Origin of the sequence: Mycolicibacter heraklionensis, assembly GCF_001021505.1 — a bacterium.
Classification (GTDB): domain Bacteria; phylum Actinomycetota; class Actinomycetes; order Mycobacteriales; family Mycobacteriaceae; genus Mycobacterium; species Mycobacterium heraklionense.
In genome coordinates, this window is record NZ_LDPO01000006.1 from 56,854 (window position 1) to 112,282 (window position 55,429).

Annotated in this window: 60 protein-coding genes and 1 other RNA gene (2 of these 61 running past the window's edge); 20 read left to right on the forward strand and 41 right to left on the reverse strand. The window is 66.9% G+C overall.

The annotated features are described in order from the left end of the window. Together ABW16_RS09560 and ABW16_RS09565 are read left to right on the forward strand one after the other, a co-directional pair. Positions 1–168, forward strand: the 3' portion of a protein-coding gene (locus ABW16_RS09560) for a DUF433 domain-containing protein (RefSeq protein ID WP_047318936.1). 165 nt of this gene lie to the left of the window's left edge; the window shows 168 of its 333 coding nt (coding positions 166–333); its start codon lies off the left edge, out of view; its stop codon occupies positions 166–168. After that, entirely contained in the window at positions 165–521 is a 357-nt protein-coding gene (locus ABW16_RS09565; protein WP_047318937.1) for a DUF5615 family PIN-like protein, read from the forward strand. Before ABW16_RS09560 ends, ABW16_RS09565 begins: the two co-directional genes overlap by 4 nt. Before the next feature lie 215 nt (positions 522–736). Here ABW16_RS09565 and ABW16_RS09570 read toward each other — a convergent pair whose 3' ends face one another. The 3 genes from ABW16_RS09570 to ABW16_RS09580 form a co-directional block, all read right to left on the reverse strand. Beyond that, positions 737–940, reverse strand: a complete 204-nt coding sequence (locus tag ABW16_RS09570; RefSeq protein WP_047318938.1) for a cold-shock protein — start codon at positions 938–940, stop codon at positions 737–739. A gap of 215 nt (positions 941–1,155) precedes the next feature. Further along, positions 1,156–1,860: a mycothiol-dependent nitroreductase Rv2466c family protein gene (locus tag ABW16_RS09575; protein ID WP_268768024.1), complete on the reverse strand. Its 705-nt coding sequence runs from the start codon at positions 1,858–1,860 to the stop codon at positions 1,156–1,158. Then, positions 1,860–2,660 (reverse strand): maleylpyruvate isomerase family mycothiol-dependent enzyme, encoded by an 801-nt coding sequence (locus ABW16_RS09580; RefSeq protein WP_047319066.1) that lies wholly within the window; start codon positions 2,658–2,660, stop codon positions 1,860–1,862. Before ABW16_RS09580 ends, ABW16_RS09575 begins: the two co-directional genes overlap by 1 nt. Before the next feature lie 114 nt (positions 2,661–2,774). Between ABW16_RS09580 and ABW16_RS09585 the strand changes: the two genes are divergently transcribed. Continuing rightward, positions 2,775–3,392, forward strand: coding sequence for a TetR/AcrR family transcriptional regulator (locus ABW16_RS09585; protein WP_167344271.1), 618 nt, complete (start codon positions 2,775–2,777; stop codon positions 3,390–3,392). A gap of 3 nt (positions 3,393–3,395) precedes the next feature. On the opposite strand, the gene ABW16_RS09590 is transcribed toward ABW16_RS09585, so the two are convergent. From ABW16_RS09590 to ABW16_RS09600, 3 genes are all read right to left on the reverse strand, one after another. Beyond that, on the reverse strand, positions 3,396–4,817 hold the full coding sequence (locus ABW16_RS09590; protein ID WP_233424734.1) for a TIGR00366 family protein: 1,422 nt from the start codon (positions 4,815–4,817) through the stop codon (positions 3,396–3,398). An 88-nt stretch (positions 4,818–4,905) separates the two neighbouring features. Continuing rightward, positions 4,906–5,493 (reverse strand): TetR/AcrR family transcriptional regulator, encoded by a 588-nt coding sequence (locus ABW16_RS23845; protein ID WP_052956830.1) that lies wholly within the window; start codon positions 5,491–5,493, stop codon positions 4,906–4,908. Continuing rightward, positions 5,490–7,316, reverse strand: coding sequence for a flavin-containing monooxygenase (locus ABW16_RS09600; protein WP_047319069.1), 1,827 nt, complete (start codon positions 7,314–7,316; stop codon positions 5,490–5,492). Before ABW16_RS09600 ends, ABW16_RS23845 begins: the two co-directional genes overlap by 4 nt. 178 nt (positions 7,317–7,494) lie before the next feature. Here ABW16_RS09600 and ABW16_RS09605 point away from each other — a divergent pair, with 178 nt between their 5' ends. Both ABW16_RS09605 and ABW16_RS09610 read left to right on the forward strand, forming a co-directional pair. Beyond that, positions 7,495–7,956 (forward strand): hypothetical protein, encoded by a 462-nt coding sequence (locus ABW16_RS09605; RefSeq protein ID WP_131721483.1) that lies wholly within the window; start codon positions 7,495–7,497, stop codon positions 7,954–7,956. A gap of 74 nt (positions 7,957–8,030) precedes the next feature. After that, complete coding sequence (locus ABW16_RS09610) at positions 8,031–8,786, forward strand: DUF1295 domain-containing protein (protein WP_047318942.1); 756 nt, start codon at positions 8,031–8,033, stop codon at positions 8,784–8,786. 12 nt (positions 8,787–8,798) lie between these two features. On the opposite strand, the gene ABW16_RS09615 is transcribed toward ABW16_RS09610, so the two are convergent. The 5 genes from ABW16_RS09615 to ABW16_RS09640 all read right to left on the reverse strand — a co-directional run bounded on the left by ABW16_RS09615 (position 8,799) and on the right by ABW16_RS09640 (position 12,256). Then, complete coding sequence (locus tag ABW16_RS09615; RefSeq protein ID WP_047318943.1) at positions 8,799–9,620, reverse strand: nuclear transport factor 2 family protein; 822 nt, start codon at positions 9,618–9,620, stop codon at positions 8,799–8,801. A 54-nt stretch (positions 9,621–9,674) separates the two neighbouring features. Beyond that, a complete protein-coding gene (locus tag ABW16_RS09620) occupies positions 9,675–10,070 on the reverse strand; it encodes a type II toxin-antitoxin system VapC family toxin (protein ID WP_047318944.1) in 396 nt (131 codons plus the stop codon). After that, positions 10,061–10,282: a type II toxin-antitoxin system Phd/YefM family antitoxin gene (locus ABW16_RS09625; RefSeq protein WP_047318945.1), complete on the reverse strand. Its 222-nt coding sequence runs from the start codon at positions 10,280–10,282 to the stop codon at positions 10,061–10,063. The genes ABW16_RS09620 and ABW16_RS09625 overlap by 10 nt, the downstream gene beginning before the upstream one ends. A gap of 81 nt (positions 10,283–10,363) precedes the next feature. Beyond that, positions 10,364–10,738 carry a DUF7715 family protein gene (locus ABW16_RS28135; protein ID WP_047318946.1) on the reverse strand — a complete coding sequence of 125 codons (375 nt, stop codon included), beginning with the start codon at positions 10,736–10,738 and terminating at the stop codon, positions 10,364–10,366. A gap of 543 nt (positions 10,739–11,281) precedes the next feature. Next, positions 11,282–12,256: an NADPH:quinone oxidoreductase family protein gene (locus ABW16_RS09640; RefSeq protein WP_047318948.1), complete on the reverse strand. Its 975-nt coding sequence runs from the start codon at positions 12,254–12,256 to the stop codon at positions 11,282–11,284. Between the two features lie 99 nt (positions 12,257–12,355). Here ABW16_RS09640 and ABW16_RS09645 point away from each other — a divergent pair, with 99 nt between their 5' ends. Next, on the forward strand, positions 12,356–13,342 hold the full coding sequence (locus ABW16_RS09645) for an alpha/beta fold hydrolase (protein WP_109519550.1): 987 nt from the start codon (positions 12,356–12,358) through the stop codon (positions 13,340–13,342). A gap of 16 nt (positions 13,343–13,358) precedes the next feature. Further along, a complete protein-coding gene (locus ABW16_RS09650; protein WP_047318950.1) occupies positions 13,359–14,360 on the forward strand; it encodes a TIGR03617 family F420-dependent LLM class oxidoreductase in 1,002 nt (333 codons plus the stop codon). Here ABW16_RS09650 and ABW16_RS09655 read toward each other — a convergent pair. Together ABW16_RS09655 and ABW16_RS09660 are read right to left on the reverse strand one after the other, a co-directional pair. Beyond that, positions 14,357–15,472 carry a hypothetical protein gene (locus ABW16_RS09655; RefSeq protein WP_047318951.1) on the reverse strand — a complete coding sequence of 372 codons (1,116 nt, stop codon included), beginning with the start codon at positions 15,470–15,472 and terminating at the stop codon, positions 14,357–14,359. The genes ABW16_RS09650 and ABW16_RS09655 overlap by 4 nt on opposite strands. Further along, positions 15,472–16,611: a phosphotransferase family protein gene (locus ABW16_RS09660; protein ID WP_047318952.1), complete on the reverse strand. Its 1,140-nt coding sequence runs from the start codon at positions 16,609–16,611 to the stop codon at positions 15,472–15,474. The genes ABW16_RS09655 and ABW16_RS09660 overlap by 1 nt, the downstream gene beginning before the upstream one ends. Before the next feature lie 45 nt (positions 16,612–16,656). Between ABW16_RS09660 and ABW16_RS09665 the strand changes: the two genes are divergently transcribed. The 3 genes from ABW16_RS09665 to ABW16_RS09675 are packed head-to-tail and all read left to right on the forward strand — an operon-like array spanning position 16,657 to position 18,954. Continuing rightward, positions 16,657–17,259, forward strand: coding sequence for a TetR/AcrR family transcriptional regulator (locus ABW16_RS09665; RefSeq protein WP_047318953.1), 603 nt, complete (start codon positions 16,657–16,659; stop codon positions 17,257–17,259). Positions 17,260–17,263: 4 nt separating this feature from the next. After that, positions 17,264–17,959: a PIG-L deacetylase family protein gene (locus tag ABW16_RS09670; protein ID WP_047318954.1), complete on the forward strand. Its 696-nt coding sequence runs from the start codon at positions 17,264–17,266 to the stop codon at positions 17,957–17,959. Beyond that, entirely contained in the window at positions 17,956–18,954 is a 999-nt protein-coding gene (locus ABW16_RS09675) for a Gfo/Idh/MocA family protein (protein ID WP_047318955.1), read from the forward strand. The genes ABW16_RS09670 and ABW16_RS09675 overlap by 4 nt, the downstream gene beginning before the upstream one ends. A gap of 21 nt (positions 18,955–18,975) precedes the next feature. On the opposite strand, the gene ABW16_RS09680 is transcribed toward ABW16_RS09675, so the two are convergent. The 27 genes from ABW16_RS09680 to hisN form a co-directional block, all read right to left on the reverse strand. Further along, positions 18,976–19,464, reverse strand: coding sequence for a flavin reductase family protein (locus ABW16_RS09680; RefSeq protein ID WP_047318956.1), 489 nt, complete (start codon positions 19,462–19,464; stop codon positions 18,976–18,978). Between the two features lie 40 nt (positions 19,465–19,504). Next, entirely contained in the window at positions 19,505–21,109 is a 1,605-nt protein-coding gene (nuoN, locus tag ABW16_RS09685) for an NADH-quinone oxidoreductase subunit NuoN (RefSeq protein WP_047318957.1), read from the reverse strand. Positions 21,110–21,111: 2 nt separating this feature from the next. Beyond that, positions 21,112–22,686: an NADH-quinone oxidoreductase subunit M gene (locus ABW16_RS09690; protein ID WP_047318958.1), complete on the reverse strand. Its 1,575-nt coding sequence runs from the start codon at positions 22,684–22,686 to the stop codon at positions 21,112–21,114. Further along, entirely contained in the window at positions 22,683–24,620 is a 1,938-nt protein-coding gene (gene nuoL / locus ABW16_RS09695; protein ID WP_047318959.1) for an NADH-quinone oxidoreductase subunit L, read from the reverse strand. The genes ABW16_RS09690 and nuoL overlap by 4 nt, the downstream gene beginning before the upstream one ends. 15 nt (positions 24,621–24,635) lie before the next feature. Beyond that, the gene (nuoK, locus tag ABW16_RS09700) at positions 24,636–24,935 is read right to left on the reverse strand and encodes an NADH-quinone oxidoreductase subunit NuoK (protein WP_024442457.1); all 300 of its coding nucleotides are present in this window, start codon (positions 24,933–24,935) and stop codon (positions 24,636–24,638) included. Continuing rightward, entirely contained in the window at positions 24,932–25,738 is an 807-nt protein-coding gene (locus ABW16_RS09705; RefSeq protein WP_047318960.1) for an NADH-quinone oxidoreductase subunit J, read from the reverse strand. The genes nuoK and ABW16_RS09705 overlap by 4 nt, the downstream gene beginning before the upstream one ends. Continuing rightward, complete coding sequence (nuoI, locus tag ABW16_RS09710) at positions 25,738–26,307, reverse strand: NADH-quinone oxidoreductase subunit NuoI (RefSeq protein WP_047318961.1); 570 nt, start codon at positions 26,305–26,307, stop codon at positions 25,738–25,740. The genes ABW16_RS09705 and nuoI overlap by 1 nt, the downstream gene beginning before the upstream one ends. Further along, positions 26,300–27,538, reverse strand: coding sequence for an NADH-quinone oxidoreductase subunit NuoH (gene nuoH / locus ABW16_RS09715; RefSeq protein WP_047318962.1), 1,239 nt, complete (start codon positions 27,536–27,538; stop codon positions 26,300–26,302). Before nuoH ends, nuoI begins: the two co-directional genes overlap by 8 nt. Further along, positions 27,535–29,955 carry an NADH-quinone oxidoreductase subunit G gene (locus ABW16_RS09720; protein ID WP_047318963.1) on the reverse strand — a complete coding sequence of 807 codons (2,421 nt, stop codon included), beginning with the start codon at positions 29,953–29,955 and terminating at the stop codon, positions 27,535–27,537. Before ABW16_RS09720 ends, nuoH begins: the two co-directional genes overlap by 4 nt. Then, complete coding sequence (gene nuoF / locus ABW16_RS09725; RefSeq protein WP_047318964.1) at positions 29,952–31,304, reverse strand: NADH-quinone oxidoreductase subunit NuoF; 1,353 nt, start codon at positions 31,302–31,304, stop codon at positions 29,952–29,954. Before nuoF ends, ABW16_RS09720 begins: the two co-directional genes overlap by 4 nt. Further along, positions 31,301–32,080, reverse strand: coding sequence for an NADH-quinone oxidoreductase subunit NuoE (gene nuoE / locus ABW16_RS09730; RefSeq protein ID WP_047319070.1), 780 nt, complete (start codon positions 32,078–32,080; stop codon positions 31,301–31,303). The genes nuoF and nuoE overlap by 4 nt, the downstream gene beginning before the upstream one ends. Before the next feature lie 59 nt (positions 32,081–32,139). Continuing rightward, a complete protein-coding gene (gene nuoD / locus ABW16_RS09735) occupies positions 32,140–33,444 on the reverse strand; it encodes an NADH dehydrogenase (quinone) subunit D (protein WP_047318965.1) in 1,305 nt (434 codons plus the stop codon). Further along, a complete protein-coding gene (locus tag ABW16_RS09740; RefSeq protein ID WP_109519543.1) occupies positions 33,444–34,139 on the reverse strand; it encodes an NADH-quinone oxidoreductase subunit C in 696 nt (231 codons plus the stop codon). The genes nuoD and ABW16_RS09740 overlap by 1 nt, the downstream gene beginning before the upstream one ends. Next, positions 34,136–34,690 (reverse strand): NuoB/complex I 20 kDa subunit family protein, encoded by a 555-nt coding sequence (locus ABW16_RS09745; protein WP_047318966.1) that lies wholly within the window; start codon positions 34,688–34,690, stop codon positions 34,136–34,138. The genes ABW16_RS09740 and ABW16_RS09745 overlap by 4 nt, the downstream gene beginning before the upstream one ends. Positions 34,691–34,712: 22 nt before the next feature. After that, entirely contained in the window at positions 34,713–35,090 is a 378-nt protein-coding gene (locus tag ABW16_RS09750) for an NADH-quinone oxidoreductase subunit A (protein ID WP_047318967.1), read from the reverse strand. A 168-nt stretch (positions 35,091–35,258) separates the two neighbouring features. Continuing rightward, a complete protein-coding gene (locus tag ABW16_RS09755; RefSeq protein ID WP_047319072.1) occupies positions 35,259–35,663 on the reverse strand; it encodes an Rv3143 family two-component system response regulator in 405 nt (134 codons plus the stop codon). 87 nt (positions 35,664–35,750) lie between these two features. Beyond that, positions 35,751–36,137 carry a DUF6285 domain-containing protein gene (locus ABW16_RS26880; RefSeq protein ID WP_047318968.1) on the reverse strand — a complete coding sequence of 129 codons (387 nt, stop codon included), beginning with the start codon at positions 36,135–36,137 and terminating at the stop codon, positions 35,751–35,753. After that, the gene (locus tag ABW16_RS09765) at positions 36,098–37,087 is read right to left on the reverse strand and encodes a phosphotransferase family protein (protein ID WP_047318969.1); all 990 of its coding nucleotides are present in this window, start codon (positions 37,085–37,087) and stop codon (positions 36,098–36,100) included. The genes ABW16_RS26880 and ABW16_RS09765 overlap by 40 nt, the downstream gene beginning before the upstream one ends. Further along, positions 37,084–38,325, reverse strand: coding sequence for an acyl-CoA dehydrogenase family protein (locus ABW16_RS09770; RefSeq protein WP_047318970.1), 1,242 nt, complete (start codon positions 38,323–38,325; stop codon positions 37,084–37,086). The genes ABW16_RS09765 and ABW16_RS09770 overlap by 4 nt, the downstream gene beginning before the upstream one ends. Positions 38,326–38,349: 24 nt before the next feature. Then, entirely contained in the window at positions 38,350–38,964 is a 615-nt protein-coding gene (locus ABW16_RS09775; RefSeq protein WP_082134028.1) for a TetR/AcrR family transcriptional regulator, read from the reverse strand. Between the two features lie 8 nt (positions 38,965–38,972). Beyond that, on the reverse strand, positions 38,973–39,878 hold the full coding sequence (locus ABW16_RS09780; protein ID WP_047318971.1) for a hydroxymethylglutaryl-CoA lyase: 906 nt from the start codon (positions 39,876–39,878) through the stop codon (positions 38,973–38,975). Beyond that, positions 39,875–41,083: a CaiB/BaiF CoA transferase family protein gene (locus ABW16_RS09785; protein WP_047318972.1), complete on the reverse strand. Its 1,209-nt coding sequence runs from the start codon at positions 41,081–41,083 to the stop codon at positions 39,875–39,877. Before ABW16_RS09785 ends, ABW16_RS09780 begins: the two co-directional genes overlap by 4 nt. Next, complete coding sequence (locus tag ABW16_RS09790; RefSeq protein ID WP_047318973.1) at positions 41,080–42,264, reverse strand: alpha/beta hydrolase family protein; 1,185 nt, start codon at positions 42,262–42,264, stop codon at positions 41,080–41,082. Before ABW16_RS09790 ends, ABW16_RS09785 begins: the two co-directional genes overlap by 4 nt. Beyond that, the gene (locus ABW16_RS09795) at positions 42,261–43,355 is read right to left on the reverse strand and encodes a homogentisate 1,2-dioxygenase (protein WP_047318974.1); all 1,095 of its coding nucleotides are present in this window, start codon (positions 43,353–43,355) and stop codon (positions 42,261–42,263) included. The genes ABW16_RS09790 and ABW16_RS09795 overlap by 4 nt, the downstream gene beginning before the upstream one ends. Positions 43,356–43,793: 438 nt before the next feature. Beyond that, positions 43,794–45,002: an acyl-CoA dehydrogenase family protein gene (locus ABW16_RS09800; protein ID WP_047318975.1), complete on the reverse strand. Its 1,209-nt coding sequence runs from the start codon at positions 45,000–45,002 to the stop codon at positions 43,794–43,796. Positions 45,003–45,052: 50 nt separating this feature from the next. Further along, positions 45,053–46,456: an acyl-CoA dehydrogenase family protein gene (locus tag ABW16_RS09805; RefSeq protein WP_047318976.1), complete on the reverse strand. Its 1,404-nt coding sequence runs from the start codon at positions 46,454–46,456 to the stop codon at positions 45,053–45,055. A 111-nt stretch (positions 46,457–46,567) separates the two neighbouring features. Beyond that, entirely contained in the window at positions 46,568–47,368 is an 801-nt protein-coding gene (gene hisN / locus ABW16_RS09810; protein WP_047318977.1) for a histidinol-phosphatase, read from the reverse strand. 23 nt (positions 47,369–47,391) lie between these two features. On the opposite strand from hisN, the gene ABW16_RS09815 reads away from it, so the two are divergent. After that, positions 47,392–47,715 (forward strand): hypothetical protein, encoded by a 324-nt coding sequence (locus ABW16_RS09815; RefSeq protein WP_047318978.1) that lies wholly within the window; start codon positions 47,392–47,394, stop codon positions 47,713–47,715. Between the two features lie 9 nt (positions 47,716–47,724). On the opposite strand, the gene ABW16_RS09820 is transcribed toward ABW16_RS09815, so the two are convergent. After that, positions 47,725–49,173, reverse strand: coding sequence for an FAD-dependent oxidoreductase (locus ABW16_RS09820; RefSeq protein ID WP_082134029.1), 1,449 nt, complete (start codon positions 49,171–49,173; stop codon positions 47,725–47,727). 96 nt (positions 49,174–49,269) lie between these two features. On the opposite strand from ABW16_RS09820, the gene prfB reads away from it, so the two are divergent. The 9 genes from prfB to ABW16_RS09860 form a co-directional block, all read left to right on the forward strand. Then, positions 49,270–50,385 carry a peptide chain release factor 2 gene (gene prfB, locus ABW16_RS09825; RefSeq protein ID WP_047318979.1) on the forward strand — a complete coding sequence of 372 codons (1,116 nt, stop codon included), beginning with the start codon at positions 49,270–49,272 and terminating at the stop codon, positions 50,383–50,385. Beyond that, a complete protein-coding gene (locus ABW16_RS09830; RefSeq protein ID WP_047318980.1) occupies positions 50,375–51,292 on the forward strand; it encodes a mechanosensitive ion channel family protein in 918 nt (305 codons plus the stop codon). Before prfB ends, ABW16_RS09830 begins: the two co-directional genes overlap by 11 nt. 8 nt (positions 51,293–51,300) lie before the next feature. After that, the gene (locus tag ABW16_RS09835) at positions 51,301–51,834 is read left to right on the forward strand and encodes a hypothetical protein (protein ID WP_047319075.1); all 534 of its coding nucleotides are present in this window, start codon (positions 51,301–51,303) and stop codon (positions 51,832–51,834) included. A 13-nt stretch (positions 51,835–51,847) separates the two neighbouring features. Next, positions 51,848–52,537 carry a cell division ATP-binding protein FtsE gene (gene ftsE / locus ABW16_RS09840; protein ID WP_047318981.1) on the forward strand — a complete coding sequence of 230 codons (690 nt, stop codon included), beginning with the start codon at positions 51,848–51,850 and terminating at the stop codon, positions 52,535–52,537. 1 nt (position 52,538) lies between these two features. Further along, entirely contained in the window at positions 52,539–53,432 is an 894-nt protein-coding gene (gene ftsX, locus ABW16_RS09845; protein WP_047318982.1) for a permease-like cell division protein FtsX, read from the forward strand. Positions 53,433–53,434: 2 nt separating this feature from the next. After that, positions 53,435–53,935, forward strand: coding sequence for an SsrA-binding protein SmpB (smpB, locus tag ABW16_RS09850; RefSeq protein ID WP_047318983.1), 501 nt, complete (start codon positions 53,435–53,437; stop codon positions 53,933–53,935). Further along, complete coding sequence (locus ABW16_RS09855) at positions 53,932–54,777, forward strand: DMT family transporter (protein ID WP_109519545.1); 846 nt, start codon at positions 53,932–53,934, stop codon at positions 54,775–54,777. The genes smpB and ABW16_RS09855 overlap by 4 nt, the downstream gene beginning before the upstream one ends. Positions 54,778–54,875: 98 nt before the next feature. Beyond that, positions 54,876–55,267, forward strand: a transfer-messenger RNA (tmRNA) gene (gene ssrA / locus ABW16_RS24300). 150 nt (positions 55,268–55,417) lie between these two features. Then, positions 55,418–55,429, forward strand: partial view of a flavin-containing monooxygenase gene (locus tag ABW16_RS09860; RefSeq protein ID WP_047318984.1) — the start only. 1,443 nt of this gene lie beyond the right edge of the window; the window shows 12 of its 1,455 coding nt (coding positions 1–12); the start codon lies at positions 55,418–55,420; the stop codon falls past the right edge of the window.

Consider the following 55,429-nt stretch of genomic DNA (forward strand, 5'->3'; position numbering starts at 1 on the left):
GCTGACGTGTACGCGATTTTCGCCTACTACCTGCGCCACCGTGCCGAGGTAGAGGCTTACATCGCCGAGCAGGAACGTGAAGGCGTGCAGATTCAGGAACGGATCGAGGCCGAGCACCCGCTCAACGATGGACTGCGCGCCAAGTTGCTGGCCCGGCTAGCGACGTGAGTCCGCGGTTCCTGGCCGACGAGAACACCGACTCCGATCTCGTTTTGGGACTGCGTCGCCGCGTCGACGACATCGACATCCTCCGGGTGCAAGATGTTGGACTCCGTACCGTGGGTGGCCCTGCGATCCTGCAGTGGGCGGCCGACGAGGGCCGGATCTTGATCAGTCGCGACCTCAAAACCATCCCAGGCTTCGTGGGCGACCGACTGGCCGCCGGGTTGCCGATGCCCGGCGTCATCCTTCTGCGTTCAAGACTGGCGATCGCGCAGGCCATCGACGAAATCGCAGTGATCGCTGTCGCCAGTGACGCCGAGGAGTGGAACAACCAGATCGCCTACCTCCCGCTTCGCTAAGACGGTCGGAGGCAAAGGTCAGAACCGGGCGCCGCTGACACGCTCCGGTTAAGAATCCAGATTCCGAGCCGGGCCGAGTGCATCAAACCCGGGGCGATTCAACAGCACGTCGTGGCAATAACCCCAATAACCCAGGATGGACGCCCAGCGCACCGATCACAAAAAAGGCTGTCGCAGCTTGCGCCGCGACAGCCTTTTGAAGTCTGCGTGTTCGATCAGATTACCGAAACGCCCACAGCCTGTGGACCTTTCGCGCCCTGTTCCACATCAAACTGAACTCGAGCGTTCTCTTCGAGGGTGCGGAATCCGCCACCACTGATCTCCGAGTAGTGGACGAAGACGTCCGGCGCTCCGCCATCCGGGGCGATGAAGCCGAAGCCCTTTTCGCCGTTGAACCACTTCACAGTGCCCTGTGTCATTACTTAACTTCTCTCATTTCCAAGCACATCAAGCACGATGTGCGTCAACAACGCTAGCACGGATTGCCTGAGTCACGAGTAGGGAATGAATGTCCTTGCTGGAAGCCTAAAACTGCCGCTACGCGGCACCCCCACGTCGCCGTCGCCTCATTCGGATAAGCCCGCCGTGTTTCTCCAGAGCCTGACCATGTTCGCGATTGGCGACGTTGCTTGTGTCAGCCCTCAGCCTCGTGGGCGGTGAAGGTGACCACCTCTCCGCGGTTGATCGACACCCAGTCGCGGGCCTCCAGATACGGCCGGAATGTCTCAGCGATGTGCTGTTCGTCGGCAGGAGTCTTCGGCCGCTGCAGTTCGTAAAGATGCGGAAACTCGGTCCAGCTGACAACGGCGTCCCACAGCCGTACCGCTGCTTGGCCGGTGGGCGGGTCGACGAGCACCGGACCGAATAGGCACTGCCCGTCGGGGAAGAACAGCGTCGGAACCCCGTAGCCGCTGGCGGCGACGACGCGTTGATGATCGGACAGAACTTCGTCGCTGGTCGTCGGGTCGGCGATCGCCTGGTCGACGAGCCCGGGATCGAACCCGAGTTCTTCCAGCAGGTGGCGGGCGACCGCCTTGTCGTGCGGCTTGTGGCCCTCGACGTGCAAAGCGCGGCCGGCGCGTTCGTACCACGCGTCGACGTCGGCCATGCGACCGCGACGCAGCAGGGCGCCGACTCGCATCATCGACCAGCCATAGGACCACTCCCGTTCCCAGGGATGCTTCTTGCCTGCTCGCCGGTTGATCTCCTCCAGGCTGAAGAAGCGCCAGTTCACCGTCAGGCCCGTGAGGTCTCGGACCTCGCGGATCCACCGTGACGTCTGGTAGGCGTAAGGGCACATGACGTCGAAGTGGAAGTCGACAGATTCGGGACCGCTCATCACATCGTGAACCTCAGGTTGCGGGCGGCGCGGTCACCGAGTTCGTCATCGCCGGTCCACGTCACGGCGCCGGAGTCGATCTGGGCTTGCGGGTCGATACGTCCGCACGCCAGTTGGATGAACGTCGTGGAATCGGTGCTCAGCGTGACATCCGGATCGGCCAGGTGGTCAACGGCCTTGGCGCGGCCGTCCACGGCGACGTGCAACTGGCGCGTGAGCGGTCCGGTCAGGTCAAAGGTGATGCTCTTGCCGTCGGGAAGGCCCACCTTCTTGCCGACGATGTAGCCCAGCGACCCTGCCACCTCAGCCAGCGCGATCTCGGCACCGATGCCGGTGTCGTCGGTCTTGCGGCCGAGCGGAGTGGCGATGTCGCGCTCGTGCACCCAGAAGTCGAAGACCCGGATCTCCAGGAACCGCCCGTAGGTGCTGGGACCGACCGGAGTCCACGACGGCCGTTCGAGATCGGCGTCGGTGAGTGCGGCCAGGTCACGGCGCCGACGGTCATAGACCGCGCGGATCACCTCGAGATAGGCGGCACCCTGGGTGTCGGCCTCGCGCAGAAAATCCGCGGCCTTCTGGAACGACGGCGGCGTCTGGTCATCCTCGGGCAGCCACCCCGCCATCACCGCTTCGATGCTGGTGACGTGGTTGACCACGTCGCGGACCGTCCAGTCTGGACACAGGGACTGAGCGTCCCACTCAGCGTCGCCGAGTTCGGCGCAGAGGGCTTCCATCGCGGCATAGCAGCCCTGCAGGGCGGCGGCAATCCTGCCCACGCCGCTGGTTTCCGATGTCTTCAACGCCGTCTTCTCCTTTGCGGCCATGCTTCCGTCACGAGCATGTGACAAATATTAATAAATGTCAATAGATGAGAACACTAGATGAATAATGTCGTCAGAGATAGACTGCTGCCCGTGGCTGTCGTGGATCTGCGTGCGGAAACTCGTGCGTTCGGACGTGCGCGGCTGCGCAACCTCGCCCTGGACGAGACTCGTGCAGTCGCGCTTGAGCAGGGTTGGTCGGCGGTGCGGATGGGGTCGATCGCAAAGGCCATCGGCATCAGCCGCCAGAGCCTGCACGGTGAGTTCGGCACCAAAGATGACCTGGGAGACGCTCTCGTCCAGCGCGAAACGTCGACCTTCTTCGAAGGTATCCGTGAACTGCTCGAACAGCATCCAGGTGACCTCGCCGGCGCAGTGCAACACGCCGGCTACTACATCCTCGATGTCACGCAGGACAATCCGCTGCTGCAGACGATCCTCACCCGTACACCGGCTCACGGCGACGTATCTCTGCTGCCCTTGATCACCACGCGGGGGGAACCGTTGATCGACCGTGGCGTGGAGCTGTTCGGCGCTTGGGTGGTCGGCCAGTGGCCATCGTTGAGTCCCGCCGACACGCGTCTGATGGTCGAAAGCGTTGTGCGCCTTTCGCTGAGCCACATCGTGGCGTCCACCAAACCAGCCGCCGACGCGGCTGCGGATCTGGCACGGCTGGCCTGTCGGTGCGTAGGCTTCCCCGATCCCGAATGACGCTCAGATCGCCCACGGCGCAATCAAGGTCATCGCCCCCAGGACCACCAGCCCGATGACGAACGCCACAACCGTAAAGCCCATTACCTGGCGGACATTGAGCTTCGCGATGGCCAACAGCGGCAGCAGCCAGAACGGCTGGATCATGTTCGCCACGCCCTCGCCGACGGCAACGGCCATGGAGACCAGGCCGAGATAGGCGGGTGACTGTTGGCCGATCGCCAGTGCAGAGTCGACGGCGATCGGGCCCTGCACCGCCCAGTGCCCACCGCCGGACGGCACGAACAGGCTGATGATCACCGAGCCGACGAACGTCAGGAAGGGCAGCGTGTACTCCGTCGCGCCATTCACCAGGGTCTGGGCCAGCAGCGTCTGCAGCGGCTTGGCGTCCTCGGTGCCCTGATACGCCAACAGCCCCACCAGGCCGCCGTACAGCGGATATTGCAACAGCAGCGGGCCGGATACCTTCGCGGCGCCGGTGAAGGCCCGGATGAACCGGATCGGTGTGCGGTGCAGCAGGGCGCTGGTGATGGTGAACAGCATGATCATCGAGGAAATATTCAGCGCGAAACCACTGGCCACGAAATACGTTATGCCCGCGGCGAACAGCAGCACGTTGAGGATCCACTGATTCTCCAGCCATTCGGCGAACGTCGTGCTGGCCGGTGTCTCAACGGCCGCCTCGTCTTCGAACACCGCGGGGTCGGGGGATAGGCCTTCGGACGGCTCCATCCGCCACACGGCGAGCGCGAGCACCGCCAACACGATGATCGCCGACAGCCAGCTGTACGGCTGGAAGATGGTCTGGCTCAACGGTACGTTGAATCCGGCGATCTGGTGGATCACGTTGATGGGGCTGCCGGCATCGGTGTTCGCCAGCGCGATCGATGACGAGAGGCCCTGTGTCCAGACGATGAAGCCCATGAACGCCGCGGCGATCAGGTAGCCGAAATGCGAGTCGGGGAAACGTCGCGCCACTTGCCGGGCGACCAGCGCGCCGGCTACCAGTCCCAGGCCCCAATTCAGCAGGGACAGAACGGCACTGACGGTGAAACAGAGTAGCGCCCCCTGCGCCTGGCTGCGCGGCATCGCAGCGACGCGGACGATGGTCCGCTTCAGCGCCGGCGCCTCGGCCAGCGTGTAGCCCGTCACGAGGATCAGCACCATCTGGAACGCGAACGTGAAGATGTTCTGCTGCCCCCACACGCCGCCGTACCACGCCTGCAGCATGCCGCTCGCCGACGCTCCGCGTACCAGCGCAGCGACCATGCCGGCGACGATCAGCGTGAGGATCATCGCGAACAGATACGGGTCGGGCATCAGGCGTTCGACATAGCGCACACTGAGCCCGGTAAGCGATTGCATGACGCCGCGACGTGCTGTCGGTTGCTCGGTCATCGCGCCTTGTGGCCGTAGCTCGGTCATCGCGCCAACCTCTCGTCTGAGCCGCTCGCACCGCGATCGCTCGTGCGTTGTGCCACGATAAATGCCGCGGCGGCTCGGGCCGGCGTTTTCAGCGCATGGTGGCGTGCAGCGCGTCGGTCATCGCCTCGATGGCCGCCTCGCGCTCCAGCGGCCAGCCGTCGACCAGCCACAGGTGCATGAAGGAATCGACCATGGTGTACATCATCGCGATCGCCAGCCGCAACTGGGCCTCGGTGGCACCGGGCATGGCGTCGGCCTCGATCCACTCGGTGACGTTGGCCTCCATGGTGGCTCGGTGCGCCGCGGCGAACTCCGGGTCGGCCGCCCGAGCTTGATGCAGCGCCATGTAGAGCTGCGGCGCGGAAGTGTAGAAGTCGACCACCTTCTCGAAGAAGGCCTTGATGGACGGCCGTCCCGATCTGCCGCCACGCGGCGCGTCCTGCTGGGCCCAGACGGTCATCCGGGTGTTACGCAGTTCGCGCAGCACCGCTGCCTTGGAGTCGAAATGGAGGTAGAACGTCGCCCGCCCGATCCCGGCTCGGCGCACGATGTCGTCGATCGTCACCGCGACGTAACCGCGTTCGGCGAACGCCTCCAGCGCGGCGGCCATGATGTGGTCGCGGGTCATGATGCGGTGCCGGTCGCGCATCGTGAGTTTCGGTGCGGTGGTGGTCATGCCAAGATCACCCCCTCCAACTGGCCAGTCGAACGCCACTTTTCCAGCATGTCAAAGAATTCGACGGGTTTGCCGCCGAAGTTGGTCGACAGCATGCCGTGCGGATTTTCCTTATCGCCTTCGGAACTCAGGTAGCTCGGCGTGCATTCGGCGTAGAAGGCCTTGGGCTTCTCCGAGGCTTCGTCCATCGCGGCCAACCACTGGTCCTCGGCGGCCTTGGTGGCCTCGATGGTGCGCGCGCCGCGCTGCACGAACGTGCTGACCAGATAAGCGAAATGGCGGGCCCGTTCCTCGGCGGTGTGGGTGTAGTTGGGGGAGACCCCGGACTGGGTGTAGCCGAGAAAGAAACAGTTGGGGAAGCCGTGGGTCTGCAGGCCGTGCAGAGTTCGCATGCCCTTGGCCCATTTGTCGCTCAACCGGACGTCATCGCGGCCGACGATTTCGAAGCCCAGCCGGCGGGTGAACTCGGTGCCCACCTCGAAGCCGGTCGCGAACACCAGAGCGTCGAGTTCGTACTCGACGCCGTCGACGACGACGGCGGTCTCGGTAAACCGCTCGACGCCACGTCCATCGGTGTCAACCAGCGTGACGTTGTCCCGGTTGAACGTGTCGAGGTACTGGTCGTGGTAGCCGGGGCGTTTGCAGTTCAACCGGTACCACGGCTTGAGCGATTCGGCAGTCTTGCGGTCGCGCACCGTTTCGTCGATCCGGGCGCGCAGCCGTTCCATCGCCACATAGTCGGCGTGGAACAGGAAATCGGCGATCTCCTCGGGCGTCATCTCTCGGCCGAGGCGCTGGGTCTCCCGCAACACCGCGGGCTCGCTCAGTTCGAGGGCCTTCTGCGTCCAGCCGTCGTTGGTGAGATCGAGGTCCATCTCCACCCCGCAGGTGACGCGGGTGAAGTTCTCCATGCGCTCGCGCTGCCAGCCCGGCTTCAGCGATGCCGCCCACTGCGGGTCGGTGGGCCGGTTGCCCCGCACCGAGACCGTGCTCGGGGTGCGCTGGAAAACGTAGAGCTGCTGCGCCCACTCGCCGAGGTGCGGAATGCACTGCAGCCCTGTCGAACCGGTGCCGATGACGCCGACGCGCTTGTCGGCCAGTCTGGTCAGTCCACCGGATTCGTCGCCGCCGGTGTAGCCGAAATCCCAGCGGCTGGTGTGAAAGGTGTGTCCGCGGAACTCGTTGATGCCCGGAATGCCCGGCAGTTTCGGCCGGGTGAGTGATCCGGGTGAGACGGCGACCAGGGTGGCGGTGAACTCGTCGCCGCGATCGGTGCTGATCTGCCAGCGTTTGGCCGTTTCGTCCCAGCGCAAGTCGGTGACAGTGGTGCCCAGCAACGCGTTGTCGTAGAGGTGATAGTGCTTGGCCACGTTCTGCAGGTGCTCGCGGATCTCCCGGCCATGCGCGTAGCGCTCAGTGGGCACGTAGTTCAGCTCTTCGAGCAGCGGCAGATAGATGTAGGACTCGACATCGCACTGCACGCCGGGGTAACGGTTCCAATACCAGGTGCCGCCGAAGTCGCCGGCGGTGTCGATCATCCGGATGTCGTCGATGCCGGATTCCTGTAGCCGCGCGGCGGCGATCAGGCTGCCCAGGCCGGCACCGATGATCGCCACCTGGACGTGGTCGTGCACCGGGTCACGTTCGACGCGCTGCGTCCACGGGTCGTCGGCGTAGTGCGAGAAATCCGCGGTGACCTCGATGAACTGGCTCACGGCGTCGGGGCGCAGCCGTTTGTCGCGCTCGAGCGCGTACTTCGCGCGGACCCACTCGGGGTCGTACTCCGTCGGCTGAGGTCCCAGGGAGCTGGCCGCCTCTGGCATCTCCTCGTGCTCCTTGCGTCGTGGAAACTCGCTGGACATAGTGTCCAGTGAACAGACTAGGTGATATTTTGCCAGATGGAACGTCTGATTTGTCCAGCTCCCCAGTACAGTCATCACCGTCAACAGGGGAGGTCGCATGCCATTCGAAGCGCATCCGGACCGACGCAAAATCGCCTCGATGCTCGCCATCACAGGGGCGTTCGTCCTGATCGGGGTGTGGTTGGCCGGGGGATTCGGGCCGGTCGAGTCGATTCGCGGCTGGTCACCGCAGGCCCTGCACGTCTTCGGATGGATCGCGATCGTCTTCTTCGGGTTCGGTGTGGCTGTGCTCGTGCCGAGGTTGTTCTCCTCCGGTGTCGAGGTCCGCATCGACAGCGAAGGTGTCTACCAGCGGCGCGGCGGGAGCCGGGTGATTCCGTGGGGCGCCGTCGAGCGCATCACGACCGTGGACGCCGGCCGGGTGCAGCTGGCGCACTTGTTCCTCAATGAAGCGTCCGCATTCGCGGGTCGTAGGCGGCTGGGGGCCAAATCCTTTGGCCACGTCACGCTGTCGCTGCAGGGCACCGACGGAAAGCTCAGCGACATGCGTGCGGCGTTCGACTACTTCGCGCCGGGCAGGCGGGACGATTCCGCGGGCTAGTCGCGCATCCGCAGGACGACGCCGCGGGCCCCATGTGCTAGTACTGCCTAGCATCCTGGATGAAAGGTTCCGCCATGGCCGGTCTGTATCACGCCGCTGTCGCCTTCCTGATCGTGTTGACGATCGTCACCTTCGCCAGCAGCTTTTGGTTCACCAACCCCTACGGCCGCTTCGCCAGTCCGGACGAGCGCTTCACGCTGCCAGGAAAGATCAGCTGGCTGATGTTCGAATGCCCTCAATGGTGGGCGTTTACCGTGACGTTCTGGCTCGTCGCGCATCAGCATGGCGCACCGGCGATCGTGTTGTACGCACTGTGGCAGTGCCACTACCTCTACCGCGGGTTGATCTATCCACTAAGCCGCAAGGGCGATGGCAAGCGTTTCCCCGTCTCCGGTATTGCCTTCGGCTTCATCTTCAACGCCGTCAACGGGTTCGCCAACGGCTACGCCGTGGCCCTGGCGCCGCACCTGCAGCAGGAGGGTTGGTTTGTCGACCCCCGCTTCATCGTGGGCCTCGCCGTGGCAGTGGTCGGCTGGGGGATCAACTTCCAGGCCGATCGCATCCTGATCGGCCTACGTGCCGATGGCAGCAGCGGGTACAGCATTCCCTACGGCGGGGTGTATCGCTGGGTGTCGTCGGGCAACTATTTCGGTGAGCTCATCTTGTGGACTGGCTGGGCGGTCATGGCCTGGACGTTGCCGGGCCTGATCTTCGTGTTCTTCTCGATCGCCAACCTGGGGCCCAGGGCGATGGCCACCCACAAGTGGTACCAGCAGCAGTTCCCCGACTACCCGCCCGACCGCAAGGCGATCATCCCCGGCGTGCTGTAGCCGCGTGACGTCTCAGATATAGAGGCGGACAGCGGAAATCGCGCCCCGGTCGGCGGCGTCCTTGGAGAACTCGAACAATCCCACCCCGCGCTTGCCGTCCAGGTGCACAGTCGCAGTGACGGTATGCCCTGCGGCCAGGAGCTTTTCAACCTCGAGATGCTGTGCTGTTGAGACGAACTCGGCAACCGAGGTCTCCGAAACACCGTCCAGGCTCAGCGTGGCGTTCGGAGTCAGCAGCGCCGAAACCGCGGCCGAATCAGCCTGCGCCAGGGCCGCGACAAAGTCGTCGACCCGACGCTTTCCGCGCTTTCGCACCCCGGAAAGTCCGCGCAGGAATCCGGCGCAGCCAGAAAGTCCTTGGTGACGAATCAGCTGGGGGCCCAGGATCACCGAGGCCAGCAGGCCGCGGCCACCTGAGGTCAGGAGCTGCCCGACCATCTTCTGCAGCTCCCAGTGCGCGAACAACCTCTGGATCTTCAGCGAGCCGTCCGGCCCCTGCGCGACCAGGTCATAGCGCAGGTGCATCGGGATGTGCATGGTGACACCCGTCGACATGGTGGTGTGCACCGTGAGGTCTCGTAGCACCGACATGCCGGCGACCACGTCGTGCTGCACATCAAAGGCAATGGTGTTCGGTGCGATGAAGGTGTCGAAGAAACGCCCAATGGCGGCCGTGCCGACGTGAGGAGTCGACCCGACCGGGTCGTTCACCTGCCCGTCGGCGGCGAAGATTGCCACCCACGCCGACTTGTCGTGTACTGCGACGGCTCTTGGCGACTGCTCGACGGCTTCGAGCAGTGCGCTGGCACTGTGCGGGGGACGTTGGTCTGGCATGGGGAGTCCTCTCGTTTCGAAAATCTCGGTACCGATCTGGAGACCCGTGAACGGTCACCACAACATAGGAACGCCGGCAAGGCCGGCGAATGCGGCATCACCGGTGATGAGGGTTATCGACTCGATGATCGCCTGGGCCGCCAGCATACGATCGAACGGGTCCCGATGATCCCAGTCGAGCCGTCCGGCCAGTAGTGCGTGTTCCTCGGTGATCGGCAGTCTGGTGGCGCCCAGGCGATCGAGATGCCGGGAATAGGCGCCAAGGATTGCATCTGCTTGAGGTAGCTTGCCCAGCCGCTGCTTGGTGGACAGTTCCCAGGCTGACACTGTCGACACGACGATGGGGACGGACCGATCGGTGAGGACTTTGCGGGCGTTGCGTCCCAGGCGGGCCGGGGCCGTGAGTGCCCACAGCACAGCGTGGGTGTCCAGCAGGTACGTCACTGCCATGCGGTGAGTTCTTCTTCGGGAAGTGGGTCGAAGAACTCCTCGGGAACCGCATAGGTGACGAAGCCGAGTTCGCGATCGTCTTGACTGGCGAGGGGGACCAGGCGGGCGGCCGGGTGGTCGCCGCGGGCGATGACAAACTCCTCGCCGCCCTCGACGGCGGCGATCAGCGCAGACAGGTGTGTCTTCGCGTATTGGACCTTGACCTGCTTCATGACATCGATGCTAAGTAGTTGACCAAGATTGGTCAACCAAGTTGGTCAACTAAGCGGGGAATGTGCGTGCGCGTGCTGCGGTCAGGCGGTCCGTGCCCGGAACTCGTCGAATTCGCATTCAATGACTGTTCCGGTCGCGTGCACGGACGCGATGGCCAGATTGTCATCGATGACGGCTTCGGCCCACTCGGCTGGCCATCCGCCGTCGGCGAGGCTCATTCGCATCGCTGTGATGAGCTCGTCGCGAGTCAGTGACAGATCTGCCACCCGCGCTGTGGTGGTTGTTCGGTGGGACGCTGCGCCGGCGAAACCGCGACTGCATCCGCAACCGCCGTTGGGGTCTCGTCGATCTCGGTCGCAGGGCTCCTGGATCCATACGGGTTCACCTTCGACGCAGTAGCAGTAGTCGCCGCTGCGGTCGCCTTGGGTGAGCGCTGTTGCTACAAGGACTTTCATGGGGCACCTCCTGAGTGGATGGCGCTGCGACTACGACTGGCCACCGACAGTCGCTGGCAAGCTGACCGACTTGTCGGACTCTGGATTTACCTTTCGGGCATGGGTTTTGGATGCTTACGTTGCCCGCACCTGCTACCGCGACGGATTGACGTCGGAGCCACCGCTGCCACGCAGCCAGCTCGCGATTACCGGTCGATCTCACTGGTCACGTTCACCAACATCGAAACCGGCGATGCGGTCCGGGTGCAGTCATTCGGGATCGCCGAGAGGCTACGTTGGCCGGACGGCTCATACTCGAACAAGGACGCTGAGGGTGACCGATACCTGTGGCGCCACCCCGCAACGTTGTTCGTCTCCGAACGCAAGCGCATGGTCGCGGAGCTATGGGAATTGTTAGTACTGAAACGCCTTTTCGAGGCGTCGGTGCTCACTGGCAACCCAGTGGTGTGGTGTTAGTGGGCGATGATGCAGTTCAGCATCTACGTTCCCGCCGCCGATCTTCTTGCGGCTGAAGCCGAGACACGCCGATATTTGTCTGAATGCCTAGTCCCGCATTCGCAGCACGACCTTGCCGGCCGCGGTGCGATTCTCCAGGGCCGCCAACGCATCCGCAGCCTGATCAAGGCCGAACACGTCGGGTTGCGGAGCGGCCACCTTCCCGGAGGCCAGCAGCGGCTCCAGAGCCTCCCATTGCCGCTCCAGCTCGCCCGGATGCGACATCACCCACGCTCCCCAACCGACGCCCACCACGTCGATGTTGTTGAGCAGCAGCCGGTTCACCTTCACCGTCGGGATGTCGCCACCGGTGAAGCCCACCACCAACAGCTTTCCGCCCGGGGCCAGCGAGCGCAGCGAATCGGTGAAGCGGTCACCGCCCACCGGGTCGAGCACCAGGTCCACGCCACGCCCGCCGGTCAGCTCGGCGACCGCCTCGCGGAATCCGTCGGCGAGCACGGTGTCCGTCGCGCCGGCAGCCCGGGCCACTTCGGCTTTGGCTTCGGTGGAGACCACGGCGATCACCCGTGACGCCCCCAGCGGTCCGGCCAGTCGCAGCGTCGAGGTGCCGATGCCGCCGGCGGCGCCGTGCACCAGCACCGTGGCGCCTTCGGTCAGCTGGCCGCGCGTGGTCAGCGCGAACAGCACCGTCAGGTCGTTGAACAGCAGCCCGGCGCCGGCCTCGAACGACACCCTGTCCGGCAGCTTGAACACCTGCGCGGCGGGCACCGCGATCACCTGCGCCATCCCGCCGTTGAGCATGGTCAATACCGCCACGCGGTCACCGGGGCGCACATGCGCGTCGGCCGGAGCGCTGCGCACCACACCGGCCGCCTCGCCGCCCGGTACGAAGGGCAGCTCCGGCTTGTGCTGATAGAGCCCGCGGGACTGCAACACATCGGGAAACGCCACCCCGGCGGCGTGGATGTCGATGACAACCAGACCCTCACCCGCCGGCTCGTCGAGATCGACGACCTGGGCAGCCGCCGGTCCCTCGAGTTGGGAAATCTGTACCGCGCGCATGGACGAACCCTTCGTCAGTAGTGCTTTCGGTGAAAACCTAGTCCACGCAGGCGTATGCTCGCGATGCGGCAGCGTTGCCGCATTTCCGATGAGGTGGCGATGAGTGCTCAACGGTCCAGTCGGCGGCGAAGTGCCGGCATGTTCCCGGCGGAGTTGCCGCCGGCCCGCACCATGGCGGTCCGGGCGGCCGACGGAACCAAGCTGCACACCCAGGTCTTCGGGCCGGCAGGCGGCTACCCGATCGTGCTGGCGCACGGCATCACCTGCGCGATCCGGGTGTGGGGACATCAGATTGCCGACCTGAGCGCCGATCACCGGGTGATCGCCTACGACCACCGCGGCCACGGACGCAGCGGCGTGCCCAAGCGCGGCGGATACAGCCTGACGCACCTGGCATCCGATCTGGACGCGGTGCTGGAGGCCACCCTGGCGCCGGGAGAGCGCGCCGTGATCGCCGGACACTCGATGGGCGGCATGGCGATCAGCGCCTGGTCGGACCGCTACCGGCACCGAGTGCACGAGCGTGCCGACGCGGTAGCGCTGATCAACACCACCATCGGCAACCTGCTGGCCGAGGTCGAACTGTTTCAGGTGCCACCGCCACTGCAGCGGGCCCGGGTGGAGGCGGCTCGTCGCGGGTTGCTGGCGTTTGGCAACGTGCCGATCGTCGGCCCGGCGAACCTGGCGGTTCGGCGATTCGTGCACATGCTTGCCGTCGGCGGTACGGCCGATCCCTCTGTAACGTCGTTGATCTGCGACCTGTTCGCCAAGACACCGGCCGCCAGCCGCGGCCACTGGGTGCGGGCGCTCATCGACGCGCTCGGTCCGGCGTCCTTCATCAACCTCGACGGTCTGACCGTGCCTACCCTTGTCATCGGCAGCACCCGTGACCGGCTGTTGCCGCTATTGGCCTCACAGCGGATCGCCGACGCCGCACCCAATCTCGCCCGCTTCGTCGAACTCAGCGGGGGACACTGCTCGATCCTTGAACACCCTGCTCCGGTGAACCGGGAGCTTCGCGACCTGGTGGACCTGGCAACCGGATCCGCGAGTGGCGTAGCCGTCGGGTCCGAGATCGGTTCGTAGGGGCTTCGGTATCGCGTTGAAAGTCCGCACTGCCCTCAGCGGGCTGACCGGTGTCGTCGATCAGGCCCGCGAGCTGCGCGACGCCGGCGTCAGCGGGGTTTTCACCTTCGAGGGCCCGCATGATGTGTTCGCACCGTTGACGCTGGCCGCCGGTGTCGGCGGCTTAGACCTGATGACCAACGTCGCGATCGCGTTCCCACGCAACCCGATCCATTTGGCGCACCAGGCCAACGACCACCAGCTGCTCAGTGGCGGGCGATTCGCCCTGGGACTGGGCACCCAGGTGCGTGCGCAGATCGAGAAGCGGTTCGGCGTCGCCTTCGACCGGCCGGTGGACCGGATGATCGAGCTCGTTGCGGCGCTGCGGGCGATCTTCGAATCCTGGAACACCGGCGCCCGCTTGGACTTTCGCGGTGACTATTACCGGCACACACTGATGACGCCGACGCTCAGTCCCGGGCCGAACCCGTACGGCCCGCCGCCGATCTACGTCGGCGCCCTGGGTCCGCGGCTGACCCGCGCGGCCGCCGCGCACGCCGACGGACTGCTGGTGATGCCGTTCTCCACCAAGCGATTCCTGCATGAGAGCACGATGTCCGCGGTGCGGGCGGGGCTTACCCAGGCGGGCCGTCGGGCCGAGGATTTCATGGTCGTGCCCGAAATCATCGTGGCCACTGGCGCCACCGATGCCGAGCGGGAGGCCGCTGAAGCCGCCACCCGGATGCTGCTCGGCTTCTACGCATCGACTCCGGCGTATGCCCCGGTGCTGGCCGCCCACGGCTGGCAGGATTTGCAGCCCGAACTCAACGCGTTGTCCAAACAGGGCCAGTGGGCGCAGATGGGCGCACGGATCACCGACGAGATCCTGCACACCATCGCCGCATGCGGCACTCCGGCGCAGGTGGCCGCGCACATCCGCGACCGGGTCGACGGAATCGCCGACACCGTCTGCATTTACCAGGCGGCGCCGGTAGCGCCGGCGCTGATCGGTGAGATCGTGAGTGCGCTCCAGCTCTAGGGAGCCATGGTGACCCAGTCGGGGAACCCCGTCGGGTCGTGCCGGCCCAGCACACCGTGCTCGTAGAGACCCCAGCCCTCGACCGGCGCGGCGTCGCCGTCGCGGCACACCGCGCGCCCCACGTGGTCGATCATCCCGAAGCTGGTGCGCCCGATGATGCCCGGATCGGTCATGTCATAGGTCAGCCGCTCGGTGAACTTCTCGCCCTTCCACTCGCCGTGCAGCCAGTCGCTGTCGCCGCCGTAGCCGCCGCCGACGTGAATGGGCACCGGCAGTTTGGATTCCACCTCGAACACCACCGGTGTGCCGTCCGGGCGGGTGGCCTCGATCGTGGCTCCGGTGGCGATGCGGGTGCCCGAGCGATAGCGGGTGGAGATCCGTGGCCAGCCCAACTGTTCGACACGGCCGTCGCGCCAGACCCGGCTGCAGTCGTTGAGCGAACGGAACCCGTTGGGTTCCTCCTGGATGATCATCACCACCGCGAAGTCCTCGAACGCCATCGGCAGATACAGCCACCACATGCCGTCGAACGGCGGGTCGGCGGGTCGCCCGGCCGGTTCGCGTTCACCGACCGGGCGGATGCCCCACGAGCGGTCGCGTGAGCCGATCCAGACCGCGGGATCGACGGCGATCTCCTCGCCGTCGATCGCGATCTGCCCACTCCAGGAGCCCAGTTGAGCGAAGCGCTGCGCGTCCAGGGTCACCCGGTTGCCGGTCCGCAGGATGTGCCGCTGCTCCTGCACCGGGTCGAACAGGCCCTCCCAGCGCAGATCGAGCGCGATGCCCTCGGTCTCATCCATGACCACCCGCAGGGAGCGCAGCGGATCGGTGACCTCGATGCGGTAGGCGCCGATGCGCTGGTTGAGCCGGTCTTGGTCGATGGCGTCGGACAGGTGCACCGCGGTCTGAGTGTCGCCGCGGCGTACCAGCACGTAGGCGTCCTTGACACCGAGGTTGGGGTAGTAGCCGCAGCCGGTGATCAAGAAGATGTCCCCGGTGCGGTCGTGGGCATTCAGATAGCAGCGGTCGTAAAAGTTGCGATCCGAGGAACCCGGCCAGGCGATCGGTTGTGGCAGTTGGTGAACCGGGAATTCGTCGAGTGGCCCCAGCATCAGCTCTGTTCTCCGATCAACTTCTTGAGCAATCCGGCGTGATAGAACAACGATTCGGGGTCTTCCGGCTTTTCCATCTCCCCGAAATGCACCCGGCGGGCCCCGGTGCGCATGAACACGATCGCCCACATCACGCCGGCGTAGACGTAGAACCAGTGCAGGTCACCGAGTTCGACGCCGGTGAGTTTCTGGTAGGTGGCCCGCACGTCGTCCTCGCGCAGCACCTGCGGAAGCCCGGGAAACCCAGCCAGTCCAGCGAGTTCCTCGAATACCAAGTGCGCGAAGATAACCCACGACACGTCCAGCTCGCGCGGCCCCAGTGTCACCATCTCCCAGTCCAGCACGGCGACCGGGCGGAAGTCGCGGTAGAGCACGTTGCCGACCCGGGAGTCGCCCCAGCACAACACCGTCTCGCCGGCGGCCACGTCGGCCGGCCAGTTGTCCTCGAGCCAGGCCAGGGCCCGGTCCAAGAGCGGCGAGCGCCCCATGTCGGGCACCGCGAATTCGTACCACTGCCGTACCCCCTCGAAGTGACGGCGCAGCGCGGTGTCCCCGTGCGACCCCTCGTCGAGGAAGGCGAAGGTCTGCTCCGCGTCCGGGATCGCGTGCAGCTTGGCGAGCACTTCGACGGTGGAGTCCTGCAGGGTCCGCTGCTGCTCGGCTGTCGCGTCGGCGAACCAGTTGCCGCCGAAGGTATAGGGCATGACGTCGGGCGGCACCTCGCCGTCGATGCGGTCCATCAGGAAGAACGGCCGGTCCAGCACGTCGCCGGTCGGTTCGATCCAACGGACCTTCGGCACCGGTACGTCGGTGAGTTCACCCACCCGCCGCATCACCTCGAACTGGTGATCCAGCCGGTAGTTCGGGAAGACCGGAACGTCTTCGGCCGCGGGCGCCACCCGCATCACCCAGCGCTGTTCGACCGGGGCACCGTCGGCGCTCCAGCGGCCGGTGAGCATGATCGTTTCCGACGACATGCCGTTGGTGTCGACGCCGCTCTCCACGGTGATCTCCGGCGTGGCCGCGCCGGGCAACTGCGTGGCAAGCCAGCGAGACATTACCGTGGGCAGTGTGGTGACATCGCGGCTAGAACGTTGGATTCGGCCGACGTCTTTTTCCACAGTCGGTTGGTCGACCACGGTTGTATCCTCCGTTAAGGTAATTACGATACGACAGGTAGCGTTATGAAAGCAGAACCTTCAGCGGTTGACAAGGGGTCCGGCGCCGGACGTCCCCGCGACCCCCGCATCGACGGTGCCATATTGCAGGCCGCCGCGGAACTGGTTGTCGAAGTCGGGTATTCGAATCTGAGCCTGGCGGCCGTCGCGGAGCGCGCCGGGACGACCAAGACCGCGCTGTACCGCCGTTGGCCCAGCAAGGCCGAACTGGTGCACGAGGCTGCGTTCTCGGTGCCGCCGAGCGCGGTGACTGCGCCGCCGGGCGATGTGGCCGGTGACCTTCGGGCAATGATGGCCGGTGCGCGCGACGTCTTCACCAGCCCGGTGGTGCGGGCCGCCCTGCCGGGCCTGATCGCTGACATGGCGCGCAACGCCGAGTTGACCGCGCGCATCCTGGAACGCTTTCAGGGCCTGTTCGAGGTGATGCGCCACTGGGTGGCCGATTCGGTGACCCGCGGCGACGCGCGACCCGATGTGGACCCCGACCGGCTCGTCGAAATAATCGGCGGCGCAACGTTGCTGGCCATGATGCTGCGCCCCGACGACGATCTCGACGATGACTGGGTGCAACGGATCGCTGACATCGTCGCCCACGGCGTGATGACATAGACCCATGTCCCAGCCTGTCGAGGCCACCGGGCCGCAGCCCTTTCCGCAAGACTGGACGTCGCTGCTGGTGTTGGTGCCGCACCCCGACGATCCCGAATACGGTATCGCCGCCGCGGTGGCGAAGTGGACCGCCGCTGGTAAGACCGTCCGCTATGCGCTGGCCAGCAGCGGGGAAGTGGGCATCGCCGGCTTGGAGCCGGGGCAGGCCGGACCGTTGCGTGAGGATGAGCAACGGCGGGCGGCGGCCATCGTGGGGGTCTCAGATGTCGACTTCTGGGGCTTCCCGGACAGCAACATCCGAAACACGCCGGAGTTGCGCGCCAAGATCGCCGCGGTGATCGGCGAGGTGCGACCCGACGTGGTGGTGACGATCTACGGCGGCGCAGAGTTCGGACCCGGCATGCCCAACCAGCGCGACCACATGGAATTCGCCGCCGCGGTCACCGATGCCTGGGACGCCGTGGCGGACAAGCCGAGCTGGCTGTTCCAGGGTGGCCCGGGCCCCACCCACGTCGAGGCCGTGGACGGCTACCTCGACACCGCGGTGGACTCCCTGGCCGCCCACGAGGTCTACCTGTCGGTGCTCGACCCCACCACCCCGGTGCGCGAGCAGGCGGGCAGGGTGGTCGACATGACGACTCCGGCCCAAGCCGGCCACCGGGTGGCCGGGTTCCGCCTGCAAAGGAGCACCGTCGCATGACCGGAACGACGACGACGCTCCGAATCGGCGTGCTCGGAGCGGCGCGGATTACCCCGGATGCACTACTCAAACCTTCCGCCGCCAACCCGGAAGTCGTGGTGAGCGCGGTGGCAGCCCGCGACATCGGGCGTGCCCGGGCGTTCGCGGCCAAACATGGCATCGGCCGGGTGCATGACAGCTACAACGCACTGATCACCGACCCCGAGGTCGACGCCATCTACAACCCGCTGCCGAACCACCTGCACGGCAGATGGACCCGAGCCGCGCTGGACGCCGGCAAGCACGTGCTGTGCGAGAAGCCGTTCACCGCCAACGCTGAGGAGGCCCGCCAGGTCGCCGCGGCGGCCGCGAGCTCCGACCGGGTGGTGATGGAGGCGTTTCACTACCGCTACCACCCGATGACCGCGCGTATCGAAGAGATCATCGCCTCGGGCGAACTGGGGGAGCTGCGGCAGGTGGACACCGCGCTGAGCTTTCCGCTGCCCCGGTTCTCCGACATCCGCTATCACTATGCGCTGGCCGGCGGCGCGTTGATGGACGCCGGCTGCTATGCGGTGCACATGGCCCGCACCTTCGGCGGGGCCACCCCGGAAGTCGTGTCCGCGCAGGCGAAATTGCGCGATCCGCACGTCGACCGGGCCATGACGGCGCAGCTGCGGTTTCCCGCCGGGCACACCGGGACCATCCGCTGCTCGCTGTGGTCATCGAACCTGCTGCAGATCAGCGCCCGGGTGATCGGCGAGCGCGGCGAGCTGCGGGCGCTCAACCCGCTGATGCCGCAGTATTTCCACCGATTGCGGGTCAGTTCGCCGAAGGGCAAGCGCGTCGAGCGTTTCACCCACCGGGCGTCGTATGCCTACCAGCTCGATGCGTTCGCCGACGCCGTGCTGCGTAGCGTGCCGGTGCGCACCACCCCGGAGGACGCGATCGAGAACATGACCGTGATCGACGCGATCTACACCGCTGCCGGCCTTCCGCTGCGCGAGCCGGGCTGAGCGCCGCTCGATCCCGTCTCGTCAGGCTTTGTGGCCCGGTTCGAGATCGTCGACGTCGGACAGCGACAGCAGGTCATCGGCGCCCTGGGCGGCATACCCGGCCACCGGTTCCAATAGGTAGCCCATGTGGTCGCCGAGGTCGATTCGGCGCAGCGTCTTGCCGACGAACCATGCCGGCGCATCGTCGAGGATCGGCATTCCCTCCGGACCGCTGTGCCAGGAGCAGCGCTCGAATTTGTCGATGTCGTCGCCGGTCTGACCGCCGAACAGCCGGGCGAGCTCGGTATCGCGGCGCGCCAGGACGTGAACGGCCAAATACTCGGCCTCGGCTGCCACCTCGAAGGTGTGGTTGCGCTTGGACATTCCCACCAGAAACCTCGGCGGGTCGATGCTGGTCTGGGTGGCGAACCCGACCAGGCAACCCGAGGCGCGCTCGTTGGTTGCGGTGGTCACCACGAACATGGTGTAGTCCAGCATGGTGAGCAGCTGCTGAAATGACTCGTCGTGCATCTGTCCATCATGTACCCGCCGCACGACGGGCATGCGGCGTTTACTGCGCGAATTGTGTTGCGGCGTCCACCAGGTCGAGCAGTGGCTGCGGCAGCACGCCCAGCAGCACGGTGATCGCGGCGCACAGCGCGATGGCCGCCTTGCTCCACACGCTGGGCAGCACCAGGTGCGGGGGTTCGGCGGGGGCGTCGGTGAAGAACATCAACACGATCACCCGGACGTAGAAGTAGGCGGCGACACCGCTGGCGATCACGCCGACCACCACCAGTGGTGCGGCACCACCCTCGGCGGCGGCCTTGAACACCGCGAACTTGCTGATGAACCCACTGGTCAGCGGGATACCGGCGAACGCCAGCAGGAACATCGAAAACAGCAGGCCCACAACGGGGTAACGCCGGCCCAGCCCCGCCCACTGGGACATGTCGAGTTCTTCTTCGCCGCTGGAGCCGCGGATCAGGTTCACCACCGCGAAGGCGCCCACTGTGGAGAAGCTATAGGCGACCAGATAGAACAGCGTCGCGGAGATACCCGCCGGGATCGCGGACAGCACACCGGTCAGCACAAAGCCGGCGTGGGCGATCGAGGAGTAGGCCAGCATCCGCTTGACCTCGGTCTGGGTGATCGCTGCGATGGTGGCGACCACCATGGTCAGTACCGCGATCAGCCACAGCAGCGGGCGCCAGTGGTCATGCAGCGCCGGCAGTGCGACGTAGAGGATCCGCAGCATCGCCCCGAATGCGGCGACCTTGGTGGCGGCCGCCATGAAGCCGGTGATCGGCGTCGGCGCCCCGACGTAGACGTCGGGAATCCAGGAATGGAACGGTACCGCGCCGACCTTGAAGAACAAGCCCACCAGCAGCAGCCCGGCGCCGATCAGCGCCAGCGGATCGCTGCTGTGGGCGAATAACTGCTCACCGATATCCGGCAGCGTCAACGTCCCGGTGGCGCCGTAGAGCAAGGCGGCGCCGAACAGGAACAGCGCCGAGGAGAATGCGCCCAGCAGGAAGTACTTCAGCGCCGCTTCCTGCGAGAGCAGACGGCGGTAGCGGGCCAGCCCGCACAGCAGATACAGCGGCAGCGAGAGCACTTCCAGCGCCACGAACATGGTGACCAAGTCGTTGGCGGCGGGGAACACCATCATGCCGCCGACCGCCAGCACGGTCAGCGGGAACACCTCGGTCTGGGTCACCCCGGCGCGCGCCGCATCGAGTTCGGCGACGCTGTCCGGGACCGCCGATGCCTGCGGAGTGAACGCGTCCAGGCCCGCGTGCGAGGGGGAGGCGGCGGAGGCGGTGGCCGCGCCCGGACCTTCGGGAGCACCCGCGCCGACGTTGCGCTCGGAGATGAACAGCACGGCCAGGATCCCGACCAGCACGATGGTGCCCTGCAGCACCAGTGCCGGCCGGTCGACGGCCACCGCGCCCAGCACCGCGATGCGACCACCGGCCGGCAGGTCACGGCCCACCGCGACGATGGCGGCGAACGCGGCGGCCAAACCGCCGACAGCGAGCAGGACCTGCATCACGTAGCGCGCCCTGCGCGAGATGAACGCCTCGAAGAGCACGCCGGTCACTGCGGTGCCGAAAACGATCAACAGCGGCAGGAGCAGGCTGTATTCGACGGATGGGATTGGCATGCCCGCCATGGTCAGTGCGCCCCCTCAGCGGTCAGCGGTGCCGGATCGGTTTGACCGATCGTGGTCAAGGTGTGCTCGACGCCCGGGTTGATGATGTCCAGTGCGGGTTTGGGGTAGAAGCCGAGGAACAGCAGCAGCGCGATCAGCGGTGTGACGACCAGCAACTCCCGTGGCACCAGATCGCGGATGCGTTCATTGCCTTGCGTGACCGGGCCGGTCATCACCCGCTGGTAGAGCCACAGCATGTAGATCGACGACAGCACCAGTGCGGTGGAGCCGACTGCGGCCGCCACCCAATACCGGTTGAACGTGCCGATCAACACCAGGAACTCACTGATGAACGGGGCCAGGCCGGGCAGCGACAGGGTGGCCATCGCGGCGACCATGAAGGTGCCGGCCATCACCGGCGCCACCTTCTGCACGCCGCCGTAGTCCGATATCGCCCGGGCGCCGTCGCGACGGGCGACCAGGAAACCGGCGATCAGGAACAGTGCCGCCGTGGACAACCCGTGGTTGAGCATGTACAGCGTCGAGCCGCTCTGCCCCTGACTGGTCATCACGAAGATGCCCAGAATGATGAACCCGAAGTGCGAGATCGAGGTGTAGGCGATCAATCGCATCATGTCGCGCTGGCCGATCGCCACCATCGCGCCGTAGACCACGCCGATGACCGCCAGCACGATGATGGTCGGGCGGAAATACGTTGAGGCGTCGGGGAACAGCTGCAGGCAGTACCGCAGCATCCCGAAGGTCCCCACCTTGTCCATCACGGCCATCATCAGCACCGCGGTCGCCGGGGTGGATTCCACCGCCGCGTCCGGCAGCCACCGGTGCAGCGGCCACAGCGGGGCCTTGACCGCGAAGGCGAACATGAAGCCGGCGAACAGCAGCTTGAGTACGCCGGGGTCCACGGTGGTGGTGGCCGGGGAGAAGATCGAGACCAGTTCGCGGAAGTCGAAGGTGCCGGAAGCGCCTTCGCCGGAGCTCACCACGTACACGCCGATCACCGCGGCCAGCATGATCAGGCCACCGAACAGGTTGTAGAGCAGGAACTTCAGGGCTGCTTGGGAACGCTTGGCGCCGGTCCCGAAGCCGCCGATCATGAAGTACATCGGGATCAGCATCGCCTCGAAGAACACGTAGAACAGCAGCACGTCCAACGAGACCAGCGAGATCAGCACCATCGCCTCGACGGTGAGCGTCAGCGCCGCGAACGCGTGCGGGCCGCGGCTGCGGAGGCCGGCGCCGCCGGTGTCACCGTCGTTCCAGCCGGCCAGCATCAGCAACGGCACCAGCCCGGCGGTCAACAACGCCAGGATCACTGCGATACCGTCCACCCCGAGCGTGTAGTTCGCCCCGAATGCCGGTATCCAGGAGTGAGATTCGACGAACTGGTAGGGCGCGGCCACCGGGGTCGTGTCGAACTCGACGGTGACCACGACCGCCACCGCCAGCGTCGCAAGGCTCACCAGCAGACCGGTCCACTTCGCCAGTGCAGCTTGGCGGGCCGGCAACACGATGACCAGTCCGGCACCGACCAGCGGTACCAGCCACAGCAGGCTCAGCCAGGGCACGTTGTTGTTCACTGCTGTACCGCCAGCACTACCGCGACGACTAGGACCGTGCCGGCCAGCATGGTCAGCGCGTAGGAGCGCACGAACCCGGTCTGCAGGCGCCGCACCAGGTATGAGGCGATCGCCACCAGCCCGGCCGTGGTGTTGACCGAGCCGTCCACCACCCGGTCGTCGACGCCGACCAAGGCTTGTGCCAGTCGGTTACCCGGACGCATGAGCACCTCCTCGTTGAAGGCATCGCCGTAGAGATACTTGCGGGCCGCCACCGTCAGCGCCGACACGTCGGTGGGTGCGGTGATCGGTATCGGCTTGCGGCCGTACATGTTGTAGGCCACCGCGACACCGAGCAGGACAACTCCCAGGGTGATCGCGCCGGTGAGCCAGGCCGGGATGGCATGCGCGTGTTCGGCAACCGGCTCCGCCACGCGGGTGACCACCGGCTCCAGCCAGTGCTCCAGCCGCCCGCCGATCGCGAACACCCCGCCGGCGAACACGGCACCCAGAGCCAGCACGATCATCGGCCAGGTCATCACCCGCGGAGACTCGTGCGGATGCTGCAGTGCCCGGTCTGCGCTCACTTCGCTCTCGTCGGCGGCCCAGCGGCGTTCGCCGCCGAACGTCATCAGCATCACCCGGGTCATGTAGAAGGCGGTGATGCCGGCGCCCAGGATGGTGACCGCCCCCAGCACCCAGCCGCGGGTGCCGCCGGAGGCCAGTGCGGCCTCGATGATGGCGTCCTTGGACCAGTAGCCGGCGAACGGCGGCACCCCGATGATCGCCAGGTAACACAGCCCGAACGTCGCGAACGTCACCGGCATGAAGCTGCGCAGGGCGCCGTAGCGGCGCATGTCCTGTTCGTCGTTCATCCCGTGCATCACCGACCCGGAGCCCAGGAACAGGCCGGCCTTGAAGAAGCCGTGGGTGAGCAGGTGCATGATCGCCACCGCGTAGCCGGCCGGGCCCAGGCCCGCGGCCAGCACCATGTAGCCGATCTGGCTCACCGTGGAGGCGGCCAGCGCCCGCTTGATGTCGTCGTTGGCGCAGCCGATGATCGCACCGAACAGCAGTGTGGCCGCACCGACCACGACCACCGCCAGCCGGGCGTCGGGGGACAGGTCGAACACCGGGCCGGACCGCACGATCAGATAGACCCCGGCGGTCACCATGGTGGCGGCGTGGATCAGCGCCGACACCGGGGTGGGGCCTTCCATCGCGTCGAACAACCAGGCCTGCAACGGCACCTGCGCGGACTTGGCGCAGGCACCCACCAGCAGCAGCAGGCCGATGGCGGTGGTCAGCCCGCTGGGGCCGGCGTCGCTGACCGCCCCGAACAGGCCGTCGTAGGAGAGCGTGCCGAAGCCGGCGAACATCACGAACATCGCCAGCGACAGCCCGATGTCGCCGACCCGGTTGGACACGAACGCCTTCTTGCCGGCCGCGGCGGCCACCGGCTTGGCGTACCAGAAGCCGATCAGCAGGTAGGACGCCAGACCGACGCCTTCCCAGCCGACGTAGAGACCCAGGTAGTTGTCGGCGACGACCAGTAGCAGCATCGCGGCGACGAACAGGTTCAGGTAGGCAAAGAAGCGCCGGCGGTCGGGGTCGTGCTTCATGTAGCCGGTCGAGTAGATGTGGATCAACGCGCCGACGCCACTGATCAGCAGCACGAAGCAGATCGAGAGCTGATCGATCAGCACGCCGAAATCGACGTGCAGGGCACCGACCGGCACCCAGCTGAACAGGTGCGTGTGAATCGCCCGGTCCTCGCCGTCGCGGCCGAGCATGTCGACCAGCAGGGCCAGCCCGATCCCGAACGAGCCGAGCACCGTGGCGCAGGCCAGCAGGTGTCCCCACCGATCGGTTCGGCGTCCGCCGAGCAGCAGGATCAGCGCACCGGCCGTCGGCAGGGCCACCAGCAGCCAGCTCAGCTGACTCACGTTCGTCATAGGGCTCCCCAACTCCTAGCCGCGCAGTAGGTTCGCGTCGTCGACCGAGGCGGATCGCCGGGCCCGGAAGATCGTCATGATGATGGCTAGGCCGATCACCACCTCGCAGGCGGCGACGACCATGGTGAAGAACGCCACCATCTGGCCGTCGAGCTGGGAGTGCAGCCGCGCGAAGGTGACGAACGCCAGGTTGGCGGCGTTGAGCATCAGCTCGACGCACATGAACATCACCAGCGCGTTGCGCCGCAACAGCACTCCGGTGGCACCGATGGTGAACAGCATCGCCGACAGGTACAGGTAGTTCTCCGGATTCACTGGCCCGACTCCTCCCCATTGCTGGCGTGTTCGGCGTTGCCGGTGGCACCGACCCAGCGGTGCGTCAACGTGTCCGACACCGACAGCTCGGAGTAGGTCCCGTCGGGCAGGCGCGCGGCGATGTCGACGGCGTTGTGCCGGGCGTAGACGCCGGGGGTGGGCAGCGGTGTCGCTCGCCGGCCGGATTGGAAGCGCAGGATGGACAGCTCGCGCTGCGTCAGTCGCGGCTGCAGCCGCTCACGGTGCGTCAGCACCATCGCCGCGAGCACCGCGGTGATCAGCAATGCGCTGGTGAGCTCGAACGCCCACAGGTAGCGGGTGAAGATCAGCGCCGCCAGACCCTCGACGTTGTGTTGGCTCAGATCCGCCGAGCCGGCGCTGGTGGCAGCGGGTGTGCCGATGCTGCGCAGGTGCATGGTCGCGCCGCCGATCCCGGCGATCAGCAGGATCCCGAAGCCGGTCCCGGCGAGCGTGGCGGCGACCCGCTGGCCGCGCAGGGTCTCCACCAGAGACTCGGCGGAGTCGACGCCGATCAGCATCATCACGAACAGGAACAGCATCATCACCGCGCCGGTGTAGACGACGATCTGCACCACCCCGAGGAACATCGCGTCCTGGATGAAGTAGAACACCGCCAGGATCAGCATCGTCATCGCCAAAAACAGTGCCGAGTAGACCGCCTTGGCGGCGGTGACGACGCCGATGGCACCGACGACGGCGACGACGCCCAGAATCCAGAACGCCACCGCCTCCCCGGTGGAGGTGCGGACGACGATGTCGGAGGCGAGCAGCGTGGTGCCCATCAGGCTTTGCCCTGCTTCACCCGGTCGAGCATCACGAACAGGTCCGGGTCTGCATCGAGCCCGGCCGGGCTGACTCTGCCCAAGTAGTAGTCCTTTTCGGTGGCGCCGGGCGGCATCGCGTGCGGCGGCGCGATCATGCCGGGCTGCAGCGGCGCCAGCAGCTGATCGCGTTCCCAGATCAGCTCGGCACGGTTGTCGGCGGCCATCTCGTAGTTGTTGGTCATGGTCAGCGCGCGGGTGGGGCAGGCCTCGATACACAGCCCGCACCCGATGCAGCGCAGGTAGTTGATCTGGTAGACGCGGCCGTAGCGTTCACCGGGGGAGAAGCGCTCCTCGTCGGTGTTGTCGGCGGCCTCCACGTAGATGGCGTCGGCCGGGCAGGCCCACGCACACAACTCGCAGCCGATGCACTTCTCCAGCCCGTCCGGATGCCGGTTGAGCTGGTGACGGCCGTGATAACGCGGCGCCGTCGGTTTCTTGCGTTCCGGGTAGCCGTCGTTGATCGGCCGCTTGAACATCGTCTTCCAGGTGACGCCGAACCCGGCCAGGGCGTCTCTCAAACTAGCCATTGACGTCCTCCTTGACCCGCGGTGGATTGCGTTGCGGCAGCGGTGGTGTCGGGAATGATCCTTCGGACGCGACGAGCTGTTCTGGGGGAGCCGCCGGCGCCGTTTCGTCGAGGCGGCTGTTCAACGCACTGAACTTGCGATGCAGCACCAGTAGCAGCACCACCGTGGTCAGTGTGCTGATGGCGGCCAGTGCCAGCTGCCAGTGCTCGTAGCCGTCGTTGCGCAGGCTGCGTATCACCGCGGCGAGTAGCACCCACGACAGCGCCACGGGGATCAGGATCTTCCAGCCCAGGGCCATGAACTGGTCGTAACGCAGCCGGGGCAGGGTTCCCCGCAGCCAGATGTAGACGAAGATGAAGCCCCACAGTTTGGCGGTGAACCACAGCAGCGGCCACCAGCCGGTGTTGGCGGCCGGCCACATGTTGAACGGGAACGGAGCGTGCCAGCCGCCGAGGAACAATGTGACGGCGACGGCCGAAACCGTGGTCATGTTGATGTATTCGGCGAGGAAGAACAGCGCGAACTTCAGCGACGAGTATTCGGTGTGGAAGCCGCCGACCAGCTCGCCCTCGGCCTCGGGCAGGTCGAAGGGTGCCCGGTTGGTCTCTCCGACCATCGCGGTCAGATAGACCAGGAACGACGGCATCAGCAGGAACGCGAACCACGCCCGGTCCTGGGCCGCCACGATGCCCGAGGTCGCCATCGTCCCGGCGTAGAGGAACACCGACGCGAATGCCAAGCCCATCGCGACTTCGTAGGAGATCACCTGGGCGGTGGAGCGGATTCCGCCGAGCAGTGGGTACGCGGATCCGGACGACCAGCCGGCCAGGATGATCCCGTACACCCCGATCGAGGACATCGCCAGAACGAACAGCACCGCGATCGGCAGGTCCGCCAGCTGTAAAGCGGTGTGGTGGCCGAAAATGCTGACCTCCGGGCCGAGCGGGATCACAGCGAATGCGGTGATCGCCGGCACCGTCGAGATGATCGGCGCCAGCGCGTAGATCGCCCGGTCGACGTTGAAGGGGGTGATGTCTTCCTTGAGCGCCAGTTTGATCGCGTCGGCCAGACTCTGCAGCCAGCCCTTGGGCCCGACCCGGTTGGGTCCGGGGCGCATCTGCATGCGGCCCACGACTTTTCGTTCGATGACGATCGCCAGGACCACCGTCAGAATCAGAAACACGAAGACGCCCAGTACCTTGACCAGCATCAACCACCAGGGATCGGTCATGATCTGCGTCCAATCTGTACCGTCGCGCCGAGGGGGACCCCAAGATCCCGGTACACCGCGCAGCCGTGCGAATTCATCGGCAGCCACACCACGTTGTCCGGCATCTCGGTGATGACCAGCGGCAAGGTGACGCTGCCGCGGTCGGTGCTGACCGTGACCGGTTCGCCTTCAGCCACACCGATATCGGCGGCCGTCGTCGCCGACAGGCGCGCCACCGGTTTGCGGGCGGTGCCGGCCAGGTTCGGTTCGCCGGCTTGCATCCGCCCCTCGTCCAGCAGCATGCGCCAGCCGGCCAGTACGGCTTCGCCGGTACCGGGCTGCGGCGGTGAACCCGCGGCGACGTCGGGAGCAGCGACTCGCTCGCCGGACCAGACACCCAGCCCCGCCAGCTCGTCGCGTGCCGCCTCCAGCGTGGCCAGTCCCAGCGCGACGCCCATCTCCTCGGCGAGGACGTCGAGCACCCGCCGGTCGGGCAGGGCGCCGGTGTCGCCGAGTGCGACACCGAACCGCCGGTGGCGGCCCTCCCAGTTGACATAGGTTCCGGACTTCTCGGCCGCGGCAGCGACCGGCAGCACCACGTCGGCGCGTTCGGTGACTTCGCTGTGCCGCAACTCGAGGCTGACCAGGAATCCGACCGCGTCCAGGGCGGCCAGTGCCGCCGCCGGGTCGGCCAAATCGGTCGGCTCCACTCCGCCGACCACCAGTGCTCCCAACGTCCCCTCGGCGGCGGCCGCCAGGATGGCGTCGGTGTCGCGCCCGGCCTGCGACGGCAGCTCGTCGGGGCCGTCGAGACCCCACGCCTGCGCTACCTCGGCCCGCGCGGCAGGGTCGCTCAGCGGACGACCGCCGGGCAGCAGGCCGGCCAGTGCGCCGCCGTCCAGTGCGCCGCGCTCGCCGGCACGGCGCGGCACCCAGGCCAGCTTCGCGCCGGTGGCCTCGGCCAGCCGGACTGCCGCCGACAGTGCTCCCGGCGAGGCCGCCAGCCGCTCGCCGACCAACACCACCGCGCCCGGTTGGCGGAGCAGCTGCCCTAGATCGGATTTGTCGCCGGTGTGCAGGCCGTCCAGCGTCGCCGCCTCGCCGCCGGGAACGGTGGCCAGCAGGGTGCCGAACATTTTGGTCAGCCCGCGATCGGCGAACGGCGCCAGGCTGAACACCTTGGTGGCGTTCTTGCGGGCCGCCTTGCGCAGCCGCAGGAAGACCATCGGTGCCTCTTCCTCGGGCTCCAAGCCGGCCAGCAGCACCACCGGCGCGGCCTGCAGATCGGCGTAGGTGACCCCGGACGGCCCTGAGATCCCGCGACCCGCGACCCGGGCGGCCAGGAACGCGGTTTCCTCGGCGGACGCCGCGCGCGCCCGAAAGTCGATGTCATCGGTGTGCAGCGCCACCCGGGCGAACTTGGCGTAGCCGTAGGCGTCCTCGGCCGATACCCGGCCGCCGACCAGCACCCCGGTGCGACCCCGCGCCGCGGCCAGGCCGCGCGCCGCCACCGCCGCGGCGTGCGGCCAGGAGGTCGGGACCAGGTTCCCGCTGTCGTCGCGGACCAGCGGTGTGGTGATCCGGTCGCCCTGGGTGGCGTAGGTGAACGCCCAGCGGCCCTTGTCGCAGTTCCATTCTTCGTTGACGTCCGGGTCTTCGCCGGCCATCCGCCGCATCACCTTGCCGCGACGGTGGTCGGTGCGTTCGGCGCAGCCGCCGGCGCAGTGCTCGCAGACGGTGGGTGTGGACACCAGGTCGAACGGGCGGGCCCGGAATCGGTAGGAGGCACCGGTGAGCGCGCCGACCGGGCAGATCTGCACGGTGTTGCCGGAGAAGTAGGAGTCGAACGGCGTGTCGGTGTAGATGCCGACCTGCTGCAGGGCGCCGCGGTCCATCATCTCGATGAGTTTGTCCCCGGCGATCTCGTTGGCGAACCGGGTGCAGCGTGCGCACAAGATGCAGCGGTCCCGGTCCAGCAGCACCTGCGAGGAGATGTTGATCGGCTTGGGGTAGTGGCGCTTTTCCTCTTCGAACCGGGTTTCGGTGCGCCCGTGGGACATGGCTTGGTTCTGCAGCGGGCACTCGCCACCCTTGTCGCAGGTCGGGCAGTCCAGCGGGTGGTTGATCAGCAGCAGTTCCATCACCAGGTGCTGGGCCCGATCGGCTTCGGCCGAGGTGTGCTGGGTGCGCACCACCATGCCGTCGGTGGCGGCCACCGCGCACGACGGCTGGGGCTTGCGCTGACCCTCCACCTCGACCATGCACTGCCGGCACCAGGCCACCGGGTCCAGCAGCGGGTGATCACAGAACCGCGGGACCTCGATGCCCAGCTGCTCGGCGGCGCGGATGATCAAGGTGCCCTTGGGGACCGTGATCTGTTGGTCGTCGATGGTGACGGTCACCGTCTCCTGACCGTCCGGGTGAGAAGTCTGTGTCACGCCACACCGCCGTTGGATCCACCTGGCACGAACATGCTCGCTTTCGGGTCGAACGGGCAGCCGCCCTCGAGGTGGGCGATGTATTCGTCGCGGAAGTACTGGATCGACGACTTCACCGGCATCGCCGCGCCATCACCCAAGGCGCAGAAGGACTTTCCGAACAGGACATCGGCGATGTCCAGCAGGGTGTCGAGGTCTTCCGGGGTGCCGCGGCCGGACTCCAGCCGTTCGTAGATCGGCACCAGCCAGTAGGTGCCCTCACGGCACGGCGTGCACTTCCCGCAGGACTCGTGCTTGTAGAACTCCGACCAGCGTCCGGCTGCGCGAACCACGCAGGTGGTCTCGTCGAAGATCTGTAATGCCTTGGTGCCCAACATCGATCCGACCGACGCCATGCCCTCGTAATCCAGCGGGATGTCGAGGTGTTCCTCGGTCAGGATCGGGGTCGACGACCCGCCGGGCGTCCAGAACTTCAACCGGTGCCCGTCGCGTATCCCGCCGGCGTAGGCGAGCAGCTCGCGCAGCGTGATGCCCAGCGGCGCCTCGTATTGGCCAGGCCGGTTGACGTGCCCGGACAGCGAATACAGGGTGAACCCGCGAGACTTCTCAGTGCCCATGGACCGGAACCACTCCGGACCGTTGCGCAGGATCGACGGCACACTGGCGATCGACTCGACGTTGTTGACCACCGTCGGTGATGCGTACAACCCGGCCACCGCGGGGAACGGCGGGCGCAGCCGCGGCTGGCCCCGGTAACCCTCCAGCGACTCGATCAGCGCGGTCTCCTCGCCGCAGATGTAGGCGCCCGCCCCGGCGTGCACGGTGATGTCCAGGTCGAAGCCGCTGCCGCCGATGTCGGTGCCCAGCAGCCCGGCCGCATACGCCTCGGCCACCGCCGTCTGCAGCCGGCGCACCACCGGCAGCACCTCGCCGCGGATGTAGATGAAGGCGTGGCGGGCCCGGATCGCGTAGCAGCACACGATCATGCCCTCGATGAGCACATGCGGTGTCGCCATCAGCAGCGGCATGTCCTTGCAGGTGCCGGGCTCGGACTCGTCGGCATTGACCAGTAGGTAGTGGGGCTTTGCCGCGGGGCCTTCGTCGCCCTGCGGCACGAAGGACCATTTGGTTCCGGTGGAGAACCCGGCGCCGCCTCGGCCACGCAACCCGGAGTCTTTGACCAGTTCGATGACCTCATCGGGCGTCATCGCCAGCGCGCGCTTCATCCCGACGTAGCCGTCATGGCGGCGGTACGTCTCCAGCGTCCACGACTCGGGTTCGTCCCAGTAGCTGCTGAGCACCGGAGTCAGTGGTGTGCCCTCGGGCGGTGTTCCTTTGGTAAGGGTCATTTCGCACCCCTATCGGCGTTGCTGCCCGGCTCCGGAGCCGTCATCCCGTGCTCGCGCGCCACCTGCAGGCCGGCCAGCGTCGCCGCGCCGGCACCGCCTTGGCCGTCGTCGGAGCGTTCGTCGGGGAAGCCGGCGAGAATCCGTTCGGTTGCCGCGAAACTGCACAGCGGCATCCCGCGGGTGGGCCGTACCTCGGCGTCGTCGCGCAATTTGTCGACCAGTTCGCGCGCCGATTCCGGGGTCTGGTTGTCGAAGAACTCCCAGTTGACCATCACCACCGGTGCGTAGTCGCAGGCGGCGTTGCACTCGATGTGCTGCAGGGTGACCGACCCGTCCGCAGTGGTCTGATCGTTGCCGACGCCCAGGTGCTCCTTGAGGCCGTCGTAGATGGCGTCGCCGCCCATCACCGCGCACAGCGTGTTGGTGCAGACGCCGACCAGGTACTTACCGGTGGGATCACGCCGGTACATCGAATAGAACGACGCGACCCCGGCGACGTCCGCGCTGGTCAGCCCGAGCAGCTCCGCGACGAACGACAGGCCGGCCGGGGTGACGTAGGTGTCCTGCGACTGCACCAGGTGCAGCAGCGGCAGGATCGCCGAGCGCGGCTGCGGGTAGCGGCCGATGATCTCCTTGGCGTCGGCCTCGAGCCGGGCTCGCACCTCGGGGGAGTAGGTGGTGGGAGCGCCAGGGTGGTTGAACTGATTGGGTTCTTCGGGCTGGCGGCCCAGCTGCAGGAAGATTCGCTTGCCGTCGGTCCCGGCGGTGGGCGGCATCAACCGGCCGCGCCCGGTCTTGTTGACGCCGGCCTTGTCGATCTCGCCGCCCGGCGCGCTCACCGGTCCACCCCGCCCATGACCGGGTCGATGCTGGCGACCGCGGCGATCACGTCGGCGATCAGCCCGCCCTCGCTCATGGCGGCCACCGCCTGCAGGTTGGTGAACGACGGGTCCCGGTAGTGCACCCGGTAGGGCCGGGTACCGCCATCGCTGACCATGTGCACCCCCAGTTCGCCGCGAGGCGACTCGACCGAGACGAACACCTGCCCCGGCGGCACCCACAGATCTTCGGTGACTCGCTTGAAGTGGTGGATCAGCCCTTCCATCGAGTGGCCCATGATCCAGCCGATGTGCTCACGAGAGTTGCCCTGCCCGTCCGGGCCGATGGTCAGGTCGGCCGGCCAGGCGATCTTGCGGTCGGAGACCATCACCGGCCCGGGCCGCAGCTTGTCCAGACACTGTTCGACGATTTTCAGGGACTCCTTGATCTCTGCGATGCGGATCAGGTAGCGGCCGTAGGCATCACAGCCGTCATCGGTGATCACCTCGAACTCGTAGTCCTGGTAGCCGCAGTAGGGCTCGGCACGTCGCACGTCGTAGGGCAGGCCCGTCGAGCGCAGCACCGGACCGGTGATGCCCAGCGCCATGCACCCGGTCAGGTCCAGGTAGCCCACGCCCTTGGTGCGGGCCTTCCAGATGTAGTTCTCGGTGAGCAGGTCCTCGATATCCTTGAGCCGCTTGGGCATCAGCTTGAGGAAGTCGCGAATCATGGGGACCGCCTCGTCGGGCAGATCCACTGACACCCCGCCGGGCCGGACGTACTGGTGGTTCATCCGCAGACCGGTGATCGCCTCGAAGATGTCGAGCACCAGTTCGCGTTCCCGGAAACCGAACAGCATCACCGAAAGCGCGCCGAGCTCCATGCCGCCGGTCGCGAGCGCAACCAGATGCGAGGACATCCGGTTGAGCTCCATCATCAAAACCCGGATGACGCTGGCGCGCTCGGGGATGTCGTCAGTGATGTCGAGCAGCTTCTCCACACCGAGGCAGTAGGCGGTCTCGTTGAAGAACGGCGACAGGTAGTCCATCCGGGTCACGAACGTGACGCCCTGGGTCCAGTAGCGGCTTTCCAGGTTTTTCTCGATGCCGGTGTGCAGATAGCCGATGCCGCAACGGGCTTCGGTCACTGTCTCGCCCTCGAGTTCCAGGATCAGTCGCAACACGCCGTGTGTCGACGGGTGCTGGGGTCCCATGTTGACGACGATGCGTTCGCCGGGGTCCGCGGCCTTGGCGGCCTCGACCACCTGATCCCATTCCTGCCCACCGACATTCAGGACGGTGTGCGGCGTGTCGGTGCTCATTACTTGTAAGCCCTCCGCTGGTCCGGCGGCGGTATCTGCGCGCCCTTGTACTCGACCGGGATGCCGCCCAACGGATAGTCCTTGCGCTGCGGGTGGCCGTGCCAGTCGTCGGGCATCTCGATCCGGGTCAGCGAGGGGTGGCCGTCGAAGATGATCCCGAAGAAGTCGTAGGTCTCCCGCTCATGCCAGTCCGTGGTGGGGTAGACGGCGAACAGTGACGGAATGTGCGGATCTGCGTCAGGCGCAGCGACTTCCAAGCGCACACGGCGGTTGTGGGTGATGGATCGCAACGGGTAGACCGCGTGCAACTCGCGGTCGGTGTCACCGGGGTAATGCACGCCCGAGACCCCGAGGCTCAGTTCGAAGCGCAGCTCCGGCTCATCCCGCAGCAGCTGGGCCACCGCCGGCAGTTGCGCGCGACGGATGTACAGCGTCAGCTCGTCGCGATACACAACGACTTTCTCGATGGCGTCGGCGAATTCGATTCCGTTGCGCTGCAGGGCAGCGGTGAGGGTGTCGACGAGCTCGTCGAAGTACCCGCCGTAGGGTCGTGGGGTCTCTCCGGGTAGTGCGGCCTCGGTCACGAGGCGCCCGTATCCGGATGTGTCGCCGCTGCCCGTCGCGCCGAACAGACCGTGGCGGACCTTGATCACGTCTTCGGGGCCGTTTCGGCCCTCACCGCTGGCCTCGCTCACCGCAGCAACCCCCTCAGCTCCCAGGTGGAGGGCGCCGACAGGGCCGCCTGTTCGGTCGCGGTGATCACCTGTTCCCGGTTGGCGCCCAAGGGCATTGAGCGAATCTTCTCGTGCAGCTTGAGGATTGCGTACATCAGCATCTCCGGCCGGGGCGGGCAGCCGGGCAGGTAGATGTCGACCGGGACGACATGGTCCACCCCCTGCACGATCGCGTAGTTGTTGAACATTCCGCCCGACGACGCGCACACTCCCATCGACAGCACCCATTTGGGTTCCACCATCTGGTCGTAGATCTGGCGCAGCACCGGTGCCATCTTCTGGCTGACCCGGCCGGCCACGATCATCAGATCAGCCTGGCGTGGGGAGGCCCGGAACACCTCCATCCCGAAGCGGGACAGGTCATAGTCCGGCGCCATCGTCGACATCATCTCGATCGCGCAACAGGCCAGGCCGAAGGTCGCCGGCCACAGTGACCCGGTGCGGAAGTACCCGGCCAGGTCTTCCACGGTGGACAACAGGAGACCGCTCGGGAGCTGCTCTTCTAATCCCATGTGTAAGCCCGCCTACTCCCACTCAATCCCAATTCAGGCCGCCGCGGCGCCAGACGTAGGCGTAGGCGACGAAGACGACGACGGCGAACAGCACCATTTCGATGAGCGCGAACACCCCGAGCCCGTCGAAGGCAACCGCCCAGGGGTAGAGAAATACGATCTCGATGTCGAAGACGATGAACAGCATCGCGGTCAGGTAGTACTTCACCGGGAATCGCTGCCCGGGCGGGGCGTGCGGCCCGCTGACCGGCTGGTCTGTGGGCTCGATGCCGCACTCGTAGGCTTCCAGTTTCGACCGGTTGTACCGCGAGGGACCCACCAGGGCGGTGGCGACCACGGAAAATACGGCGAAACCGGCGGCGAGCGCGGCGAGGACCAGGATCGGCAGGTACAGGTTCATGCTCAGTGACGTAGTTCCCTTCCGGGCACCGATGTGACTTCAGGCACAGCCTAGCCCGCTGCCACGGGGCGGTTGGGAAGAATCCGAAATTGCCGACAACTGTGACGGGTATCACCTGTAGCGGTAACGGCGACAGGCGAATTCGCGCAATTCGTGGCTGAGGCTTACCTAACTACCCGTCGGCGTGCGCAGCAGACCCAGCACCGCATGGCTCAACTCCATGGGGTCAATCGGGTGGGCCACCGCGGCGTCGGCGTGCGACCATTTGGCCAGCCAGACGTCGTCGGCGCGGCCGGTCAGCACCACGATCGGCGGGCACGGCGTGATCTCGTCTTTGAGCTGTTTGCAGATGCCCATCCCGCCGGCCGGGGTGGCTTCTCCGTCCAGGATGGCCAGGTCGATTCCACCGGCGTCCATCTGCCGGATCACCATCGGCTCGGTTGCCACCTCGACATAACTCAGCTCCGGTAGGTCCGGGTGCAGCTGCTTGCCCAACGCGGTGGTAACCCGTGCGCGGGTAGCGGCGTCGTCACTGTAGACAAGGATTCGCAGCGCGGCATTGGAGTCGGACACGGTCCAGATGCTACTGCGCAGGTCGCACCGATACATCGGGTTTGGAGCAGCACCGTCGAAGTGATTGTCGCGCAGGCACTCTAGCGGCTACTGGGCATACCCCGGATGGTCGATCGCCAGTCGATGCTCCACCAGGGTGTACAGGCAGGCGGCGAGCGCCTCGGGCCGATCGTCAAGGTCACCGGCCCGGATGGCGGCGGCCAGCCCTGCCTCGTCGGCGAAACCCAGTCTCGCCAGTGCGTCGGCGACGACGCCGCCGGTGGTGTCGCGTAACTCCCGTTCGACGATGCGCAGCGCGTTGGCCGCTACCCGGGCGTGGAACCTGACCTGGCCGTCGGTGGCGGTATCCCCGTCGCGATTCACCACCGCCGTGTCCAGGAATTCGGTGACCGCGGCGACGAGTTCGGCCGCGGTGGGGCGGCGGCCCCCGGCGCTCACGGCCGGACTCCGTCGAGCAGGCGCAGCAGGTCCCATTCGGTTTCGGAGACGCGCCGGCCGATGGTCGCCAGTTCCACCGAACGGGTTTGGCCGCTCAGGTGACGCTGGGCCTGGTAGCGGCAGATGATGCCCCACCGCAGCGTGCCCAGCAGCAGCCACCAGTCGAACCGATCCGGATTGACATTCCCGCCGGTGGCTTGTTCGTAGGCGGCCAGAAAGGCGTCGATACCGCCGAGTCCACCGGCGGCGCGCTCGAGCGGCGCACCGAACCGCCAGGCCCGCAGGCAGAACCAGGCCAGGTCCTCACACCCGTCGCCCAGGTGCACCAGCTCCCAGTCCAGCACGGCGGCCAGATCACCGCGGCCGGAGACCATGAGGTTGCCCATCCGGAAATCGCCGTGGACCAGCTGCGCCGGCACCGGCGGTGGGCGATCGGCGGCCAGCCGTCGCAACGCCCACTCGAAGGGCGCCGTGGTGTCGGGCAGGGCATCGAGCTGGGTGCGGCATGCGGACAGCTGGTCTTCGGCACTCAATGCGACGCCGCCCGGGTCGGCCCGGTGAATGGCGGCCAGCGCCTGCGCGCACTGCCGCAGCAGCTGCGTGCGTCCCGCGTCGTCGAGCTGGCGCTCGATGCGGCGAACCACCGTCTCGCCGTCGATCAGATCGCAGATCAGGTACGGGTTCCCCAGTGCCGCAGCGGAATTATCGGCGATCAGCACGTTCGGCACCGGGGCACCGGCCCGGCCTGCGACACGCTGCGCGTGCGCCTCCAGCTCCATGCTGGCATGCAGCTCCTCAAGCGGGCCGGTGCGCAGAATCAGCGACCGGCGATGGCCTGTGCCCGTAACGGCATCGAACGCCCAGGTGATCCGGCTGGCGCCGCCGGTCAGGGCCCGCAGGTCCTCGACCACGACCGGGCCCAACTCCGGCGCCAGCACGTCGGCCAGCCGGTCGGCGAGCTGATCGGTGGTCGCACCCGGTTTCATGGCCGCCTATCGAACCCGAACAGCCGCTGCGCGACCCGGCGGATCTGGATCTCTTCGGCGCCTTCGGTGATCCGGTAGCGGCGGTGGTGGCGGTAGATGTGTTCGAACTGCTCGTGACGGGTGTAGCCCACGCCGCCGTGGATCTGGATGGCGCGGTCGGCGGCCTCGCACACCAGCCGGTTGGCACGGTAGTTGGCCATCGACACCTTGTCGGAGACCTCCAGGTGGTGGTCGCGGTCCAGGTGCCAGGCCGCGTAGTTCACCAGCAGCCGCACCATCTGGGCCTCGGTCTGCAGTTCGGCCAGCGGCCACTGCACCGCCTGGTTGACCGACAGCGGCTTGCCGAACACGATGCGTTGCCGCGCGTACTCGGCGGCGCGGTCGATGCAATACTGTGCGGCGCCCAGGCTGGAGGCGGCCTGGCGGATCCGGTTTTCGTGCAGGAAGGTCTGGGCCACGTCCAGCCCGCCGTCGACCTCGCCGAGCACCGCATCGGCGGGCACCCGCACGTTGTTCAGTTCGACCTCGCCGTGGTCGGTCGGCATGTTGAAGGTCCACCAGTAGAACGGGATGGTGAATCCCGGTGTGTCGGTGGGCACCAGGAACGCGGTGATCCCGCGTGCCGAGCCGGCTTCGCCGGATGTGCGGGCGAAGACCAAGTCGTGGGTGGCCCGGTGCACTCCGGTGTTGAATCGCTTGGCGCCGTTGATCACCCAGGTGTCGCCGTCGAGTTCGGCGCGGGTTTCCAGCCACGTGGCATCCGAACCGTGGTCTGGTTCGGTCAGTCCGAAGGCCATCGACCGCTCGCCGGTGATCATGGCCTGGGAGAACTCGCGGCGCTGCTCGTCGGTGCCGAACCGCTCCATCATGATCACCTGCGGGAAGTTCCCGACGATCGATGACTCGTCCTGCAGGTCGTTGTGCAGGCCGAGGCCCTTGTGTGCCAGATGTTCCCGGATCACCGCCATGTCGACGTTGGTTCCGTCGCGGCCGCCCAGGGATGCCGGCAGCCCGTAGCGCAGCCAGCCGGCCGCGTCGGCGCGGCGGCGCATCTCATCCAGCAATTCCTCCCACTCGCGTCGCGGGATGCCGCCGCGTTCCACGTCGGTGCGGGCGAACTCGCGCCGGTGGTCGAAGTACTGCATGTGCTCGGCCTGCAGCGGTGCGATCTCGCGCTCGATGAAGTCGTCCATCTCGGCGAGCACCCCGGGAAGGTGTTCGGGCAGTGTGAAATCCATGGCGATTCCTTCAGTTGTGGGTGGTCAACGGCCGTACAGGGTCTTTCTCCAGATGGTCGACAGCGTGGCGATGGCGTCATGATCGCTGATTCGCCATCCCGGTCCCGACGGGCCGACGAACACCACGGTGAAGTTCTCGAACAGCAGCGCGATGGCTGCCGCGATGTGGTCGGCATCGAGATCAAGACCGTAGCCCTGCTGCTGTGCGCGTCGCACCGAGGCGGCGACGATCTCCATGCCGAACCGGCGGAACTCGTTCTGCAGTGCGGCGAATCGCTCGCTGGTGGCGGCCAGCTGTGCCACCGCGATCATGACGCCGATGTTCGGCTTGAACATGGTCCAATAGGCACTGACCACCGACGTGAAGAACTCGGTGTCCTCCGGGGACTCCGGTAGCCGCATCTTGAGTCCGGACGGCTCGACCACCTGGGTGAGAAACGACTCGGCCAAGGCGGCCAGCAGGTCTTCCTTGTCACGGAAATACCGGTACAGCACCGCGGTGGACTTTCCGGCGGACGACGTGATGTCGGCCAGGGTGGTGCCGTGAAACCCGCGTTCGGCAAACAGTTCTCGGGCGGCCTGTTCGATCGCACCGCGCGTCAGGCGTCCTTTCGAACTGAGCTCACGCTGGGTGGACATCGAGGCGCTCAGACCCGCTTCCGGTCTCCGGCTGCCAGCAGGGCGCTGGGCAGCCCGTGGCCGACGACCGTGCTGGCCACACCGGCGGCGGCGATGGCGGCATCCAGGTCGATACCGGTGTCGATCCCGCAATCACTCAGCAGGTAGACCAGGTCCTCGGTGGCGATGTTCCCGGTGGCGCCAGGGGCGAACGGACAGCCGCCCAGGCCGCCGGCCGAGGCGTCGAGCCGGGTGATTCCCGCCTGCACCGCCGCGTAGGCGCAGGCCAGCCCGGAGCCGCGGGTGTTGTGGAAGTGCGCGCCCAGCGGGATGTCGCCGATGAGCGGCTGCACCGCCGCGATCAGGTCGGTGACACGCCGGGGAGTGGCCGTGCCGATGGTATCAGCGATGGCCAGCCGGTCGACCCCCAAATCGCTTGCCGAGGAGGCGATGTCGGTGACCCGCCCGGGATCGGTCGGTCCGTCGAACGGGCAGTCCCACGCGGTGGCGATGATGACCTCGACCGACGCGCCGGCATCATGGGCGATATCGGCGATGTCGGTGATGGCGGCGGCGGCCTGCGCGGTGGGGCGGCCGACATTGGCGGTGCTGAAGGCATCCGAGGCGCACACCACGTACTCGAGGGATTTCAGTCCGGCGGCCACCGCCCGGGCGGCGCCACCGGGGCTGGCGACCAGTGCGGAGAACTCCAGTTCGGGGTAGCGCCACAGTTCGGCGGCCAGCTCGGCGGCGTCAGCGAGGGCCGGGACTTTGGTCGGGGAGACGAACGAGGTCACCTCGACCTCGCGGACTCCGGTGGCAGCGATCGCGGCCAGCAGTTCGAGCTTGGCGCTCAACGGGATCGGCGCTTCGATCTGCAGGCCGTCGCGCAGCGCGACCTCGCGGATGCTGACCTGGCCGGGAAGTGTGCTCATAACACCCCCTGGGTGCGTAGGGTGTCCAACTCCGCGCTGGTCTTGCCGAGCAGGCCGGCGTAGACCTCGTCGTTGTGCTGGCCGGGCCGGGCCGATCCGGCGTTGCGGATGGTGCCGGGGCTCTCCGAGAGCACCGGGATGACGCCGGGGCCTAGGACGGTGCGCTCGGCGCCTTCGTCCCAGTGCTCGGCGAGCATGCCGCGTGCCCACAGTTGCGGGTCTTTGACGACCTCGGCCACCGTGTTGATGGGCCCGGAGATCACTCCGGCATCGCTCAGCGTCGCGATGGTGGCGTCCGGTGCCCGCTGTGCGGCCCATTCGCCGATGATCGAGTCCAGCTCGTCCTGATTGCGGCCGCGCGCACCGTGATCGGCGAACCGCGGGTCGGTCGTCAGTTCCGGCCTGCCCATGGCCTGGCACAGCCGGGCGAACACGCTGTCCTGGTTGGCGGCGATCACCACCCAGCTGCCGTCGGCCGACTGGTAGATGTTCGACGGCGCGATGCCCTCGAGTCGGGTGCCCGACGGCCCGCGCACCACGCCGCCGACGTCGTAGTCGGGGATGGTGGATTCCTGGATGGCCAAGCAGGATTCGGTGAGGGCGACATCGACCACCTGACCGTGACCGGTGACCGTGCGACGGTAGAGGGCGGCCAGCGCGCCTTGGGCGGCGAACATGCCCGCGAGGCTGTCGCCGAGGGACAGCGCCAGCCGTGGCGGCGGGCCGCCGGGAAAGCCGTTCATGTGCCGTAGCCCGCTGGCCGCTTCGGCAACCGAGGCGTAGCCTGCCTTGTGCGCGTCCGGTCCGGTCTGTCCGTAGCCGGAGACCCGCACCAGGATGATGCCCTTGTTGCGCTGACGCAGGACGTCGAAGCCCAGGCCCCAGCGCTCCAGCGTGCCGGGGCGGAAGTTCTCCACGACTATGTCGGACTTCTCGATGAGTTCGAGGAACAGTTCCCGGCCGCGCTCGGCGCGCAGGTCGAGGGTGACGGCCTTCTTGTTGCGGGCGTGCACGGTCCAGAAGAAGTGGTGCCCGTCGAGCTCGGCCTGTCCCCAGGTGCGCAGCGGGTCGGGTTTGCCGGGCAGCTCGATCTTGATGACCTCGGCGCCCATGTCGCCGAGCAGCCGCCCGGCGAACGGTCCGGAGATCAGCGTGCCGAGCTCAATGACCCGGATGCCGTCGAGTGCACCGGCTGAGGGATTCATGCCGACGAGCCTACGAAATCATGCTGGGCCAGCCAATGACTGACGATCTGCACGGCCTGTCGCAGCGCGTCACGCTGATCCGGACCGGCGTAATAGTGATTGGCGCCGGGGATTTCGTGCATTTGCTTGTCGCTGGTGCCGATCGCCTCGAAGAGCCGGCGGGTGTGGCTGGGCGTGCAGGCGTCGTCGGCCATATTGCCGATCACCAGGGTGGGCACCGCGATGTCGTGTCCACAGTCCACGCCGTCGCCGTGGGCGTCGTCGTAGCTCCACTGCGACAGCCAGCTGCGCAGCGTGCAGAACCGTGCCAGCCCGACCGGGCTCATGTTCACCACGGCGGGCTCACCCAGATAGCAGCTGCCGGGGGTGCGTTCGTTGGGATCGACCGTCGGGTCCAGCCAGCGCGGGTCGGCCATGGTGCCGTGGACGACGAACCCGAACTCCTGATCGGGCACGCCGGCGTCTTTGAGCTCGGCCAGCTTCGCCTTGACCCAGGCGGTGATCCGGCGATTCCGGTCGATTTGGGCGGCCCGGTAGCGCGCCAGGAACTCCTGGCTGTAGGGCGGCTGGTTGGGATTGTCCGGGTTGTAGAGGTCCAGTTCCGGATCGCGTTTGGTCGGGTCGGACTCGTCGAGGATCGAGGCGTCGAGCCATTCGGTCAGCGTGCCGTGGCGGCTGATGTGGGCGGCGAGCAGCATCACGCCGTCGGCGGGGATCAGGTTCAGCTTGGTCAGGTCGGGGCCGTCGCCGGAGGGGCTGGCGGTCACCGTCGGATGCTGGGCCTGCTGTTGGTAGAACAGCGACAGCGAGCCGCCGCCGCTCCATCCGGCCAGCACCACCTTGGCGTAGCCGAGCCGGTTCTTGGCGTCGGCGATGCACTGGCCGAGGTCTTCGACCACCTTCTCCATCAGCAGCGCCGAGTCGGTGCCGCGGAATCGGCTGTTGCAGTAGATGACGTGGTGCCCGGCGCGGGCCAGGGCATTGACCATCGGCAGGTAGGCGCCGCCGCCGATCGGGTGCATGAACACCAGCACGGTGTCGCTCGGGCTGTCCTTGGGCCGCAGCAGGTAGCTCTCCAGCACCACCAGCTCGGCGACCCCGCCGTAGACGTCGCGGACACCCGAATTGTTCTGGTAGGCAATCAGGTAGGGGATTCGGTCGTAGTCGTGCTTGGCGGTCATGCGTGCTGTCCTAGGTCGGCGGCGAGAATCTCGGGGGAGGGGATGAGGCGGCGTCGGGTGTCGATGGCGATGACCTGCCAGTCCACCCGCTGATAGTCGTCGAACTTGCGGCGTGCCCGCTCGCGGGCCTTCTCCGGCGCGCCGTGATGCACGCCTTGCGGGGCGTGGCTGATCAGGCCTGGCGGCATCGGAATCCCGTACAGCGATCCGCCGTGGAAGAACGCGATCTCGTCGTAGTCGACGTTGCGGTGATACCACGGCGTGCGTTCGGTACCCGGGATCCCTTCAGCGGGCTTGGGCAAAAAGTTCATCACGTAGACCCCGGTGGCCTGCATGAACAGGTGCACCGTCGGTGGCAGGTGCACGCTGTCGGAGGTCACCACGTTGTAGTCGGCGATGTTGAACGAGAACGCGAAGTTGTCGCCGCGCCAGCCCTCGACGTCGATCGGATTGTGTTGGTAGTGAAGCGTTGTCGGCCCGCCGTCATGAATGAGACGGACTTCGTAGCGCTCGCGCCCATCGTCGTCGATGGGGGCCGGCTCGGGGATGACGACCAGGGAGGGGTCGAACGGGAAGTGCCGGCCCAGCGGCCCCGGCGGCGGCACCCGGAACTCGTCGGTGGCCTCGATCATCAGCCAGGTGGTCTCGGCTGCGGGAAGTTGACGCCAGGTGGTCGCCTTGGGCAGGTACAGCCAGTCGCCCTCGCGGTAGTCCAGCGGGCCGAATTCGGTCTCCAGCTGCCCGGATCCGGCATGCACGAAGCACAGCAGGTCGCCGTCGACGTAGCGGACGTGAAACGGCATCTCCGCCGAGCGCCGGGACAACCGGATGCGGCAGTCGGGGTTGCTGAACAGCAGCAGGGGATCGCCGGCGGGGTCGATCGCGTCGGCGGGTTGCAGCTGCGCGGCCAGTACGTCCAGGGGCCGTAGCGGCCCTTCGGCCCGGTAGGCGGTCGGGTCGTTACGCCGGTACATGTTGGCGGTGCGGCCGGTGAAGCCGCCGCGGCCCAGCTCGTCGTCCTTGAGGCCGTCGAGGTCGGCATGGATGCGGCGCGGCGTGGTGCCTTTGCGCAGGTGGACGAAGGATTCCATCGGCGACTCCCGGGGAGCTCATGCGAATATCGGACTAAAACTAAAAGTAACGTTACTTTTTGTTTCGGTCCGGGGCAAGGGCCGCGGGCCCACCAACCCCCAACCGCGAGCGGGCGTGTTTGCACGGCGAAACCCGGTGTGTCGCGTACAAGGACGCACGTTCGCTGCGGCATGAGAGGGCCAAACCTGCGAAAGGCTGGACCCCAGTAGGGGATGATCTGGTCCGGGTCGTGATCAGACCCAGCGATTTACCGTAGGTGCTCCCACCAGCGACGCGGGCCGCGGCGCATCACCTGCGCTTGGGTGGTGCCGGCCGAGGTGAATACCGCGATCTGGGTTGCCGAGGCTGTGCGAGGGTGCGTACTTGTACGGCAAACGACGGCGTGTCGTGTACAGACACGCACCTTCGACGTAGAAGGAGACGCAGAAGGAAACGGGCTACTTCAGCTCGGACGAGGACAGGCCCAGCAGTCGGCGGGCCACCACCAGCAGCTGGATCTGCTGGGTGCCCTCGAAGATGTCGAGGATCTTCGAGTCGCGGCTCCACTTCTCCAGCAGGGTCTGCTCGGAGTAGCCGAGGGTGCCGGCCATCTCGACGGCCTTGAGGGTGATGTCGCTGGCGACTCGGCCGGCCTTGGCCTTGCCCATCGACGCCTCTTTGGAGTTCGGGATGTTGTTGTCGGCCTGCCATGCCGAGCGCAGCGCCAGCAGGTTCGCCGACTCCCAGTCGGCCTCCATGCGCAGGAATTCCGCGGCCGGCGCGCTCTGGGCGTGCGCCGGCTTGTCATAGGAGATCTCGATGCCGGCGGCGGTGAGCATCTTGCGCAGCTCTTCGAGCGCGGCACGCGCGACCCCGACCGCCATGGCGGCCACGATCGGCCGGGTGTTGTCGAAGGTCTCCATGACCCCCGAGAAGCTCTTCTCGGTGTTGATCTCCGGGCTGCCCAGCAGGTTGTCCTTGGGGATGCGGGCATTGTCGAACCGGATGACCGCGGTGTCGGAGGCCTTGATGCCGAGCTTGTGCTCCAGGCGCTCGACGATGACCCCGGGGTGCTCGCGCGGGACGATGAACGACTTGATCGCCGCCCGGCCCAGCGATTTGTCCAGCGTCGCCCACACCACGATGTGGGTGCATCGCGATCCGGCGGTGACGAAGATCTTCTCGCCGTTGATCACGTACTCGTCGCCGTCGAGGGTGGCCGTGGTGCTCACCGCCGCCGAATCCGAGCCGAAGCTCGGCTCGGTGATCGCCATCGCGGCCCACACCTTGCCCAGCCGTTCGAGCTGTTCATCGGTGGCCACGCCGGAGATCGCCGCGTTGCCGAGGCCCTGGTAGGGCACCGACAGCATCAAAGCGACGTCGCCCCAGCTCATCTCGAGCACCTGCAGCATTGCCGCCATGTTGGCCGCGTTGCGGTTTCCGGTCTGCTCGCCGGCGTCGCGGAAGGCCTCGGCACCGGCCATCGCGTTGCCGCCGGCGCCGGAGACCCCGTCGAACAGGGTTTCCAGGGTGTCCAGCTCAACCGGGTAGGCGTGCTCACGCGCGTCGTACTTGCGCGAGATGGGGCGCAGCATTTCGGCGGCCCCGGCATGGGTCATCTCAATGACTTCCTGCAGCTTGCGGGGCAGTTCCAGATTGATTGCCATGATCAGACTTTCGTGTTCGCAGCGGAGTTTGCTTGATGTCTTTGGATGACTCAGATGACCAGGACGCCCTCGGCGACGCCGAGCGCCCGCAGATCGCGGTACCAGCGCTCGACCGGGTGCTCCTTGGTGTAGCCGTGGCCGCCGAGCAGTTGCACCCCGTCCAGACCGATCTGCATGCCCTTGTCGGTCGCGATCCGCTTGGCCAGTGCGGCTTCCCGGATGAATGGCAGCCCCTGCTCGCACCGCGACGCGCCGCGCCAGGTCAGCAGCCGCAGCCCATCGAGCTCGATGGCGATGTTGGCGCACATGAACGCCACCGACTGGCGGTTGGCGATCGGCTCACCGAATGCCTCGCGCTCCTTGATGTAGGGCATCACGTGGTCGAGCACCGCATGGCTGGTGCCGACGGCCAGCGCTGCCCAGCCCAGCCGGGACAGCGCGATGGCCTGCGAGTAGTCGGAATCGGTCGCGGCGTCCTCGCCGAGGCGGGCGCTCAACGGCACCGTCACCTTGTTCAACTCGAGCTGCCCGAGGGCAGCGGCGCGAAGACCCATGCTGGGGTCGGCCTTCACCGTCAGGCCCGGCGTCGACGACTCGACGATGAACAGCGCCGGCTTGCCGTTCAGCTGCGCGGCCACGATGAACAGTTCGGCGTCGGCGGCGGCCACGACCAGCGACTTCACGCCGTCGAGCCGGTAGCCGCTGGGCGTGCGCACCGCGGTCGTCTTGAGGTTGGTCGGGTCGAACAACGGCTGCGGCTCGACGATCGCGACACAGGCCTGGGGGACCTTCTCGCCGGCGAACTCGGGCAGGTAGGTGGCCTGCTGGTCGGCGCTGCCCCAGTGGGTCAGCGCCGAAGCCACCCCGCCGGGGGCCAGGATCGGCAGCGCCAGGCCCATGTCGCCGTAGCCCAGCGCCTCGGCGACCAGCACGTTGGTGACCGCCGAACGGTGCGCGGCGATCCCGTCGAAGTCCTCGGGGATGTTGATCGCCGTGATGCCCAATTCGGCGGCCTTGCCGAGCAGCTCGCGGGGGTAGTCGAGGGCCTCGTCGGCGTCGTGGGCCGCCGGGCGCAGCAACTCGGCCGCGAACTCCTCGACCGTGTCGATGATCATCTGCTGGTCGTCGTCGGGGGTCAGGTCGAAGTAGTCGCCGCCCTTGGCGCGAGCGGGGGCGCCCAGTCGCGCCGGCGCCTTGCCCAGGCCCTGGACCTTCTTGAACTGGCGGGTCGAGGCTCCCGCGACGGAGAACACCGTCTTCACGCCGTAGTTGAGGCCCCAGTTGAGCGGCTCGCGCAGCCGGTAGCGGTCCAGGAACTCGCGGCTGACCAGCGGAGTGACCAACGACAGCGCGGCCGCGATCGGGCTGCGCTTGTGTGGAACCGACCCGACGCCGCTGGCACGGCTGTTCAGCCGCACCTTCGAGCCGTTGGTGGCGGGGGCGATATCAGTCATGTCAGAGCCTCACTCGAGGGAAGGTATCGATGAGGCCACCTTACTCCGAAGTAAGATGACTCAAAAGTAAGGTGTGACCAAGTCCTCAACCGGCCCCGCCGGCCGCCCGGACTACTCCGGGGTCAATGCCGCCAGCACCTGCTTGTGCAGGGCGGGGTTGGCGGCCACGGCGCAGTTGCCGTGCGGACCCGGGTTGCCGGACAGGTCGGTGAACACCCCGCCGGCCTCGCGCACCAGGATGTCGACGGCGGCCAGATCCCACACCGACACCGCCGGCTCGATGGCTGCGTCCACCGCGCCTTCGGCGACCAAGCAGTACGCCCAGAAATCGCCGTAGGAGCGTGCCCGCCACACCGCCTCGGTCAGTGCGAGGAACTGCTCCCGCAGGCCGCGCGCCCCCCAGTAGTTCAACCCCGCGAACGTCAGGCTGGATGAGCCCACGTCGGCCACCGAGGACACCGACAGCCGTCGGGCAGGCGCGCCGGCGACGGACCCGAACGCGCCCTGGCCGCGCGTCGCCCACCAGCGCCGGTGCAACGCCGGAGCGCTGATCACCCCGAGGATCGGCACGCCGTCCTCCAGCAACGCGATCAGAGTGGCCCACACCGGCACCCCGCGCACGAAGTTCTTGGTGCCGTCGATCGGGTCGATGATCCATTGGCGCCCAGTGAAAGTGGCGGTGCCACCGAATTCCTCGCCGAGGATCTGGTCGTGCGCACGCTCAGCGACCAGCACCTCACGCAGTGCGGTTTCGACCGCCTGGTCGGCGTCGGTCACCGGGGTCAGGTCGGGCTTGGTGTCGACCCGCAGGTCCAGCGCACCGAACCGCGCCAGGGTGATTTCGTCCGCCCGGTCGGCCAGGGCCAGGGCCAGGGTGAGGTCGTCTTCGAGATTGTCGTTGATCTGCGCCATGGCGAAAGTCCTACCATGACCGCATGTGGGAGTTTGGGGCACTGCTGTTGCTGCTGGCGATCATGGCGGTGTTCCTGGCGCCGCGATTCCTCCGGTCGGGACCGGGCGGGGACGCCCAGGACGGCACCGTGCTGGTCACCGGAGTCAGTCCCCGGCCCGAGGCAACCGGTGCGCAATACGTCACCATCACGGGCGTCCTGCATGGACCGACGGTGGATGAGCACGAGGTCTACCAGCGGTTCGCGGTCGACGTCACCAAATGGCCGAGTGTGGGTGACCTGCTGCCGGTGCGGTACTCACCGCGCAATCCGGACAACTGGAATCTGACCGGGCCAGTGGGGGATTGAGAATCCCGTTTACCGTGGCTGCGACTCCGGCAACGGCACTGGGTAGGACGTCAGACCCGCGTCATCACAGTCGGGACAGGGCTTGTCTTCGCCCGGCCCGTGCCCGATCCGCAGCATCTCGGCGACGTTGGTCAGCTTGACCCGGGGCCGGCCATGCGGCTCACCGGTGGACCGCTCGTGGGCGTCGATCAGCTGCCAGTGCTCGGCGGTGACCAGTTCCGGTTGGCGAGACAGCAGCCATCGGTGCAGTTGGGCGTCGTAGTCGGCGTCGACGTCGGGAAGCTCGGTGGCGGCCAGATCCGCGGCGAGCGTGTCAACGGTGGCTTGGGAGTCACTCTTGTTGGAACCGATCACCCCGGAGGGCCCGCGCTTGATCCACCCGACCACGTACTGATTGCGGGTGCCCTCGATGCGTCCGTCGCTGTGCGGAATGGTGCAGCTGCGTTCGTCGAACGGCAAGCCCGGCATCGGAACGCCGCGATAACCGACCGAGCGCACCACCAGCTGAGCCGGCAGAACCTCGCGTTCACCGGTGTCGTGCGCGCTGACCCGGCCCTGCTCGTCGGTCGTCAGCTCGTTGCGGCCCAACACAATTTCCTCGACCCGGCCGTCGCCGCGAATCTCGATCGGAGACGTGCAGAACCGGAACACGATCCGGCGATGGCCCGGGCGGGGTTCGCGCCCGACGTAGGTGCGCAGCACCTTGACGTTCTGCTTGGGATGCTTGGCGGCCGCCTCGATGTCCTCGTCGGTGATACCGGCGAACTCGGCGGCGTCGATCACCACGTCGACATCGTCGAGTCCCTTGAGATCGCCCAGCTCGCGTAGCTCCGGGCTGGTGAACGTAGCCTGCAGCGGGCCGCGCCGACCGATGATCACCACCTCTTCGACCCCGCGGGGGCCGAGCACATCCAGCGCGTGGTCGGCGATATCGGTGCGGCGCAGTTCGTCGGGCTGGCTGACCAGGATGCGAGCCACATCCAGGGCCACATTGCCGTTGCCGACCACGATGGCGCGCTTGCAGCTCAGGTCGGGTGCGTGGTCAGCGAAGTGCGGATGCGCGTTGTACCAGCCGACGAAGTCCACCGCGGCGACGCTGCCGGGAAGTTCCTCCCCGGGGATGCCCAGGTGCCGATTCGACTGCGCACCGATCGCGTAGATCACCGCGTCGTAGCGCTCGGCCAGTTCGGCGGGCGTCACGTGCTCGCCGACGGTGACGTTGCCGTAGAACCGGAACCGGGGATCGGCCGTGGTCTTCTCGAACTGCGCACTGATCGACTTGATCTTCGGGTGGTCCGGCGCCACCCCGGAGCGCACCAGGCCCCACGGCGTCGGCAGCATCTCCAGCATGTCGACGCGCACGTCGACCTCACCGCCGGCAGCCAGCTTGAGCAGCGATGCCGCAGCGAAGTAGCCAGAGGGACCGGAGCCGACGATCGCGACGTGGTAGGGCCGCATCCTCGAACCTTCTTTCTCCTCGGAAGTCGTTCATGCACCCGCGTAACCCCGATGCTAGAGGTCGCGCGCCAATGGCCGCCGGTAACCTCGATAAACGTGGAACCAGACCGCCAGCCCGACATCGCCGCCCTCGACGCCACCTTGACCACGGTGGAGCGGGTGGTTGACGTCGACGGACTGCGCAGCCGCATCGACAAACTCGAGCACGAGGCGTCCGACCCGAACCTGTGGGACGACCAGGCCCGCGCCCAGCGCGTGACCAGTGAGTTGTCGCACGCTCAGGGCGAGCTGCGCCGTATCGAGGAACTGCGCCGCCGCCTCGACGACCTGCCGGTGCTCTACGAGATGGCGGCTGAGGAAGAGGGCTCGGCCGCCGCCGACGCCCTGGCCGAAGCCGACGCCGAGCTCGCCTCGCTACGCACCGACATCGAGACCATGGAAGTCCGCACCCTGCTCTCGGGTGAGTACGACGAGCGCGAGGCACTGGTCACGATCCGCTCCGGGGCCGGCGGCGTGGACGCCGCGGACTGGGCCGAGATGCTGATGCGGATGTACATCCGCTGGGCCGAGCAGCACAACTACGGCGTCGAGGTGTTCGACACCTCCTACGCCGAAGAGGCCGGCATCAAGAGCGCCACGTTCGCGGTGCACGCACCCTTCGCCTACGGCACCCTCTCGGTGGAACAGGGCACCCACCGGCTGGTGCGGATCAGCCCGTTCGACAACCAGGGGCGCCGACAGACGTCGTTCGCCGAGGTCGAGGTGTTGCCGGTGGTCGAGACCACCGACCACATCGACATCCCCGAGGGCGACGTCCGGGTCGACGTCTACCGCTCCAGCGGACCGGGCGGACAGTCGGTGAACACCACCGACTCGGCGGTGCGGCTCACCCACATCCCCACCGGGATCGTCGTCACCTGTCAGAACGAGAAGTCACAGCTGCAGAACAAGGTTTCGGCGATGCGGGTGCTGCAGGCGAAGCTGATGGAACGCAAACGCCAGGAGGAGCGAGCCGAGATGGACGCGCTCAAGGGCGACGGCGGCAGCTCATGGGGCAACCAGATGCGCTCCTATGTGCTGCACCCGTATCAGATGGTCAAGGACCTGCGTACCGAGTACGAAGTCGGCAACCCGGCCGCGGTGCTCGACGGCGACATCGACGGATTCCTCGAAGCCGGGATCCGGTGGCGCAACTCCCCGGATGGCGACTGAGCGCATGGTCTTAGCCTTCTCCCCGGGACAGCGCTGGCACGCCCTGTGGCGCGGTGAGATCGGCGAGTGGGTCATCACCAAGGGTTTGCGGATCGTCCTGCTGCTGATCGGGGCGGTGCTGGCCTCGCGGTTCATCACCTGGGCGGCGCGCCGCGTCACCCGGAGGCTGGAACACGGTTTCCAGGCCAGTGACGCGCTGGTGCGTTCGGAGGCCTCCAAGCACCGCCAGGCAGTCGCCTCGGTGATCTCGTGGGTGTCGGTGGTGCTGCTGTGCGTGATGGTCGCCGTCCAGATCACCAGCATCCTCGACATTCCGATCGGCTCGTTGGTGGGGCCGGCGGCGGTGCTGGGTGGTGCGATCGGTTTCGGCGCCCAGAAGCTGGTGCAGGACCTGCTGAGCGGGTTCTTCATCATCACCGAAAAGCAGTACGGCTTCGGCGATCTGGTGCAGCTGTCCATGGCGGGTGCGCCGACGGAGGCGCTCGGGACCGTCGAGGAGGTCACGTTGCGGGTGACGAAGCTGCGCACCCCCAACGGCGAGGTCTACAACGTCCCGAACGGCAACATCGTCCGGTCCCTGAACCTGTCCAAGGACTGGGCGCGCGCCGTCGTCGACATCCCGGTGCCCACCAGCGCCGACCTGACCCGGGTCAACGAGGTTTTGCACCAAGTGTGTGAGAACGCCCGCGAGGCCGACGCCCCGCTGCGGGACCTGCTGCTGGACCAGCCGTCCATCATGGGGGTGGAGAGCATCGAACTCGGTGTCGTCAACCTGCGGATGGTCGCCCGCACCCTCCCCGGCAAGCAGTTCGAGGTAGGACGCCGGCTGCGCATCCAGGTGGTGCGGGCACTGGCGTCGGCCGGCGTTGTCACCGCCGGCGACGTCAAACCGGTGGAGACGCTGTGAAGCTCAGCATCAGAAAGCCCGCCGACACCCCGGAGCGGCCGGACCGGTCGGACGGCAAGCGATGGAAATGGCCGGAGCATCTGTTCGGCGGCCGGGTCCGCACCTCCACGGTGGCGCTGATCATCGCCTTCGCCGCGGTGTGGTGGGTCTACGACACCTACCGGGAGGAGCCGAAGCCGCCGCCCGCTCCGCAGGTGGTGCCGCCGGGCTTCATTCCCGACCCGGCCTACACCTGGGTGCCGCGTACCAAGTTGCAACAGCCGCCGGTGACCATCACCGAGACCGTCACCCCGACGCCCACCACGACCGAGCCCCCCGCCCCGACAGAGCCGTCGGTCAGCGAACCGCCGACACCGGTGCCGGGGTTCCCGTTCTGTCCGCCGCTGTGCCCACCGCCGGCCCCGGCCCCGCCGGAGGAACCCGGACCCTCGAACTCCCCGGCGCCTACGACGTCCCTGTCGGCGCCTCCCGGAGCTCGACAGCCCGTGCCTGGCCCGGCGACACCCGCGTCCCCGGCGGGCCCGGGCGCCTCACACGGCTAAACTGCGTGCCGTGATGATCACGCTCGACCATGTCACCAAGCAGTACAAATCGTCGGCCCGGCCGGCGCTGGACAACATCAATGTCAAGATCGACAAGGGCGAGTTCGTGTTCCTGATCGGCCCGTCCGGCTCGGGCAAGTCGACGTTCATGCGACTGCTGCTGGCCGAGGAAACGCCCACCTCGGGCGATATTCAGGTGTCGAAGTTCCACGTCAACAAGCTGCCCGGCCGCCACATCCCCAGCCTGCGCCAGGTGCTCGGCTGCGTGTTCCAGGACTTCCGCTTGTTGCAGCAGAAGACGGTGTTCGAAAACGTCGCGTTCGCTCTCGAAGTCATCGGCAAGAAGCCGGAGATGATCAACCGGGTGGTCCCCGAAGTGCTGGAGATGGTCGGGTTATCCGGCAAGGCCAACCGGCTGCCGGGCGAACTGTCCGGCGGTGAACAGCAGCGGGTGGCGATCGCTCGCGCCTTTGTCAACCGCCCCCTGGTGCTGCTGGCCGACGAGCCGACCGGGAACCTCGACCCGGAAACAAGTGAGGACATCATGGACCTGCTGGAGCGGATCAACCGCACCGGCACCACGGTGCTGATGGCGACCCACGACCACCACATCGTCGACTCGATGCGCCAGCGCGTCGTCGAGCTTTCGCTGGGCCGGCTGGTGCGCGACGAACAGCGCGGTGTCTACGGAATGGATCGCTGACGTGCGCTTTGGGTTCCTGTTCAACGAGGTCATGACCGGCCTGCGCCGCAACGTCACCATGACGGTGGCGATGATCCTCACCACGGCCATTTCGATCGGGCTGTTCGGCGGCGGCCTGCTGGTGGTGCGCCTGGCCGATCAGTCCCGCAACATCTACCTGGACCGGGTGGAATCGCAGGTCTTCCTGAACCCCGACATCGCCGCCGACGACCCGAACTGCGAAGGTCAGGCGTGCAAGGCACTGCGCGAACAGATCGAGACGCGCAATGACGTGAAGTCGGTGCGCTACCTCAACGCCGACGACGCGTATGCCGACGCCATCCGCAAGTTCCCCGAGTTCAAGGACGTCGCGAGCAAGGACTCGTTCCCGGCGTCGTTCATCGTCAAACTGGAAAACCCGGAGCAGAGCAAGGAATTCGACGCCGCGATGCAGAGCCAGCCCGGTGTGCTCAGCGTGCTCAACCAGAAGAAGCTGATCGACCGATTGTTCGCCGTGCTTGACGGACTGAGCAGTGCCGCGTTCGCGGTCGCCCTGGTGCAGGCGGTCGGGGCGGTGTTGTTGATCGCCAACATGGTTCAGGTCGCGGCCTATACCCGGCGCACCGAGGTCTCCATCATGCGTCTGGTGGGCGCCAGTCGCTGGTACACCCAGCTGCCGTTCCTGGTGGAGGCGGTGCTGGCCGCGACGGTGGGTGTCATCATCGCGATCATCGGGTTGATCGTGGTGCGAGCACTGTTCCTCGACAACGCGCTCAGCCAGTTCTATCAAGCGCATCTGATCGCGCGAATCGACTACGCCGACATCCTCTACATCGCGCCGATCCTGCTGTTGCTGGGCGCGGCGATGGCCGGAGCGACCGCATACGTGACGCTCCGGCTGTACGTGCGGCGGTAGCGATGGCCAAGAAATCGGCGGACAAGGGCAGCAAGAAGAAGCCGGACAAACAGATCGTCGCGTCGAATCGCAAAGCGCGACACAACTACTCGATTCTCGACGTGTACGAAGCGGGAGTGTCGCTGGTGGGCACCGAGGTGAAGAGCCTGCGAGCCGGGCAGGCCTCACTGGTCGATGCGTACGCCACCGTCGACGACGGGGAAGTGTGGCTGCGCAACATGCACATTCCCGAGTACCACCACGGCACCTGGACCAATCACGACCCGCGACGCACCCGCAAGCTGCTGTTGCATCGACGCCAGATCGACATGCTGATCGGCAAGATCCGCGACGGCAATCTCACCCTGGTGCCGCTGTCGGTGTACTTCACCGAAGGCAAGGTGAAGGTCGAATTGGCGCTGGCGCGCGGCAAGCAGGCTCACGACAAGCGGCAGGACCTCGCCCGGCGTGACGCGCAGCGCGAAGTCACTCGGGCGCTGGGCCGGCGCGCCAAGGGCATGTGACCGGCGCCGTCCTGGCGCTGTTGTCAGCGGCCGGTTTCGGAGTCAGCGATTTCGCCGGTGGCCTCGCCGCGCGCCGCGTACCCGCACTGCGGGTGGTACTGGTCTCCTACCCGGTGGCGCTGGTGTTGCTGGGCGCGTTCGCCATCGGGGTGGGCGGACCGATTCCGGCGGGGGCGATCGGCTGGGGTCTGGCCTCCGGTGTCGCGCTGGGCTTGGGCGGCTGGTGGTTCTATGCCGCGCTGGGGGCGGGTCCGATCTCGGTGGTGTCGCCGATCTCGGCGGTGCTGACGGCCGGGGTGCCGGTCGTGATCGGCTTGATCCAGGGGGAGCGGCCCGGGCTGGTGGCCGACGGCGGGATCGTGCTGGCGCTGCTGGCGGTGGCCCTGGTGAGCAGGCAGGCCACCGACGAGGACATCCGGCCGCACCAGTTCACCCGCAAGGTGGCCTGGCTGACGGTCGGCGCCGGGGTGGCGTTCGGCTTGGACTTCGTGTTCATCCACGAGGCGCCGGATGACTCCGGCCTGTGGCCGTTGGCGTTCGCGCGGGTGGCGGCCGCGGTGCTGGTGTTCACCGCGGCGACCGGGGCGCGTGAATTGCGCGTGCCCACCGGCCGGCCGTTGAAACTGGCGCTGGTGGCGGGGCTGTCTGACTCCGCGGCCAACGTCGCGATGCTGCTGGCGCTGCGGGGGTCGGACCTGTCGTTGGCCAGCGTGCTGATCTCGCTGTTCCCGGCGGTGACGGTGGTGCTGGCCATTGTGGTATTGCGCGAACGGGTGCACCGCGGGCAGGTGGTGGGCATGGTGCTGGCCATCGTGGCGGTGGCGATGATCACCGCGCGGTGACGGTGCGGTGCCGAGGGAATGAACGGGCGCCGGTCTGTCGTTGGAACCGCGTACCATGAAGTGTCCGCCGACGGTCGGCGGAGAACTACCCAAGACAGGGGGCTGAAAGGTTTCGACTGCGTGTGTCGAATCAAGGGAAGCGTGCCGGTGCAGGCAGGAGACCACCGTAAGCGTCGCTGTAACCAAGTAAGCGCCAAGGTTGCACTTACTCCGGCTAAGGTCGCTCTTCAGAGCGACTTCGCTCTCGCTGCCTAAGCGATAGCGGGCCTGTCAGACCGGGACCTCCCTCGGCCCGGACCCTGGCATCGACTAGAGGGATCCACCGATACGTCCGGTCGCGGGATTTATCGGGACACCAACAGCGACTGGGATCGTCATCTCGGCTTGTTCGCGTGACCGGGAGATCCAAGTAGAGGCATAGCGAACTGCGCACGGAGAAGTCTTGAGGGAATGCCGTAGGACCCGGGTTCGATTCCCGGCAGCTCCACAACAAAATGGCAGTTCAGAGCGGATAAATTGCTCAGCAGAGGCCCCGTCGACATCACGTCAACGTCTCGTTGGCGGGAGATGTCGGCGTGGCCTTTGTTCACTCAACCTGATTTCGGGTAACGACCGGCGTGTGGCGGCGTACCGTCGTCGCATGAAGCCCACG

Coding starts and splice junctions, on each gene's coding strand:
- ABW16_RS09570 (WP_047318938.1), bottom strand. CDS start 940: ATGACACAGGGCACTGTGAAGTGGTTCAACGGCGAAAAGGGCTTCGGC.
- ABW16_RS09575 (WP_268768024.1), bottom strand. CDS start 1,860: ATGAGCGGTCCCGAATCTGTCGACTTCCACTTCGACGTCATGTGCCCT.
- ABW16_RS09590 (WP_233424734.1), bottom strand. CDS start 4,817: ATGACCGAGCTACGGCCACAAGGCGCGATGACCGAGCAACCGACAGCA.
- ABW16_RS23845 (WP_052956830.1), bottom strand. CDS start 5,493: ATGACCACCACCGCACCGAAACTCACGATGCGCGACCGGCACCGCATC.
- ABW16_RS09600 (WP_047319069.1), bottom strand. CDS start 7,316: ATGCCAGAGGCGGCCAGCTCCCTGGGACCTCAGCCGACGGAGTACGAC.
- ABW16_RS09605 (WP_131721483.1), top strand. CDS start 7,495: ATGCTCGCCATCACAGGGGCGTTCGTCCTGATCGGGGTGTGGTTGGCC.
- ABW16_RS09610 (WP_047318942.1), top strand. CDS start 8,031: ATGGCCGGTCTGTATCACGCCGCTGTCGCCTTCCTGATCGTGTTGACG.
- ABW16_RS09615 (WP_047318943.1), bottom strand. CDS start 9,620: ATGCCAGACCAACGTCCCCCGCACAGTGCCAGCGCACTGCTCGAAGCC.
- ABW16_RS09620 (WP_047318944.1), bottom strand. CDS start 10,070: ATGGCAGTGACGTACCTGCTGGACACCCACGCTGTGCTGTGGGCACTC.
- ABW16_RS09625 (WP_047318945.1), bottom strand. CDS start 10,282: ATGAAGCAGGTCAAGGTCCAATACGCGAAGACACACCTGTCTGCGCTG.
- ABW16_RS28135 (WP_047318946.1), bottom strand. CDS start 10,738: ATGAAAGTCCTTGTAGCAACAGCGCTCACCCAAGGCGACCGCAGCGGC.
- ABW16_RS09640 (WP_047318948.1), bottom strand. CDS start 12,256: ATGCGCGCGGTACAGATTTCCCAACTCGAGGGACCGGCGGCTGCCCAG.
- ABW16_RS09645 (WP_109519550.1), top strand. CDS start 12,356: ATGAGTGCTCAACGGTCCAGTCGGCGGCGAAGTGCCGGCATGTTCCCG.
- ABW16_RS09655 (WP_047318951.1), bottom strand. CDS start 15,472: ATGCTGGGGCCACTCGACGAATTCCCGGTTCACCAACTGCCACAACCG.
- ABW16_RS09665 (WP_047318953.1), top strand. CDS start 16,657: ATGAAAGCAGAACCTTCAGCGGTTGACAAGGGGTCCGGCGCCGGACGT.
- ABW16_RS09670 (WP_047318954.1), top strand. CDS start 17,264: ATGTCCCAGCCTGTCGAGGCCACCGGGCCGCAGCCCTTTCCGCAAGAC.
- ABW16_RS09675 (WP_047318955.1), top strand. CDS start 17,956: ATGACCGGAACGACGACGACGCTCCGAATCGGCGTGCTCGGAGCGGCG.
- ABW16_RS09680 (WP_047318956.1), bottom strand. CDS start 19,464: ATGCACGACGAGTCATTTCAGCAGCTGCTCACCATGCTGGACTACACC.
- nuoN (WP_047318957.1), bottom strand. CDS start 21,109: ATGGCGGGCATGCCAATCCCATCCGTCGAATACAGCCTGCTCCTGCCG.
- nuoL (WP_047318959.1), bottom strand. CDS start 24,620: ATGACGAACGTGAGTCAGCTGAGCTGGCTGCTGGTGGCCCTGCCGACG.
- ABW16_RS09705 (WP_047318960.1), bottom strand. CDS start 25,738: ATGGGCACCACGCTGCTCGCCTCCGACATCGTCGTCCGCACCTCCACC.
- nuoI (WP_047318961.1), bottom strand. CDS start 26,307: ATGGCTAGTTTGAGAGACGCCCTGGCCGGGTTCGGCGTCACCTGGAAG.
- nuoH (WP_047318962.1), bottom strand. CDS start 27,538: ATGACCGATCCCTGGTGGTTGATGCTGGTCAAGGTACTGGGCGTCTTC.
- nuoF (WP_047318964.1), bottom strand. CDS start 31,304: ATGACCCTTACCAAAGGAACACCGCCCGAGGGCACACCACTGACTCCG.
- nuoE (WP_047319070.1), bottom strand. CDS start 32,080: ATGCCGCCCACCGCCGGGACCGACGGCAAGCGAATCTTCCTGCAGCTG.
- nuoD (WP_047318965.1), bottom strand. CDS start 33,444: ATGAGCACCGACACGCCGCACACCGTCCTGAATGTCGGTGGGCAGGAA.
- ABW16_RS09745 (WP_047318966.1), bottom strand. CDS start 34,690: ATGGGATTAGAAGAGCAGCTCCCGAGCGGTCTCCTGTTGTCCACCGTG.
- ABW16_RS09750 (WP_047318967.1), bottom strand. CDS start 35,090: ATGAACCTGTACCTGCCGATCCTGGTCCTCGCCGCGCTCGCCGCCGGT.
- ABW16_RS26880 (WP_047318968.1), bottom strand. CDS start 36,137: ATGGGACCTGCTGCGCCTGCTCGACGGAGTCCGGCCGTGAGCGCCGGG.
- ABW16_RS09765 (WP_047318969.1), bottom strand. CDS start 37,087: ATGAAACCGGGTGCGACCACCGATCAGCTCGCCGACCGGCTGGCCGAC.
- ABW16_RS09770 (WP_047318970.1), bottom strand. CDS start 38,325: ATGGATTTCACACTGCCCGAACACCTTCCCGGGGTGCTCGCCGAGATG.
- ABW16_RS09775 (WP_082134028.1), bottom strand. CDS start 38,964: ATGTCCACCCAGCGTGAGCTCAGTTCGAAAGGACGCCTGACGCGCGGT.
- ABW16_RS09780 (WP_047318971.1), bottom strand. CDS start 39,878: ATGAGCACACTTCCCGGCCAGGTCAGCATCCGCGAGGTCGCGCTGCGC.
- ABW16_RS09785 (WP_047318972.1), bottom strand. CDS start 41,083: ATGAATCCCTCAGCCGGTGCACTCGACGGCATCCGGGTCATTGAGCTC.
- ABW16_RS09790 (WP_047318973.1), bottom strand. CDS start 42,264: ATGACCGCCAAGCACGACTACGACCGAATCCCCTACCTGATTGCCTAC.
- ABW16_RS09795 (WP_047318974.1), bottom strand. CDS start 43,355: ATGGAATCCTTCGTCCACCTGCGCAAAGGCACCACGCCGCGCCGCATC.
- ABW16_RS09800 (WP_047318975.1), bottom strand. CDS start 45,002: ATGGCAATCAATCTGGAACTGCCCCGCAAGCTGCAGGAAGTCATTGAG.
- ABW16_RS09805 (WP_047318976.1), bottom strand. CDS start 46,456: ATGACTGATATCGCCCCCGCCACCAACGGCTCGAAGGTGCGGCTGAAC.
- hisN (WP_047318977.1), bottom strand. CDS start 47,368: ATGGCGCAGATCAACGACAATCTCGAAGACGACCTCACCCTGGCCCTG.
- ABW16_RS09815 (WP_047318978.1), top strand. CDS start 47,392: ATGTGGGAGTTTGGGGCACTGCTGTTGCTGCTGGCGATCATGGCGGTG.
- ABW16_RS09820 (WP_082134029.1), bottom strand. CDS start 49,173: ATGCGGCCCTACCACGTCGCGATCGTCGGCTCCGGTCCCTCTGGCTAC.
- ABW16_RS09830 (WP_047318980.1), top strand. CDS start 50,375: ATGGCGACTGAGCGCATGGTCTTAGCCTTCTCCCCGGGACAGCGCTGG.
- ftsE (WP_047318981.1), top strand. CDS start 51,848: ATGATCACGCTCGACCATGTCACCAAGCAGTACAAATCGTCGGCCCGG.
- smpB (WP_047318983.1), top strand. CDS start 53,435: ATGGCCAAGAAATCGGCGGACAAGGGCAGCAAGAAGAAGCCGGACAAA.